Source organism: Pseudomonas petroselini (assembly GCF_045037875.1).
Lineage (GTDB): Bacteria > Pseudomonadota > Gammaproteobacteria > Pseudomonadales > Pseudomonadaceae > Aquipseudomonas > Aquipseudomonas petroselini.
The window spans coordinates 1,977,073-2,034,743 of sequence record NZ_CP173614.1; the positions used below are offsets into that span (position 1 = coordinate 1,977,073).

48 protein-coding genes (2 of these 48 only partly in view) are annotated in these 57,671 nt (G+C 61.4%); 35 read left to right on the forward strand and 13 right to left on the reverse strand.

Annotation, left to right across the window (positions count from 1 at the left end; genetic code table 11):
- Positions 1–919 carry the 5' portion of a leucyl aminopeptidase gene (locus ACI512_RS09245; protein WP_064054846.1) on the reverse strand. 572 nt of this gene lie to the left of the window's left edge, so 919 of the gene's 1,491 nt are visible here — the first part of the coding sequence; it begins with the start codon at positions 917–919; its stop codon lies beyond the left edge, outside the window.
- A 284-nt stretch (positions 920–1,203) separates the two neighbouring features.
- On the opposite strand from ACI512_RS09245, the gene lptF reads away from it, so the two are divergent.
- From lptF to tadA, 10 genes are all read left to right on the forward strand, one after another.
- Positions 1,204–2,322: an LPS export ABC transporter permease LptF gene (gene lptF, locus ACI512_RS09250; protein ID WP_093542066.1), complete on the forward strand. Its 1,119-nt coding sequence runs from the start codon at positions 1,204–1,206 to the stop codon at positions 2,320–2,322.
- Positions 2,315–3,394 carry an LPS export ABC transporter permease LptG gene (lptG, locus tag ACI512_RS09255; RefSeq protein WP_046034392.1) on the forward strand — a complete coding sequence of 360 codons (1,080 nt, stop codon included), beginning with the start codon at positions 2,315–2,317 and terminating at the stop codon, positions 3,392–3,394. The genes lptF and lptG overlap by 8 nt, the downstream gene beginning before the upstream one ends.
- A 151-nt stretch (positions 3,395–3,545) precedes the next feature.
- Positions 3,546–5,345, forward strand: coding sequence for a translation elongation factor 4 (lepA, locus tag ACI512_RS09260; RefSeq protein ID WP_003210439.1), 1,800 nt, complete (start codon positions 3,546–3,548; stop codon positions 5,343–5,345).
- Positions 5,346–5,350: 5 nt separating this feature from the next.
- Entirely contained in the window at positions 5,351–6,205 is an 855-nt protein-coding gene (lepB, locus tag ACI512_RS09265; protein ID WP_012722400.1) for a signal peptidase I, read from the forward strand.
- Positions 6,206–6,351: 146 nt separating this feature from the next.
- On the forward strand, positions 6,352–7,041 hold the full coding sequence (gene rnc, locus ACI512_RS09270; protein ID WP_012722401.1) for a ribonuclease III: 690 nt from the start codon (positions 6,352–6,354) through the stop codon (positions 7,039–7,041).
- The gene (gene era / locus ACI512_RS09275; RefSeq protein ID WP_032886448.1) at positions 7,034–7,936 is read left to right on the forward strand and encodes a GTPase Era; all 903 of its coding nucleotides are present in this window, start codon (positions 7,034–7,036) and stop codon (positions 7,934–7,936) included. Before rnc ends, era begins: the two co-directional genes overlap by 8 nt.
- 226 nt (positions 7,937–8,162) lie before the next feature.
- Entirely contained in the window at positions 8,163–8,852 is a 690-nt protein-coding gene (gene recO / locus ACI512_RS09280) for a DNA repair protein RecO (RefSeq protein WP_012722403.1), read from the forward strand.
- Positions 8,853–8,904: 52 nt separating this feature from the next.
- Entirely contained in the window at positions 8,905–9,648 is a 744-nt protein-coding gene (gene pdxJ / locus ACI512_RS09285; protein WP_012722404.1) for a pyridoxine 5'-phosphate synthase, read from the forward strand.
- A 259-nt stretch (positions 9,649–9,907) separates the two neighbouring features.
- On the forward strand, positions 9,908–11,284 hold the full coding sequence (locus ACI512_RS09290) for a multicopper oxidase family protein (RefSeq protein WP_102061638.1): 1,377 nt from the start codon (positions 9,908–9,910) through the stop codon (positions 11,282–11,284).
- The gene (tadA, locus tag ACI512_RS09295; RefSeq protein ID WP_236383666.1) at positions 11,284–11,781 is read left to right on the forward strand and encodes a tRNA adenosine(34) deaminase TadA; all 498 of its coding nucleotides are present in this window, start codon (positions 11,284–11,286) and stop codon (positions 11,779–11,781) included. Before ACI512_RS09290 ends, tadA begins: the two co-directional genes overlap by 1 nt.
- An 82-nt stretch (positions 11,782–11,863) precedes the next feature.
- On the opposite strand, the gene cmoB is transcribed toward tadA, so the two are convergent.
- From cmoB to ACI512_RS09325, 6 genes are all read right to left on the reverse strand, one after another.
- Positions 11,864–12,820, reverse strand: a complete 957-nt coding sequence (gene cmoB, locus ACI512_RS09300) for a tRNA 5-methoxyuridine(34)/uridine 5-oxyacetic acid(34) synthase CmoB (RefSeq protein ID WP_046034396.1) — start codon at positions 12,818–12,820, stop codon at positions 11,864–11,866.
- On the reverse strand, positions 12,817–13,560 hold the full coding sequence (gene cmoA / locus ACI512_RS09305) for a carboxy-S-adenosyl-L-methionine synthase CmoA (protein WP_012722408.1): 744 nt from the start codon (positions 13,558–13,560) through the stop codon (positions 12,817–12,819). The genes cmoB and cmoA overlap by 4 nt, the downstream gene beginning before the upstream one ends.
- A gap of 143 nt (positions 13,561–13,703) precedes the next feature.
- Complete coding sequence (locus tag ACI512_RS09310; RefSeq protein WP_231809803.1) at positions 13,704–14,345, reverse strand: lysoplasmalogenase; 642 nt, start codon at positions 14,343–14,345, stop codon at positions 13,704–13,706.
- Position 14,346: 1 nt separating this feature from the next.
- The gene (locus ACI512_RS09315; protein WP_231809804.1) at positions 14,347–14,736 is read right to left on the reverse strand and encodes a protease inhibitor I42 family protein; all 390 of its coding nucleotides are present in this window, start codon (positions 14,734–14,736) and stop codon (positions 14,347–14,349) included.
- Positions 14,737–14,943: 207 nt separating this feature from the next.
- On the reverse strand, positions 14,944–17,364 hold the full coding sequence (gene lon / locus ACI512_RS09320) for an endopeptidase La (protein WP_046034400.1): 2,421 nt from the start codon (positions 17,362–17,364) through the stop codon (positions 14,944–14,946).
- 218 nt (positions 17,365–17,582) lie between these two features.
- Positions 17,583–18,572: a GntR family transcriptional regulator gene (locus tag ACI512_RS09325; protein ID WP_012722412.1), complete on the reverse strand. Its 990-nt coding sequence runs from the start codon at positions 18,570–18,572 to the stop codon at positions 17,583–17,585.
- A gap of 337 nt (positions 18,573–18,909) precedes the next feature.
- Between ACI512_RS09325 and ACI512_RS09330 the strand changes: the two genes are divergently transcribed.
- From ACI512_RS09330 to ACI512_RS09390, 13 genes are all read left to right on the forward strand, one after another.
- Positions 18,910–20,232 carry an amidase gene (locus ACI512_RS09330; protein WP_236383296.1) on the forward strand — a complete coding sequence of 441 codons (1,323 nt, stop codon included), beginning with the start codon at positions 18,910–18,912 and terminating at the stop codon, positions 20,230–20,232.
- 11 nt (positions 20,233–20,243) lie between these two features.
- Positions 20,244–21,122 (forward strand): polysaccharide deacetylase, encoded by an 879-nt coding sequence (locus tag ACI512_RS09335; protein ID WP_003234086.1) that lies wholly within the window; start codon positions 20,244–20,246, stop codon positions 21,120–21,122.
- 31 nt (positions 21,123–21,153) lie between these two features.
- The gene (locus ACI512_RS09340) at positions 21,154–22,494 is read left to right on the forward strand and encodes an MFS transporter (protein WP_236383294.1); all 1,341 of its coding nucleotides are present in this window, start codon (positions 21,154–21,156) and stop codon (positions 22,492–22,494) included.
- A 10-nt stretch (positions 22,495–22,504) separates the two neighbouring features.
- Positions 22,505–23,266 carry an SDR family NAD(P)-dependent oxidoreductase gene (locus ACI512_RS09345; RefSeq protein ID WP_012722415.1) on the forward strand — a complete coding sequence of 254 codons (762 nt, stop codon included), beginning with the start codon at positions 22,505–22,507 and terminating at the stop codon, positions 23,264–23,266.
- 136 nt (positions 23,267–23,402) lie between these two features.
- Positions 23,403–24,152, forward strand: a complete 750-nt coding sequence (locus tag ACI512_RS09350) for an SDR family NAD(P)-dependent oxidoreductase (RefSeq protein ID WP_236383292.1) — start codon at positions 23,403–23,405, stop codon at positions 24,150–24,152.
- A gap of 13 nt (positions 24,153–24,165) precedes the next feature.
- Complete coding sequence (locus tag ACI512_RS09355) at positions 24,166–24,459, forward strand: hypothetical protein (RefSeq protein ID WP_043204842.1); 294 nt, start codon at positions 24,166–24,168, stop codon at positions 24,457–24,459.
- Between the two features lie 125 nt (positions 24,460–24,584).
- Positions 24,585–25,559, forward strand: a complete 975-nt coding sequence (locus tag ACI512_RS09360) for a GTP-binding protein (protein WP_236383288.1) — start codon at positions 24,585–24,587, stop codon at positions 25,557–25,559.
- Positions 25,556–26,731: a PotD/PotF family extracellular solute-binding protein gene (locus ACI512_RS09365; protein ID WP_012722419.1), complete on the forward strand. Its 1,176-nt coding sequence runs from the start codon at positions 25,556–25,558 to the stop codon at positions 26,729–26,731. Before ACI512_RS09360 ends, ACI512_RS09365 begins: the two co-directional genes overlap by 4 nt.
- 439 nt (positions 26,732–27,170) lie before the next feature.
- Complete coding sequence (locus ACI512_RS09370) at positions 27,171–29,507, forward strand: bifunctional diguanylate cyclase/phosphodiesterase (protein ID WP_236381674.1); 2,337 nt, start codon at positions 27,171–27,173, stop codon at positions 29,505–29,507.
- A gap of 210 nt (positions 29,508–29,717) precedes the next feature.
- Entirely contained in the window at positions 29,718–30,395 is a 678-nt protein-coding gene (locus ACI512_RS09375; RefSeq protein WP_236381672.1) for a methylamine utilization protein, read from the forward strand.
- Positions 30,379–32,727, forward strand: a complete 2,349-nt coding sequence (locus ACI512_RS09380) for a bifunctional diguanylate cyclase/phosphodiesterase (protein WP_236381670.1) — start codon at positions 30,379–30,381, stop codon at positions 32,725–32,727. Before ACI512_RS09375 ends, ACI512_RS09380 begins: the two co-directional genes overlap by 17 nt.
- 5 nt (positions 32,728–32,732) lie before the next feature.
- Entirely contained in the window at positions 32,733–33,596 is an 864-nt protein-coding gene (locus ACI512_RS09385; protein ID WP_043204846.1) for a DUF3034 family protein, read from the forward strand.
- Positions 33,596–34,015, forward strand: a complete 420-nt coding sequence (locus ACI512_RS09390; protein WP_236381669.1) for a group 1 truncated hemoglobin — start codon at positions 33,596–33,598, stop codon at positions 34,013–34,015. Before ACI512_RS09385 ends, ACI512_RS09390 begins: the two co-directional genes overlap by 1 nt.
- Positions 34,016–34,261: 246 nt before the next feature.
- Here ACI512_RS09390 and ACI512_RS09395 read toward each other — a convergent pair whose 3' ends face one another.
- Positions 34,262–36,673: a glucose/quinate/shikimate family membrane-bound PQQ-dependent dehydrogenase gene (locus ACI512_RS09395; protein ID WP_236381667.1), complete on the reverse strand. Its 2,412-nt coding sequence runs from the start codon at positions 36,671–36,673 to the stop codon at positions 34,262–34,264.
- Positions 36,674–37,237: 564 nt separating this feature from the next.
- Positions 37,238–39,256 (reverse strand): TonB-dependent receptor, encoded by a 2,019-nt coding sequence (locus ACI512_RS09400; RefSeq protein WP_405121745.1) that lies wholly within the window; start codon positions 39,254–39,256, stop codon positions 37,238–37,240.
- Positions 39,257–39,404: 148 nt separating this feature from the next.
- On the opposite strand from ACI512_RS09400, the gene ACI512_RS09405 reads away from it, so the two are divergent.
- Complete coding sequence (locus ACI512_RS09405; RefSeq protein WP_012722427.1) at positions 39,405–39,638, forward strand: VF530 family DNA-binding protein; 234 nt, start codon at positions 39,405–39,407, stop codon at positions 39,636–39,638.
- 4 nt (positions 39,639–39,642) lie between these two features.
- Positions 39,643–40,266 carry a Pr6Pr family membrane protein gene (locus ACI512_RS09410; protein WP_064054862.1) on the forward strand — a complete coding sequence of 208 codons (624 nt, stop codon included), beginning with the start codon at positions 39,643–39,645 and terminating at the stop codon, positions 40,264–40,266.
- Between the two features lies 1 nt (position 40,267).
- On the opposite strand, the gene ACI512_RS09415 is transcribed toward ACI512_RS09410, so the two are convergent.
- Positions 40,268–41,035, reverse strand: a complete 768-nt coding sequence (locus tag ACI512_RS09415; RefSeq protein ID WP_093542041.1) for a siderophore-interacting protein — start codon at positions 41,033–41,035, stop codon at positions 40,268–40,270.
- The gene (locus tag ACI512_RS09420; protein ID WP_012722430.1) at positions 41,032–41,553 is read right to left on the reverse strand and encodes a PadR family transcriptional regulator; all 522 of its coding nucleotides are present in this window, start codon (positions 41,551–41,553) and stop codon (positions 41,032–41,034) included. Before ACI512_RS09420 ends, ACI512_RS09415 begins: the two co-directional genes overlap by 4 nt.
- 473 nt (positions 41,554–42,026) lie before the next feature.
- Here ACI512_RS09420 and ACI512_RS09425 point away from each other — a divergent pair, with 473 nt between their 5' ends.
- The 10 genes from ACI512_RS09425 (at position 42,027) to ACI512_RS09470 (ending at position 50,808) form a co-directional block, all read left to right on the forward strand.
- Positions 42,027–42,536 carry a fimbrial protein gene (locus ACI512_RS09425; protein ID WP_064054865.1) on the forward strand — a complete coding sequence of 170 codons (510 nt, stop codon included), beginning with the start codon at positions 42,027–42,029 and terminating at the stop codon, positions 42,534–42,536.
- Positions 42,537–42,587: 51 nt separating this feature from the next.
- Positions 42,588–43,142: a fimbrial protein gene (locus ACI512_RS09430; protein WP_405121746.1), complete on the forward strand. Its 555-nt coding sequence runs from the start codon at positions 42,588–42,590 to the stop codon at positions 43,140–43,142.
- Between the two features lie 19 nt (positions 43,143–43,161).
- Positions 43,162–45,756: an outer membrane usher protein gene (locus ACI512_RS09435; protein ID WP_156521576.1), complete on the forward strand. Its 2,595-nt coding sequence runs from the start codon at positions 43,162–43,164 to the stop codon at positions 45,754–45,756.
- Positions 45,753–46,514, forward strand: a complete 762-nt coding sequence (locus ACI512_RS09440) for a fimbria/pilus periplasmic chaperone (RefSeq protein WP_064054867.1) — start codon at positions 45,753–45,755, stop codon at positions 46,512–46,514. The genes ACI512_RS09435 and ACI512_RS09440 overlap by 4 nt, the downstream gene beginning before the upstream one ends.
- Before the next feature lie 21 nt (positions 46,515–46,535).
- Positions 46,536–47,114, forward strand: a complete 579-nt coding sequence (locus ACI512_RS09445; protein ID WP_405121747.1) for a fimbrial protein — start codon at positions 46,536–46,538, stop codon at positions 47,112–47,114.
- 10 nt (positions 47,115–47,124) lie between these two features.
- Positions 47,125–47,619 carry a fimbrial protein gene (locus ACI512_RS09450; protein ID WP_064054868.1) on the forward strand — a complete coding sequence of 165 codons (495 nt, stop codon included), beginning with the start codon at positions 47,125–47,127 and terminating at the stop codon, positions 47,617–47,619.
- Between the two features lie 13 nt (positions 47,620–47,632).
- Entirely contained in the window at positions 47,633–48,112 is a 480-nt protein-coding gene (locus ACI512_RS09455) for a fimbrial protein (protein WP_012722437.1), read from the forward strand.
- Positions 48,113–48,123: 11 nt separating this feature from the next.
- Positions 48,124–48,672 carry a fimbrial protein gene (locus ACI512_RS09460; protein WP_012722438.1) on the forward strand — a complete coding sequence of 183 codons (549 nt, stop codon included), beginning with the start codon at positions 48,124–48,126 and terminating at the stop codon, positions 48,670–48,672.
- Positions 48,673–48,803: 131 nt separating this feature from the next.
- On the forward strand, positions 48,804–49,775 hold the full coding sequence (locus ACI512_RS09465) for a fimbrial protein (protein WP_236380713.1): 972 nt from the start codon (positions 48,804–48,806) through the stop codon (positions 49,773–49,775).
- A gap of 67 nt (positions 49,776–49,842) precedes the next feature.
- The gene (locus tag ACI512_RS09470) at positions 49,843–50,808 is read left to right on the forward strand and encodes a fimbrial protein (RefSeq protein ID WP_236380711.1); all 966 of its coding nucleotides are present in this window, start codon (positions 49,843–49,845) and stop codon (positions 50,806–50,808) included.
- A gap of 1 nt (position 50,809) precedes the next feature.
- Here ACI512_RS09470 and ACI512_RS09475 read toward each other — a convergent pair whose 3' ends face one another.
- Positions 50,810–53,908: a transglycosylase domain-containing protein gene (locus tag ACI512_RS09475; protein WP_236380706.1), complete on the reverse strand. Its 3,099-nt coding sequence runs from the start codon at positions 53,906–53,908 to the stop codon at positions 50,810–50,812.
- A gap of 112 nt (positions 53,909–54,020) precedes the next feature.
- A protein-coding gene (locus tag ACI512_RS09480; RefSeq protein WP_236380702.1) for a hypothetical protein crosses the window boundary here: on the reverse strand, positions 54,021–57,671 show its 3' portion. It continues 1,581 nt past the right edge of the window; 3,651 of the gene's 5,232 nt are visible here — the last part of the coding sequence; the start codon falls outside the window, past its right edge — the gene reads right to left on this strand; its stop codon occupies positions 54,021–54,023.

Consider the following 57,671-nt stretch of genomic DNA (forward strand, 5'->3'; position numbering starts at 1 on the left):
TGAGTTCCAGCACGGCGCGCAGGGTGCCGAACACGCTGGCGGCGCCGCCCATGTCGTACTTCATTTCGTCCATGCCCAGGCCCGGCTTGAGGCTGATGCCGCCGGTGTCGAAGGTGATGCCTTTGCCGACCAGGGCGTAAGGCTTCTCGGACTTCTTGCCGCCGTTGTATTGCATCACGATCAGGCGTGGCGGCTGGTCGCTGCCTTGGCCCACGGCATAGAACGAGCCCATGCCCAGTTCCTTGATCTTCTTCTCGTCCAGCACTTCGACTTTTAAGCCCTTGAACTCTTTGCCCAGCGCCTTGGCCTGTTCGCCCAGGAACGTCGGGTGGCAGATGTTCGGTGGCAGGTTGCCCAGGTCGCGGGTAAAGGACATGCCGTTGGCGATGGCCTGCGCGTGGGTCACGGCGCGCTCGACTTCGGCCTGGGCAGCCTTGATGGTCAGCAGGGTGATTTTCTTCAGCGCACGCGGTTCGGCTTTCTGGCTCTTGAACTCGTCGAAAATATAACCGCCGTCCACCAGGGTTTCGGCCAGCAGGCGGGTTTTGCCGTAGCTGTCACGGCCTTTTACAACGATTTCATCGAGGGCCAGCGTCGCATCGCTGCCGCCCAGGCCCTTGAGGGTCGTGAGGATGCCGCTGATGATCTTGCGGAACGGGCGGTCGCCCAGTTCGGCGTCTTTACCCACGCCGACCAGCAACACGCGCTCGGCCTTGAGGTTGGGCAGGCTTTGCAGCAGCAGGCTCTGGCCGACTTTGCCGGCCAGGTCGCCGCGCTTGAGCACCGCGCTGATGGCGCCGCCGCTGAGTTCGTCGAGTTGCTTGGCGGCAACGCCGAGCTTGCGGCCTTCGCCGATGGCGACCACGAGGGTGGCGGTTTTCAACGTTTCGGGGCTAACGCTTTTTACAACCAATTCCATTTTCGGGTCCCTTATAAAGGTCTGTTAGCCAAGAGTCTGTACTCCGGCTTTAATACCAGGCAGCTGTGTAAACCGCCGGTGACAAAGGCCGCAGTTTGAACCTCGCCGACGGAGCCTGACAACCCTTGCCACCTGCTTTGTGCATGTGCATGAGGTTGCGCAGTGACAGGCGCGGTCAATCACAGGATAATGCGCCATCTTTTTAGCCGGCCCTGTGTCAATGGGCTGACTCGGTATGCTTGCTTGTTTGGCCGCCTTAGCCTGACAACCCTGGAGTGTCTGGTTTGATCGTCTTCCGTTATCTGTCCCGCGAAGTCCTGTTGACCCTGAGTGCCGTGAGTGCGGTATTGCTGGTCATCATCATGAGTGGTCGTTTCGTCAAATACCTGGCCCAGGCTGCCTCCGGCGCCCTCGATCCGGGCTCGCTGTTCCTGATCATGGGCTTTCGCCTGCCGGGTTTCCTGCAGCTGATCCTGCCGTTGGGCCTGTTCCTCGGGATCCTGCTGGCCTACGGCCGGCTGTACCTCGAAAGCGAAATGACCGTGCTCTCGGCCACCGGCATGAGCCAGCAGCGTCTGCTGGGCATGACCATGATCCCGGCCGCCGGCGTCGCGCTGATTGTGGCCTGGCTGAGCCTGAGCCTGGCCCCTCAGGGCGCCATGCAGTTCCAACTGGTGCTGAACAAACAGGACGCGATGACCGAGTTCGACACCCTCGAACCCGGCCGCTTCCAGGCGCTCAATGACGGTTCACGGGTGACCTACACCGAAACGCTGACCGACGACCGCGCCAACCTGGGCGGTGTGTTCATCTCCGAGAAGCGTCTGGGCCAAGACAAGAAGGACCGTGGTATTTCCGTGCTGGTGGCTGATTCAGGTCGCCAGGAAGTGCGTCCTGACGGCAGCCGCTACCTGATCCTGGAAAATGGCTATCGCTACGATGGCAGCCCAGGCATGGCGGATTATCGCGCGATCAAGTACGACACCTATGGCGTGATGCTGGCTCGCCCGGACATCAGCGATGAAGTCACCGACCGCGACGCCATTCCCACGACCGACCTGTTCGGCAGCAAGGAACTGCGCTCCATTGCCGAGTTGCAATGGCGGATTTCCCTGCCGCTGCTGGTGTTCATCGTGACGTTGATGGCCGTGCCGCTGTCGCGCGTCAACCCGCGCCAGGGCCGTTTCCTCAAGCTGTTGCCGGCAATCCTGCTTTACATGGCTTACCTCACCATCCTGATTTCCGCCCGTGGCTCCCTGGAAAAAGGCAAGTTGTCGCCGACGCTGGGCCTGTGGTGGGTGCACGGGATCTTCCTGGTGATTGGCCTGGGGCTGCTCTACTGGGAACCGATCCGTTTGAAAATGAAGAGCCGTCGTGGCCAGAAGGAGTTGGCTCGTGGCTAAGCTCGATCGCTACATTGGTAGCAGCGTACTGATCGCCATCCTGGCGGTACTGGGCATCATCCTGGGCTTGGCCTCGTTGTTCGCCTTCATCGATGAAGTCGGCAACGTCAGCGACACCTACACGGTGTGGGATGTGCTGAGCTACGTGGCCCTTACCGCGCCGCGCCGTCTCTACGACATGATGCCGATGGCTGCGCTGATCGGTTGCCTGATTGGCCTGGGCAGCCTGGCCAGCAACAGTGAACTGACCATCATGCGCGCTGCGGGTGTGTCCATTGGGCGCATCGTCTGGGCCGTGATGAAACCCATGCTGCTGCTGATGGCCTGCAGCGTGCTGATCGGCGAATACGTGGCGCCACCGGCCGAAACCACCGCCCAGGCCAACCGCGCCCTGGCGCAGGGGTCGGGCGATGCGCAAAGTTCCAAGCACGGCCTGTGGCACCGTCAGGGTGAAGAGTTCATCCACATCAACGCCGTGCAGCCAGGCGGCCTGTTGATTGGTGTGACGCGCTACACCTTTGACAAAGAACGTCACTTGCTGGAGTCGAGCTTCGCCAAACGTGCGCAATACAGTGGCGAAAAATGGCAACTGAGCGACGTTACCACCACGTACTTCCGCAATATTGGCCAAGGCACCAACGCCCGTACCGAAGTGATCAACGTGCCGAGCGAAGAGTGGGATATCGCCCTCAAGCCGGAACTCTTGAATACCGTGGTGATGATCCCGGAAAGCCTGCCGATCTCGGGGCTGTGGAGCTATATCCACTACCTCAAGGACCAGGGCCTGAACAATGGCCGTTATTGGCTGGCATTTTGGGTCAAGGTGTTGCAGCCGGTGGTCACCGCGGCGTTGGTGTTGATGGCGATTTCGTTCATCTTCGGCCCGTTGCGTTCGGTAACCCTGGGCCAACGCGTGTTTACCGGCGTGCTGGTGGGCTTCACCTTCCGCATCGCCCAGGACCTGCTGGGCCCGTCGAGCCTGGTGTTTGGTTTCTCGCCGCTGTTTGCGGTGCTGGTGCCGACTGCCATCTGCGCCCTGGCCGGGTTCTGGCTGCTGCGCCGGGCGGGCTAGCCGCGCGCTTATGAACAAAAAATGCCCCGGTCGAGAGATCGGGGCATTTTTGTTCTGGTCAGCAAAGATGACGCCTGGCCTGAGCATCAGGTACAATTCCCGGCTATTTTTCAGCGGGCAATCTGCCTGCAGCCTTTTTGAGTGTTGATCCGTGAGTGATTTGAGTCATATCCGCAATTTCTCCATCATCGCCCACATTGACCATGGTAAGTCGACGCTGGCCGATCGATTCATCCAGATGTGCGGCGGCCTTGCCGAGCGTGAAATGGAAGCCCAGGTACTGGATTCCATGGACCTCGAACGCGAGCGCGGGATCACCATCAAGGCCCACAGCGTGACCCTGTACTACACCGCCAAAGACGGTATCAAGTACCAACTGAACTTCATTGACACCCCGGGCCACGTCGACTTCACCTACGAAGTCAGCCGTTCCCTGGCGGCCTGCGAAGGTGCGCTGCTGGTGGTGGACGCGGGTCAGGGCGTTGAAGCCCAGTCCGTGGCCAACTGCTACACCGCCATCGAGCAAGGCCTGGAAGTGATGCCGGTGCTGAACAAGATCGACCTGCCACAGGCCGATCCGGACCGCGTCAAAGAAGAAATCGAAAAAATCATCGGCATTGACGCCACCGACGCCGTCGAGTGCAGCGCCAAGACCGGCCTGGGCGTCGACGAAGTGCTCGAGCGCCTGGTCAAGACCATTCCCGCCCCCACCGGCAACTACGAAGATCCGCTGCAAGCGTTGATCATCGACTCCTGGTTCGACAACTACCTGGGCGTTGTTTCTCTGGTACGCGTGCGCCATGGCCGTGTGAAAAAGGGCGACAAGATCCTGGTCAAGTCCACCGGCAAGATCCACCTGGTGGACAGCGTCGGTGTGTTCAACCCCAAGCACACGGCTACCACTGATCTGAAAGCCGGTGAAGTAGGCTTCATCATCGCCGGTATCAAGGACATTCACGGTGCACCGGTCGGTGACACCCTGACCTTGAGCTCCACCCCTGACGTCGACGTGCTGCCGGGCTTCAAACGCATCCAGCCGCAGGTCTACGCCGGCCTGTTCCCGGTCAGCTCCGACGACTTCGAAGATTTCCGCGAAGCCCTGCAAAAGCTCACCCTCAACGATTCGTCGTTGCAGTACACCCCGGAAAGCTCCGACGCCCTGGGCTTCGGCTTCCGTTGCGGCTTCCTCGGCATGCTGCACATGGAGATCATCCAGGAGCGTCTTGAGCGCGAGTACGACCTGGACCTGATCACCACCGCGCCGACGGTTATTTTTGAGCTGGCGCTGAAAACCGGTGAAACGATTTACGTCGACAACCCGTCCAAGCTTCCAGACCTGTCTTCCATCGAAGACATGCGTGAACCGATCGTGCGCGCCAATATTCTTGTGCCGCAGGAACACCTGGGCAACGTCATTACCCTGTGTATCGAAAAGCGTGGCGTACAGCACGACATGCTGTTCCTCGGTACCCAGGTGCAAGTGACCTACGATTTGCCGATGAACGAAGTGGTCCTGGACTTCTTTGACCGTCTCAAATCCACCAGCCGCGGCTATGCTTCGCTGGACTACCATTTCGACCGGTACCAATCGGCTAATCTGGTGAAACTGGATGTGTTGATTAACGGCGACAAGGTCGATGCCCTGGCACTGATCGTGCACAAGGACAACGCGCACTACAAAGGTCGCCAGTTGACCGAGAAGATGAAAGAACTGATCCCGCGCCAGATGTTCGACGTTGCGATCCAGGCCGCCATCGGCGGGCAGATCATTGCGCGGACCTCGGTCAAGGCCCTCAGAAAGAACGTACTGGCCAAATGCTACGGCGGTGACGTAAGCCGTAAGCGCAAGCTGCTTGAAAAGCAAAAGGCCGGTAAAAAACGCATGAAGCAAGTGGGTAACGTGGAAATTCCACAAGAAGCCTTCCTTGCGGTGCTCAGGTTGGATAGTTAGGTCCTATGTCGCTAAATTTCCCGCTGTTGCTGGTCATCGCCGTTGCCGTTTGCGGTCTGTTGGCATTGCTCGATCTGGTCTTCTTCGCCCCGCGTCGTCGGGCGGCTATCGCGTCCTATCAGGGCAGCGTCAGCCAGCCCGATGGCGTGGTCATCGAGAAGCTGAACAAAGAGCCTTTGCTGGTTGAATACGGCAAGTCGTTCTTCCCGGTGTTGTTCATCGTACTGGTGCTGCGCTCGTTCCTGGTGGAGCCGTTTCAGATCCCGTCGGGCTCGATGAAACCGACCCTGGACGTGGGCGACTTCATCCTGGTGAACAAGTTTTCCTATGGGATCCGCTTGCCGGTGATCGACAAGAAGGTCATCGAAGTCGGTGACCCGCAGCGCGGCGATGTGATGGTGTTCCGCTACCCGAGCGACCCGAACGTCAACTACATCAAGCGTGTGGTCGGCCTGCCGGGTGACGTGATTCGCTACACCAGCGACAAACGCCTGTTCATCAACGGTGAATCGGTGGCCGAGAAATTGATCGGTTCCGAACCGAACAGCCTGGGCAGCGCCGAGCTGTACCAGGAAAAACTCGGTGCGGTCGAGCACGAAATCCGCAAGGAAATGAGCCGCTACCGCGCGACGCCTGATGGTGAATGGAAAGTGCCGGCCGGGCACTACTTCATGATGGGCGACAACCGTGACAACTCCAATGACAGCCGCTACTGGGATGATCCCAATATTCCCAAGGACCTGCTGGGCATGGTTCCCGACCAGAATATCGTCGGCAAGGCCTTTGCGGTCTGGATGAGCTGGCCGGAACCCAAACTCAGCCACCTGCCGAACTTCTCGCGAGTCGGGCTGATCAAGTAATACAAGCGGCGCTGTGAACACAGCGCCGAATGCTTTTCTGGGGCTCGGACATTTCCGGCCTCATGCAGCGCCAACCAGGATTTGAATTTGAACACTGCGTCAATCGTCGATGGCCGCCGGTGCCACCAACTAGATATGGATAAACCGTGACCGTTTCTCTAGCACGTCTCGAGCGCCAGCTCGGCTACACCTTCAAGGACCAGGAATTGATGGTCCTTGCCCTCACACACCGCAGCTTTGCAGGGCGCAACAACGAGCGCCTGGAATTCCTCGGTGATGCCATCCTCAATTTCGTCGCCGGTGAAGCGCTGTTCGAGCGCTTCCCCCAAGCCCGTGAAGGCCAGCTGTCGCGCCTGCGCGCGCGCCTGGTGAAGGGCGAGACCCTGGCCGTACTGGCCCGTGGCTTTGGCCTGGGCGAATACCTGCGGCTGGGTTCCGGTGAGTTGAAGAGCGGCGGTTTCCGGCGTGAATCGATCCTGGCCGATGCCCTCGAGGCGTTGATCGGTGCGATCTACCTCGATGCAGGCATGGAAGCGGCCAAGGAGCGCGTCACTGCGTGGCTGACTTCCGAGATCGAAAGCCTCACGCTGGTCGACACCAACAAAGATCCCAAGACCCGCCTGCAGGAATTCCTGCAGTCCCGCGGTTGCGAACTGCCACGCTACGAAGTGGTGGATATCCAGGGTGAGCCCCATTGCCGCGTATTCTTCGTGGAATGTGAAATCACCTTACTGAACGAAAAAAGCCGAGGTCAGGGTGTGAGCCGTCGTATTGCCGAACAGGTAGCGGCCGCTGCAGCACTGATTGCCCTGGGCGTGGAGAATGGCCATGACTGATTCAACCGCAACACGCTGTGGCTATGTTGCCATTGTTGGCCGCCCCAACGTGGGCAAGTCCACGCTGCTCAACCACATCCTCGGCCAGAAGCTTGCGATCACCTCGCGCAAGCCGCAGACCACCCGCCACAACATGCTGGGCATCAAGACCGAAGGCGCCGTGCAAGCGGTCTACGTCGACACCCCGGGCATGCACAAAGGCGGCGAGAAAGCCCTTAACCGCTACATGAACAAGACCGCTTCGGCGGCGTTGAAAGACGTCGACGTGGTGATCTTCGTGGTCGATCGCACCAAGTGGACCGACGAAGACCAGATGGTCCTCGAGCGTGTGCAGTACGTCACCGGCCCGCTGATCGTCGCGCTGAACAAGACCGACCGCATCGAAGACAAAGCCGAGCTGATGCCGCACCTGACCTGGCTGCAGGAACAACTGCCGAACGCCCAGATCATGCCGATCTCGGCCCAGCACGGTCACAACCTCGAAGCCCTGGAACGCGTGATTGCCGGCTACCTGCCGGAGAACGAACACTTCTTCCCGGAAGACCAGATCACCGACCGCAGCAGCCGTTTCCTTGCCGCCGAACTGGTGCGCGAGAAAATCATGCGCCAGATGGGCGCCGAGCTGCCGTACCAGATCACCGTCGAAATCGAAGAGTTCAAGCAGCAGGGCAAGACCTTGCATATCCATGCGCTGATCCTCGTCGAACGTGACGGCCAGAAGAAAATCATCATTGGCGACAAGGGCGAGCGCATCAAGCGCATCGGCACCGAGGCGCGCAAGGACATGGAATTGCTCTTCGATTCCAAGATCATGCTCAACCTGTGGGTGAAGGTTAAGGGTGGCTGGTCCGATGATGAGCGTGCATTGCGCTCGTTGGGCTACGGCGACTTGTAAGGTCCTGAATATACCGCAGCGCTGAAACTGTGGGAGGGGGCTTGCTGTGGTGAGCGGGCTTGCCCCGCGCTGGGCTGCGAAGCAGCCCAAAACCAGGCACTGAGATCTGCCTGAAAGAACTGCGGTGATTTGTCTGGGGCCGCTGCGCAGCCCAGCGCGGGGCAAGCCCGCTCACCACAGTGGTTCTTCGCTATTTCATGGTTTGTGTTCCGTCATCGAGACTCCCATGTCCCAATCCCCACCCCCCAGCCAACTCGCCTATGTCCTGCACAGCCGCGCCTACCGCGAGACCAGCGCCTTGGTGGATTTCCTCACGCCCCAAGGCCGCTTGCGCGCAGTCTTGCGCAGCGCGCGGGGCAAGGCGGGCACGTTGGCGCGGCCGTTCGTGGCCCTGGACGTGGAGTTTCGCGGCAAGGGTGAGCTCAAAAACGTCGGCCGCCTGGAAAGCGTCGGTACCTCCGCCTGGCTGAATGGCGAGGCCCTGTTCAGTGGCCTCTACCTCAATGAGTTGCTGATCCGTCTGCTTCCCGCGGAAGACCCGCACCCGGCGGTCTTCGATCACTACGCCGCCACCCTGATCGCCTTGGCCGAAGGCCGGCCCCTGGAACCGTTGCTGCGCGCGTTTGAATGGCGCCTGCTCGACGACCTGGGCTATGGCTTTGAATTAAACAACGACCTGCACGGCGACCCCATCGCTGCCGACGGCATGTACCGACTGCAAGTCGACGCGGGCCTGGAGCGCGTGTACCTGCTGCAACCCGGCTTGTTCCAGGGCACCGAGCTGTTGGCCATGAGCGAAGCCGACTGGACCGCCCCCGGCGCCTTGTCCGCCGCCAAGCGCCTGATGCGCCAGGCCCTGGCCGTGCACTTGGGCGGACGGCCGCTGGTCAGTCGCGAGTTGTTTCGAAAGCCCTGACATCCCCGTGTATGCTGTGCAGCGTTTCTTTCCCCTTTTCAGGAGCGCTTCCGTGAGCACCAGCAATCGCATTCTTCTTGGCGTCAATATCGACCACGTCGCTACCCTGCGTCAGGCCCGGGGCACCCGTTACCCTGACCCGGTCAAGGCTGCGCTGGACGCCGAAGAAGCGGGCGCCGACGGTATCACCGTGCACCTGCGCGAAGACCGCCGCCACATCCAGGAACGCGACGTGCTGCTGCTCAAGGATGTGCTGCAAACGCGCATGAACTTCGAAATGGGCGTCACCGAAGAAATGATGGCCTTCGCCGAGCGCATCCGCCCGGCGCACATCTGCCTGGTCCCGGAAACCCGCCAGGAACTGACCACCGAAGGCGGCCTGGATGTGGCTGGCCAGGAAGCGCGAATCAAGGCGGCGGTAGAGCGCCTGTCGAAGATCGGCAGTGAAGTGTCTCTGTTCATCGACGCCGACGAGCGCCAGATCGAAGCCTCGCGCCGTGTCGGTGCCCCCGCCATCGAACTGCACACCGGCCGTTACGCCGACGCCACCACGCCCACCGAAGTGGCTGACGAGTTGCAGCGCATCATCGACGGTGTGAACTGCGGCCTCAACGAAGGCCTGATCGTCAACGCCGGCCATGGCCTGCACTACCACAACGTCGAAGCCGTGGCCGCGATCAAGGGCATCAACGAGCTGAACATCGGCCATGCACTGGTCGCGCACGCGCTGTTCGTCGGCTTCAAAGGCGCCGTGGCCGAGATGAAGGCGCTGATCCTGGCTGCTGCCAAGGCTTAAAAAACGCCGAAAATCCAATGTGGGAGAGGGCTTGCCCCCGATAGCGGTGTGTCAGTCAGCCTATCTGTCGCTGACCCACTGCAATCGGGGGCAAGCCCCCTCCCACAGTGATTTTTGGTGCATCCAAAGTTGTCGTCATCTAGCCAAACCCTTTGAAATCAGGCATGCGGCAATGCGAAGCCTTACTGTTTAGCCAGTGCAGGTGTATCGTATCTGCCCTTTGCAGGCCCCGAGCCTGCGGCAGATACGTGAGGTTGTTGTGTCCCGATCCTTTTCTCGTCGACAAATCCTGGGTGGTCTTGCAGGCCTGGCCGTAGTGGGGGTGGGGGCCGGTGGCGCCTATCGCTACTGGCTGGGGAAAGTCGCCGAGGCCGAGGCGGGACACGATTACGAACTGATCGCGGCACCGCTGGATGTGGAACTGGTGCCGGGGCACAAGACCGAAGCCTGGGCGTTCGGCCCCTCGGCGCCGGGCACCGAATTGCGCGTGCGCCAGGGCGAGTGGCTGCGCGTGCGGTTTATCAACCACCTGCCGGTCGCCACCACCATTCACTGGCATGGCATCCGCCTGCCGCTGGAAATGGACGGCGTGCCCTACGTCTCGCAATTGCCGGTGCTGCCCGGCGAATACTTCGACTACAAATTCCGCGTGCCCGACGCCGGCAGCTACTGGTATCACCCGCATGTGAACAGCAGCGAAGAACTTGGCCGGGGTCTGGTCGGCCCGCTGATCATCGAGGAGCGCGAACCTACCGGTTTCAAGCACGAGCGCACCCTCAGCCTGAAAAGCTGGCATGTGGACGAAGAGGGCGCTTTCGTGGCGTTCAGCGTTCCCCGTGAAGCGGCGCGTGGCGGCACCGCCGGGCGCTTGTCGACGATCAATGGCGTGTCCCAGGCGGTGATCGATCTACCTGCCGGGCAGATTACGCGCGTGCGTCTGCTCAACCTCGACAACACCTTGACCTATCGCCTCAACATCCCGGACGTTGAAGCGCAGATCTACGCGCTGGATGGCAACCCCATCGAACCTCGCCCGTTGGGCAAGGAATATTGGCTGGGCCCGGGCATGCGTATCTGCCTGGCGATCAAGGCACCGCCGGCCGGCGAAGAGCTGTCGATCCGCAACGGGCCAGTGCGCCTGGGCACCTTCCGTTCGGTGGCCAACACCGACGCGCCGACCGACTGGCCACCGGCATTGCCCGCCAACCCGATCAGCGAGCCGGACCTGGCCAATGCCGAGAAACTCAACTTCAATTTCGAGTGGGTGGGTTCGGTGTCGGTGGATGACGGCAAGCCGCCGAGCCTGTGGCAGATCAACGGCAAGGCCTGGGACATCACCGACAAGACCTGCGCCGACCGCCCGATTGCCAGGCTTGAGAAGGGCAAGAGCTACATCTTCGAATTGAAAAACATGACCCAGTACCAGCACCCGATCCACCTGCACGGCATGAGTTTCAAGGTGATCGCGTCGAACCGCCACAAGGTGATCCCGTACTTCACCGACACTTACCTGCTGGGCAAGAACGAACGCGCACGCGTGGCGTTGGTGGCGGATAACCCAGGGGTGTGGATGTTCCACTGCCATGTGATCGACCACATGGAAACCGGCCTGATGGCCGCCATCGAGGTGGCGTGATGCGCCAGTTTCGCCCTACGGCGATCATCGACCGCAGTCGCGACCAGGACTTCATGCGCGAGGCCCTGGTGCTCGCCGCCCAAGGTGCCGCGTTGGGTGAAGTGCCCGTGGGCGCGGTACTGGTGCAGGACGGTGAAATCATCGGCCGTGGCTTCAACTGCCCGATCAGCGGCAACGACCCCAGCGCCCATGCCGAAATGGTCGCTATCCGCGCCGCTGCGCAAGCCATCAGCAACTACCGCCTGGTGGGCAGTACGCTGTATGTGACGTTGGAACCGTGCAGCATGTGCGCCGGTTTGATCGTGCATTCACGGATTGCGCGGGTGGTGTACGGGGCGCTGGAGCCTAAGGCCGGGATTGTGCAGAGCCAGGGGCAGTTTTTTACCCAGAGCTTTTTGAATCATCGGGTGGTGTTTGAAGGTGGGGTGTTGGCGGAGGAGTGTGGGACGGTGCTGAGTGCGTTCTTCAGGGCCAGACGCGCCAAGCCTGCCCTCTAAGGGACACTGGAGATCAAAGTGTGGGAGGGAGCAAGCCCCCTCCCACATTGTGATCTCCCTTTATTCAAGGGGGATCGGGGGGTTATTTCTTGGCGATGATCACCGCCCGCATCGGCGCCGGCAGCCCTTCAAGGGTCTTGCTGTGATCCTCCGGATCGAGGAAGTCACTTAACGACTGATACTTCATCCACTCCGTGCCGCGCTGTTCCTCGACGGTGGTCACGCTCACATCCACGCAACGCACGTCACTGAACCCGGCACGGCGTAGCCACAGCATCAACGCCGGCACCGAAGGCAGGAACCACACGTTACGCATCTGCGCGTAGCGATCTTCCGGCACCAGCACTTGCTGCTGATCGCCCTCGACCACCAATGTTTCCAGCACCAGCTCACCGCCCTTGACCAGGGTGTCCTTCAGCGCCAGCAAATGCTCGATCGGCGAACGGCGGTGGTAGAACACACCCATCGAAAATACCGTGTCAAAGCCTTCCAGGTTCGCCGGCAAATCTTCAAACGGGAACGGCAGGTGCCAAGCCTTGGGCTCGGACAGGTAGCGTTGCACCGCCTGGAACTGGCAGAAGAACAGCCAATTCGGGTCCACGCCAATCACACTGTCGGCACCGGCGCCGAGCATGCGCCACATGTAATAGCCGTTGCCGCAGCCTACATCGAGGATGCGTTTGCCTTTGAGGTCCAGGTGCGGCGCGACCCGTGACCATTTCCAATCCGAGCGCCATTCGGTGTCCACATGGACGCCGAACAGGTGGAACGGACCCTTGCGCCACGGGCACAACCCCATCAGTGCCGTGCGCATTTGCGCGCGGGTGGCGTCGTCGCAGTCGGTGTCCAGCGCCAGGTCGTTGAGCAAATCGACTTCGCTGGGTTGGATGTTCGGCAGTGCATCCAACGCACTCTGCCAACGCTCCAGGTCGCCATGACCCTTTTCCATCTTGCTATCGAGTTGCGCTTGCAGGCCTTGGGCCCAAACGGCCAGGGGAGTGCCGACCAAATGGCGGGCGAGGGGGGACAGATCAATCATGGCAAGGCAATCAACGAGGCAAAGTTAAGACACTGGAACCACGGCACGACTGTCGAGAACCCCGCCGCCAGCAGGCGTTCACGGTGTTCTTCGAGGCTGTCGGGCTTCATGACGTTTTCGATGGCGCTGCGCTTCTGGGCGATTTCCAGTTCGCTGTAGCCGTTGGCGCGTTTGAACGCGATGTGCAGGTCGGTGAGCAGCGCGTGTTCTTCAGGATCGTTGAAACGCAGCTTCTCCGAAAGAATCAACGCACCGCCCGGCAACAGCGATTGGCGGATGCGCGAGAGCAAGGCCAGGCGTTCATCGGGGGCAATGAACTGCAGGGTGAAATTCAGCGCCACCACCGAAGCCGGCGCAAATTGCAGCGCGAGGATATCGCCCTCGATCACCTCGACCGGCAGCAACTCCTGGAACATCGAGTCCTGGCCATTGAGGTATTCGCGGCAGCGCTCGACCATCGCCGCCGAGTTATCCACCGCAATCACCCGACAACCGTCGGTGCGCACATGGCGACGCAAGGCCTGGGTCACCGCGCCGAGCGACGAGCCCAGGTCATACAGCACGCTATGGGGCTGGGCAAACTGCGCCGCGAGCACACCGAGGTTCTCGACGATGGTCGGGTAACCCGGCACCGAGCGCTTGATCATGTCCGGGAACACCCGCACCACGTCTTCGTTGAAGGCGAAGTCCGGCACCTGGGGCAGGGGCTGGGCGAATAGGCGATCGGGTTCTTTGCTCACGGTTGTTCCGGCGACGAAGGGGGAAAGGCCGGCATTTTAGCCAAGTTGGCCCTCGGATGCGCGCGTTGTCTGATTTGTGGTCAGCAGGCTTGCTGTGGCGGGCGGGCTTGCCCCGCGCTGGGCTGCGCAGCAGCCCCAAACTATTAAGACCATCGCTGCTTCTGGGTAAATGCTGATGCAGTGATGCCCCACTGTCCCAGCCAGTAAGTGACGATCAGCAAATACGGCGCCGCCTCGAACGCGACCACAAACCGATTGATACCGATCAGCGTGTCGGAAAACACAAACGACCCCGCACCCGCCGCCGCCAGCAGTGCCGAGCGTTTCGGCACATCACTGCCCAATCGCGCCAGTGCGCGCCAGAGCATGGCGCTGATCACCAGCGCATAAACCACCACCGGTACCAGCAAATCGCCAAGCCCGTGGGAAATCAAAATGCTCAGCAGCACCGCGCCCACGGCCAGCGCGAGCACCAACGGCAGCAGTGCCAAACGCCGACAGTCGCTGTAATAGGCTTTCAGGTAGGCCAGGTGCGCAAACAGGAACGCACCGAGGCCAAAGATAAACAGGTCGCCCGGCCAGGCGAGCAGCACATCGCCGATCAGGGAGAAAATCAGCCCCAGGCTGATCCAGCGTCGATAGTCGGTGGGCGGTGCATCATGCAGCCAGCCCAGCAGCGCCAGTATCGGCAGCGGCTTGACCAGCAGGCACAGCAACGCCGCATGGGTGGTCAAGCCGTAGATAAAGGTGCCGGCGCCCATCAGCGCAAGAATCAGCCATGGCATATCAGTTCACCGTGACGGCGCAGTCAAAGGTTTCGACGGGTTCGGCTTCCGGTTCCCAGGGTTGCTGGGAGGTCAGGCGCAAACGGCCCTGGCCGGCCGCGAAGGCCTGGAAGCGCCAGGTGGACTGGCCGCCGCCACCGATAACGCCGGACTCCGTGCTGCTATAGACCTCGGGGCTCAACGCACGCAGCACACCGCCGGCGGAATCCTGGATGGCCCAGCGGTAACCGGTGGTGGGGTTGCTGGGCAGGGTGAGGATCAGGTTTTGCCCGGTTTTAAGCTGAAGCGGGCAGGCGCTTTGGTTGTCCACGCTGACGTTTTGCTTGGGGGTACTGGCGCAGGCGGCCAGCAGGGCAAGGCTCAAGGGGAGAAGCAGGCGGGCTGCGGTCATGGGGGCTCCGTTGATTCACGACGAAGGGCGAGCATAACTGAAGATGAGGCAGGTGTAGTGAGCGGGCTTGCCCCGCGCTGGGTGGCGAAGCCGCCCCTGTTAAAAACACCGCATTCTTTCAGACAGAACGCGGTGTTTGGTTCAGGGCGGCTTCGCCACCCAGCGCGGGGCAAGCCCGCTCACTACAGGCCGGGCACTATCTAACGATTAGAACAGCACCTTCGCCACGTCCGCAAAGCGCTTGGCAAAGTGCACGGTCATGCCTTCCTTCAGGTACTCCGGCAACTCCTCGAAACTGCCGCGATTCGGCTCCGGCAGGATCAGCTCATGAATCTTCTGGCGCCGCGCCGCAATGACCTTTTCGCGCACCCCGCCAATCGGCAGTACATGCCCGGTCAACGTCAGCTCGCCGGTCATGGCCACGCCTTTTTTCGGCGGCTGGTTACGCGCCAGGGACAACAGCGCACTGGCCATGGTCACCCCCGCACTCGGGCCATCTTTTGGCGTGGCACCTTCCGGCACGTGCAAGTGCACGAAGGCTTCGTCGAAGAACTTCGGATCACCGCCAAACGACTTCAAGTTGGAGCTGATGTAGCTGTAGGCGATTTCGGCGGATTCTTTCATCACTTCACCCAACTGCCCGGTGAGCTTGAAGCCGCGATTGAGCGTATGGATGCGCGTCGCCTCGATCGGCAACGTCGCGCCGCCCATGCTCGTCCAGGCCAGGCCGGTGATCACACCGGTGCCGGACAGCACTTGCTCATTGCGGAACACCGGCATGCCCAGCGAGCTTTCCAGGTCCTTGTTGCCGATCTTGATCACCGAGTCCGGCTCATCCAGCAGCTTGACCACGGCCTTGCGCACCAGTTTGCCCAGCTGTTTCTCCAACTGGCGCACCCCGGCTTCGCGGGCGTAGCCGTCGATCAATGCGCGCAGGGCGCCGTCGCTGATGCTCAGGCTGTTTTTCGACACGCCGGCTTTTTCCAGCTGTTTCGGCCACAGGTGACGCTTGGCGATGGCAACTTTTTCTTCGGTGATGTAGCCCGACAGGCGAATCACTTCCATACGGTCGAGCAGCGGGCCGGGGATGGAGTCCAGGGTGTTGGCGGTGCACACGAACAGCACCTTGGACAGGTCCAGGCGCAGGTCCAGGTAATGATCGAGGAATTCGACGTTCTGCTCCGGGTCGAGGGTTTCCAGCAACGCCGACGCCGGGTCGCCCTGGAAGCTCTGACCCATCTTGTCGATCTCGTCGAGCATGATCACTGGGTTCATCACTTCCACATCCTTGAGCGCCTGCACCAGCTTGCCCGGCAGCGCGCCGATGTAGGTGCGGCGATGGCCCTTGATCTCGGCCTCGTCGCGCATGCCACCCACACTGAACCGGTAGAACGGCCGCCCCAGGGATTCGGCGATGGATTTGCCGACGCTGGTCTTGCCCACGCCCGGCGGGCCCACCAGCAGCACGATGGAACCGGCGACTTCGCCTTTATAAGCGCCCACCGCGAGGAATTCGAGGATGCGACTCTTGATGTCATCCAACCCCGCGTGGTGTTTATCCAGCACCTTGCGTGCGTGTTTCAGGTCGAGTTTGTCCTTGCCGTACACGCCCCACGGCACCGCGGTGGCCCAGTCGAGGTAGTTGCGCGTCACCGCGTATTCCGGCGAACCGGTTTCGAGGATCGACAGTTTGTTCAGTTCTTCATCAATGCGTTTTTTCGCCTGGGCCGGCAGCACTTTGCCTTCCAGGCGTTGCTCGAACTGTTCGACATCCGCGCTGCGGTCGTCCTTGGTCAAGCCCAGCTCTTGCTGGATGACCTTGAGCTGTTCCTTGAGGAAGAACTCGCGCTGGTGCTCGCCGATCTTGCGGTTCACCTCGGCGGAGAGTTCTTTTTGCAGGCGCGCCACCTCCACCTCTTTGCGCAGCATCGGCAGGACTTTTTCCATGCGCTTGAGCATGGGCACGCAGTCCAGCACTTCCTGCAACTCGTTACCGGTGGCCGAGGTCAGCGCGGCGGCGAAGTCGGTCAGCGGCGACGGGTCGTTGGGGCTGAAGCGGTTGAGGTAGTTCTTCAGCTCTTCGCTGTACAGCGGGTTGAGCGGCAGCAGTTCCTTGATCGCATTGATCAGCGCCATGCCGTAGGCCTTGACCTCGTCGGTCGGCTCGCTCGGCTGGTGCGGGTATTCGACTTCCACCAGGTACGGCGGGCGGTGGTGCTTGAGCCAGGTCTTGATGCGCACGCGGGTCAGGCCTTGGGCCACGAATTGCAGCTTGCCGTTCTCGCGGCTGGCGTGGTGCACCTTCACCAGGGTGCCGTACAGCGGCAGGCTGGAGGTGTCGAAGTGGCGCGGATCTTCCGGCGGGGTGTCCATGAAGAACAGGGCCAGGGAGTGGTGGTCGGATTTGCTTACCAGCTCCAGGGTCTCGGCCCACGGCTCTTCATTGACGATCACCGGCAGCACTTGCGCCGGAAAGAAGGGCCGGTTGTGGATCGGGATGATATAGACCTTGTCCGGCAGGTTTTGCCCAGGCAGGGCCAGGCCGGTGTTGGACGAAGGGGTTTCAGCGTTTTCGGGGTCGGCGTAGTCGTTGAGGTCGTAATCAGGGAAATCTTGCTGGTCGCTCATGGGGCACCTGCATAAGGAAGTATGGTGCTTAGATGGGGCGGGGCAGTGGTGGTTTCAATGGGGGGGTGGAGTTAGCAACAAATTGCATGAAATAACTGGAGAGACTCGCTCAGTGTGGGAGGGGGCTTGCTCCCGATAGCGGTTATTCAGATAAAAATTGATGTCTGGCACACCGCCATCGGGAGCAAGCCCCCTCCCACATTTTTTATCGCGTGGCGTCAGCTGATTTTGTGCAGGTAGGCAGGCAAGGGCTGCTCCGGTAACACTGAGAGCACCTTCAAACGCTGCAACATACGTTGCCGTGCCCGCTGCAAATGCTCACGCAGGTTCAGCGCCGCCGCATCAAACGCACCGTGCAGCAATAACTCCAGAATCAAACGATGTTCGGCCAGCATGGCGGGATCGGCGCCGATCCCCAGCAAACGGTAGAAAATCCGGCTGATGATCATCGGGCTCTGGCCCTGGCGGATCAGGGCGGCGATCTTGCGGTTTTGCAGGCCGGCGAGGCAGCGTTGGTGCAAGTCCTCTTCAATCTGCTCAATGGCTTCCAGGCTGCATTGGGGGCTGTCTTGCGCTTCCAGCACGCGCTGCAACATCGCTTCAAGCAGCTCGCGGTCGAGGTGGGGGGCGCTCTGGCGCAGGGCTTCAGGCTCCAGGCAGGCACGCAGTTCGTAGTCTTCGGTGACTTCCCGCGCCGTCAAAGGCCCCGCCAGCCATTGGGAGTAGGGCTCCTTTTCGACCAGGCCACGATCGCGCAGGCGCATCAGCGCTTCGCGCACCACCGCGCGGCTGACGCCGTAGTGGTCGGCAGCGGCTTGCTCGTCGAGTCGGTAGTGGCCGAAGGCAATGCAGGTGGACAGCGCCGCGCCGATTTCCTCAACGATGCGCTCGCCCAGCGGCCGCGTGTCCACCAGCTCATCCTCTCCGTTAAGCCCCAGATGCGCATGGCTCAAGGGTAAGCGCAGCGGCTCCATGGCCAAGCCTTCGGGGTTGATCAGGTAACCCCGGCCGTTGAAGCGGCAGATCAGGCCTTCGTCATGCAGCAGGTCCAGCGCCTTGCGCACCGGTACGCGACTGGTGCCGAACAATTCGGCCAGCGGCGCTTCCAGCAACACCAGGCCGTGACGCGCGGTACCGTTGACGATCGCGTCACGCAACACCTGGTGAATCATCGCGTAACGGGAGGCCGAGGCGGACACTGCTTTCATCGCTTTCTCTAGAGGCTGTAGGAAGGTGGCCGGGGATTCTCTCATACCTTGCGCCTGTCACTCTGCGCCACGTCGGTGGCACTTTTTTGGGGCCCGAAAGGTGGGACTGTTACTTTTCTGCACCAAAATGTACTTATTAATAAAAGATACATTATTTCATTGAAGGCGCTTTCCCGCGCCCTGGCAAGATTTTATTCCACCGTTTAAAACCATCTATCCCGTAGCTCTGGGCAAAATTCACGCATCGCGCCCCTACGGCCTGACGAAGACTGGCACGAAAGCTGCCTTTGCAAAATGTACATTTTATTAATATGTACGTTTTGTGAGGGTCATCCTGATGTCAGACGCCACTTCAATGGCCGAGGATTTTGCCAGCGGTCGCAGCGACCCGGTGCAAGCCCTCGAACAGGCACTCGAAAAGGCCAGCCAAGCGCCGGCCGTTTTTATCAGCCTGACTGCCGAACGTGCCCGCCGTGAAGCCGAGGCCTCTGCCGCCCGTTGGCGCGCCGGCCAGCCATTGAGCATGTTCGATGGCGTGCCGCTGGCCTGGAAGGACCTGTTCGATGTGGCCGGCAGTATCACCACGGCGGGCGCCGCCTACCGTCGAAACGCGTCCGCCGCGTTGCTTGATGCCCCCATCGTCGGCCTGCTGTGCCGCGCCGGGATGGTCAGTGTCGGCAAGACCAACCTCAGCGAACTGGCCTATTCCGGCCTGGGCCTGAACCCGCATTTCGGCACGCCGCACAACCCTCATGGCACCGACCAAGCGCGCATTCCCGGTGGCTCGTCGTCCGGCTCGGCAGTGGCCGTTGCCGCCGCAATTGTGCCGATCGCCATGGGCACCGACACGGCCGGTTCCATCCGTATCCCGTCGGCGTTCAACGGTCTGGTGGGTTACCGCAGCAGCAGCCGACGCTATAGCCGCGACGGTGTCTTCCCCCTGGCCCATACCCTTGACAGCCTCGGCCCGCTGACCCGCAGCGTGCGCGATGCGCTGGCCATCGACGATCTGCTGCACGGTCGTAGCCAAACCCACAGCGCCCGCAGCCTCAAGGGCCAGCGCTTTGTGCTGGCGCAACAGGACGTCGAACCCGCTGTGCGCAACAACCTGTTGCGCGCCGTGGAGCAACTCAAGGCCCAGGGTGCGTTGATCGAAGAACGCGAATGCCCGACCTTCCAGGCGACCCTGGACCTGATCAAACACCACGGCTGGCTCGGCGCCTTTGAAGCCTTCGCCCTGCACGAAGCGTTGCTCGACAGCCCCGACGCTGAACAACTCGACCCCCGCGTGCGTCGCCGGCTCGAAGCCGCGCGTTCACTGCCGGCCAGCCAGCTTATCCACCTGACCGAAGCACGCCGCCGCCTGCAACAACACCTGGTTGAAGACCTCGACGGCGCCATCCTCATCACCCCCACCGTTGCCCACGTTGCACCGGCGTTGGCGCCCCTTGAGGCCGACGACGACCTGTTTGTCAGCACCAACCTCGCCACCCTGCGCCTGACCATGCCCGGCAGTTTGCTCGACATGCCTGGCGTAAACCTGCCCAGCGGCCGCGATGCCCAGGGCCTGCCCACCGGGCTGCTGCTCAGCGCCCCGACGGGAGAAGACGCACGCCTGCTGCGCGCGGCGTTGTCCGTCGAAACCGTACTTAACGTTTAAGGAGACACACCATGGCTAAAGATATCCTCTGTGCATTTGGCGTCGACGTTGACGCCGTCGCCGGCTGGCTCGGTTCCTACGGCGGCGAAGACTCGCCCGACGACATTTCCCGTGGCCTGTTCGCCGGTGAGATCGGTGCGCCGCGCCTGCTCAAATTGTTCGAACGCTACGGCCTGCGTACCACGTGGTTTATCCCCGGCCACTCGATGGAAACCTTCCCCGAGCAGATGAAGGCCGTGGCCGATGCCGGTCATGAAATCGGCGTGCATGGCTACAGCCATGAAAACCCCATCGCGATGACCGCCGAGCAGGAAGAAATCGTCCTCGATAAATCCATCGAACTGATTACCCAAGTCACCGGCAAACGCCCCACCGGCTACGTCGCGCCGTGGTGGGAATTCAGCAAGGTCACCAACGAGCTGCTGCTGAAAAAAGGCATCAAGTACGACCACAGCCTGATGCACAACGACTTCCACCCCTACTACGTGCGCAAGGGCGACAGCTGGACCAAGATCGACTACAGCCAGCACCCCGACACCTGGATGAAGCCCTTGGTGCGCGGCGAAGAAACCGACTTGGTGGAGATCCCGGCCAACTGGTACCTCGACGACCTGCCGCCAATGATGTTCATCAAGAAAGCCCCCAACAGCCACGGCTTCGTCAACCCGCGTCACCTCGAAGAAATGTGGCGCGACCAGTTCGACTGGGTCTACCGCGAACACGAACACGCGGTGTTCACCATGACCATCCACCCCGATGTGTCCGGCCGCCCGCAAGTGCTGCTGATGCTGGAGCGCCTGATCGAACACATCCAGAGCCATGCCGGCGTGCGCTTTGTCACGTTCGACGAAATCGCCGACGACTTTATCCGCCGTCAACCGCGTACCTGAACCTTTGCCCCCCACCCCTGAGGCGCGACCCATGTCCATCTACAACAAGCTTGACCTGACTGGCTGGAAACCCCGGCAACTGACTTCCAAGGAGGTGCGTTTCGCCACCTGGATCGCGTTTTTCGCCTGGGTGTTTGCGGTGTATGACTTCATCCTCTTCGGCACCTTGCTGCCGGAAATCGGCCGGCACTTTGGCTGGGGTGAAGTGGAGCAAGCTGAAATCGCGACCTGGGTGGCGGTGGGCACGGCGGTGGTCGCCTTTGCCATTGGCCCCGTCGTCGATAAGTTGGGACGGCGCAAAGGCATTATCTTCACCGTGGCCGGTTCTGCGCTGTGTTCGGCGCTGACCGCGATCGGTGGCGCGTGGGGCAAGTCGCCGCTGATTCTGATCCGGTCGTTGGGTGGCCTGGGCTATGCCGAGGAAACCGTTAACGCCACCTACCTGAGCGAGCTGTATGGCGCCTCGGAAGACCCGCGCTTGACCAAGCGCCGTGGCTTTATCTACAGCCTGGTGCAGGGCGGCTGGCCGGTCGGCGCGTTGATCGCCGCCGGGTTGACCGCGCTGTTGCTGCCGATCATCGGTTGGCAGGGGTGCTTCATCTTCGCCGCGATCCCGGCCGTGGTCATCGCGATCATGGCGCGCAAGCTCAAAGAGAGCCCGCAGTTCCAGATCCACCAGCGCATCAGCCAGCTGCGTAAAAGCGGTGCGGTGAAGGAAGCGCAGAACGTCGCGGTGACCTACGGCGTGGACTACGACGAACACAGCAAGGCCGGCCTCAAGGCGGCCTTCCGTGGCCCGGCGCGGCGCGCCACGTTGGTGATCGGCGCGGCACTGTTGCTCAACTGGGCGGCGATCCAGGTGTTCAGCGTGCTGGGGACTTCGGTGATCGTCAGCGTGCATCACATCTCGTTCGAAAATTCGCTGATCATCCTCGTGCTGTCGAACCTGGTGGGCTACTGCGGTTACCTCAGCCACGGCTGGATGGGCGACAAGATCGGCCGCCGCAACGTGATCGGCCTGGGCTGGATGCTCGGCGGCCTGGCGTTCGCCGGGATGCTGTTTGGCCCGAGCAATATGGCGATGGTGGTCGGGCTGTACAGCCTGGGCCTGTTCTTCCTGATCGGGCCGTACTCGGCGGCGTTGTTCTTTATCAGCGAAAGTTTTCCCACCAGCATCCGCGCCACGGGCGGCGCCATTATCCATGCCATGGGCCCGATTGGGGCGGTGGTCGCAGGCTTTGGTGCCACCCAAGTGTTGTCCGCCGGCAGCGACTGGCAGACCGCCGCGCTGTGGTTCGGCGCACTGCCGTGCTTTTTGTCCGGCGCGCTGATGTTTGCCGCACGCCATGTGCGTCCGGAAACCGTTCAGTAAGGAGTGATCGATGAGTCGTAAAGTTGCCTTGATTACCGGCGCCGCCAGCGGCATCGGCCAAGCCCTCGCCGTGGCCTATGCCCGCAACCGCGTGGCGGTGGTGGGCGGGTATTACCCGGCTGATCCCCATGACCCGCAGACCACCGTCAGCCTGGTGGAAGCCGCCGGCGGTGAATGCCTGATGCTGCCGTTGGACGTGGGCAATACCGCTTCGGTGGATGCGCTGGCCGAGCAAGCCATACAGCATTTTGGGCGACTGGATTACGCCGTGGCCAACGCGGGTTTGCTGCGTCGCGCACCGTTGCTGGAGATGACCGACGCGCTGTGGGACGAGATGCTCAATGTCGACCTCACGGGGGTGATGCGCACCTTTCGCGCGGCGACCCGGCATATGCATGCGGGCGGCGCGTTGGTGGCGATTTCATCGATTGCCGGTGGCGTGTACGGTTGGCAGGAACACAGCCATTACGCGGCGGCCAAGGCCGGTGTGCCGGGGTTGTGCCGGTCGCTGGCGGTGGAATTGGCACCGCTGGGTATCCGTTGCAATGCGGTGATCCCCGGGTTGATCGAGACGCCGCAGTCGCTGGATGCGAAGAACTCGCTGGGGCCGGAAGGCTTGGCAAAGGCGGCGCGGGCGATTCCGTTGGGCCGGGTAGGGCGGGCGGATGAAGTGGCATCGCTGGTGCAGTTCTTGACCAGTGAGGCGTCGAGCTATTTGACCGGGCAGAGCATCGTTATCGACGGTGGGCTGACCGTGCGTTGGCCTGACTGATTTACCCGATCCAAATGTGGGAGGGGGCTTGCCCCCGATGACAGTGTGTCAGCCAGTTTATCTGTAGCTGACACTCTGCAATCGAGGGCAAGCCCCCTCCCACATTGGAACTGTGTTTTCTGAAGGAGATGTGTGTATGCCTCAACTTCTTAACCGCCGCGCCGTCATCACCGGCGCCGGCAGCGGCATCGGTGCCGCCATCGCCCGTGCCTACGCCGCTGAAGGCGCGCGGCTGGTGCTGGCCGACCGCAACGCCGCCAGCCTCGCCGAAACCGCGATCACCTGCCGCAACCTCGGCGCCGAGGTGTTCGAATGCCTGGCCGACGTGGGCAGCGTCGAAGGCGCCCAGGCCAGTGTCGACCGTTGCGTCGAACAGTTCGGCGGTATCGATATCCTGGTCAACAACGCGGGCATGCTTACCCAGGCGCGCTGCGTCGACCTGTCCATCGACATGTGGAACGACATGCTGCGCGTCGACCTCACCAGCGTCTTCGTCGCCAGCCAGCGCGCCTTGCCGCACATGCTCGCGCAGCGCTGGGGGCGGATCATCAACGTGGCCTCGCAACTGGGGATCAAAGGCGGCGCCGAACTGACTCACTACGCCGCCGCCAAGGCCGGTGTGATCGGCTTTACCAAGTCCCTGGCCCTGGAAGTGGCCAAGGACAACGTGCTGGTCAACGCCATCGCCCCCGGCCCGATCGAGACGCCGTTGGTGGGTGGCATCAGCGAAGACTGGAAGCGCGCCAAGGCCAAGGAGCTGCCCCTGGGCCGCTTCGGCCTGGCGGACGAAGTGGCACCGGTTGCAGTGCTGCTGGCCAGCGAGCCGGGGGGCAACCTGTTTGTGGGCCAGACCCTGGGCCCGAACTCCGGCGACGTCATGCCATGACGGAGGTGTAGCGATGTGCGGACTCTGCGGATTGCTCGGCGAAGACCTGCACTGGAGCGACCCCCTGGGCGACGAACTGCCCCGACGCCGCGAACGCCTGCGCCGGATTGCGGCGATCAACCAAGTGCTGGCGGTGTTCCGGCTCAAGGTCGAAGACTTCCAGGGCGCGTCCTACCTGCTGTTGGGCGCCACCGGTAAACAGGCACTCGCCCATGGCCTGGATCAACTTTGGCAGGCCGCCGAGACCCTGCTCGGCCGCCCGTTGGATCCTCTCGATCCGATACTGCTCGACCATCTTGAACGCTGAACCCGCCCTCTGTGGCGAGGGAGCTTGCTCCCGTTGGAGCGCGAAGCGCTCCGGTTTTCTGGGGGCTGCTGCGCAGCCCAACGGGAGCAAGCTCCCTCGCCACAATGGACGGTTTGGAAACGACTATGAGCATTGCCCTTAATGTCATCACCGGCTTCCTCGGCAGCGGCAAGACCACTTTGCTCAAGCGCCTGCTGCAGGGCGAAAGCCTGGGCGACACCGCGCTTCTGATCAATGAATTCGGCGATGTCGGCATCGACCACCTGCTGGTGGAAGAAGTGGCGCCGGACACTGTACTGCTGCCCAGCGGCTGCGTGTGCTGCTCGATCCGTGGCGAGTTGAAAGACGCGCTGCTCGGCCTGTTGCAGCGCCGCGAGCGCGGTGAAATCCCGGCCTTTAAACGGGTGATCCTGGAGACCACTGGCCTGGCCGACCCGGCGCCGATCCTCGCCACCTTGAACAACGATGTGCAACTGCGCGGGCGTTTCCATATCGGCCTGGTGATCACCCTGGTCGACGCCTGCCACGCCACCCTGCAAGAACGCCTGCACCCGGAATGGCTGGCCCAGGTGGCCGCGGCGGACCGCTTGCTGCTGAGCAAGACCGATCTTGCGGGCGACTGCGCGGCACTGCGCGCGCACTTGCAGGCGCTGAATGCGGGTACGCCGATCCTGAATACCCACGACATCCACAGCGGCGACCAACTGTTGCTGGGTGAGGGCCTGCGCAGCGCCGAACCGGCGGTGGAAGTCAGTCGCTGGCAGCTGCATCGGACCACCACGGCTATCCACGGTAGCGCACAAGTGTGCAGCCTGACCTTCGACCAGCCGCTGGATTGGGTGGGGTTCGGGGTCTGGTTGTCGATGCTGTTAAGATGCCACGGCGAACGAATCCTCCGTGTCAAAGGGCTGCTCAACGTGAACGCCAGTAACGCCCCCATCGTCATTCATGGCGTGCAGCATTGCCTGCATGCGCCGGTCCATTTGCCTGCGTGGCCGGGCAGTGACCGCCAATCGCGGCTGGTGTTTATCTTGCGCGGCCTCGACCCCGCGCTGCTGCGGCGCTCGTTCGAGGCGTTCTCGCGGCGGTTCGCGGCATGATCACCCTTCGCGTCCTCGGCACCTCCGTCACCTTGCTCGAATGCCTGCGTGTACGCGCCGAACAGGAACTGGGCATTCGCCTGGTGTACCAGGTGCATGACGTCGAACAGGCCCAGCGTATCGCGGTGATGCAGCCCGAGAGCTATGACCTGTACGACCAGTGGTTCCACAACGTCGACTTCGTGTGGCCGGCCCGGGCGATCCAGCCCATCGACACCCGGCGCATTGCGCTGTGGCACGAGATCAATGACCTGCCCAAGCGCGGGCGCCTATCCCCCAATGACCGCCTGGGCAGCGGCAGTGTGCCGAGCGAGCGCCTGTTCGTGCAGCACGACGGCAGCCTCGGCAGCACTGTCACCGAGCGCATCAGCATGCTGCCGCTGACCCACAACGCCGACAGCTTCGCCTACCGCCCCGAGCGGCTGCCCGAAGGTTTTTGCCACGGCAACGAAAGCTGGGGCTGGCTCCTCGACCCCGCGTGGCGTGCGCGTACGGCCTTGCAAAGCGACGCCGCCATCGGCGCCCTGGATGCCGCACTGGCGGTGCAGGGCGCAGGGCTGGCGACGTTCAAGGACATCGGCAATATGAGCATCGAAGAGATCGACGTGCTTGCCGACATCCTCGTGCGCAAACAGAAAGAAGGACACTTCGCGGCGTTCTGGTCCGATGATGAAGAGGCCGCGCAATTGATGCTCAGCCCGAGTATCGATATCCAGAGCCTGTGGTCACCGACCTTGATGCGCCTGCATCGCGCGGGGGTGAAATACCGCCTGGCGGTGCCGAGCGAAGGGTATCGGGCGTGGTTTGGTGGCGTGTCGTTGTCGCGGCATGCCAAGGGGCCGGTGCTGGATGCGGCGTATGCGTATCTCAATTGGTGGCTGTCCGGTTGGCCCGGGGCGGTGATGGCGCGGCAGGGGTATTACATCGGCAACCCGGCGCGCAGTCGTGATCACCTGAGCAGTGCTGAGTGGGATTACTGGTATGCGGGTAAGCCGGCGCGGGAGGAATTGCTGGGGAGTGATGGGTTGCCGTTGATTGATATCGGTGAAATGCGTGATGGGGGGTCTTATGAGCAGCGGATGGGGCATATTGCGGTGTGGAATTCGGTGATGGATGAGCATAATTATTTGGTGCGGCGGTGGGGGGATTTTATGCGGGCTCGGGGTGGTTGACCGGGGACATAACCGTTGCTGCGGTAACGGCTAACCCGGCGTCCTGCCGGGTTCTTACTGTCGATCTCGGTTAAATGTGGGAGGGGGCTTGCTCCCGATTGCGGTGTGTCAGCTAATACATCTGCAACTGCCCCACTGCTATCGGGGGCAAGCCCCCTCCCACAGTTTGATCTCCATGTATCTGGTGCTTACTTTTGGGATCTTCCAGAAGTGAGTCTCAAACCCCCAAAAAATCAGCCAACCCTCTGTCGCCAATAAACTGGCACCAATATCCCTGTTTTTATTGGGTGCACTTACCCAAACTCCCAGCTAATCTCCTCACACCCAACACTCAAACAAAATAGATGTTTTTTTGACGCCAGGTCAGCGGTCGCAAGGAACGCACATGACAAAGGGACGCCGTGGCAGAGAGAGGCGAACGCTGCCAGAGGGCACTGCGATGAGGTGGCGCCACACGTTCCAAACCCGTATCGCGGGGGTGCTCGCGCTATTGCTGCTGGTCGTCGTCGCCGCTACCTACTTCGCCGTAAAGACCGCAACCTCCCGCGCCGTGGAAAACCAGGCGCAAGTCCAATTGAAAACCGGCAGCCAAGTGTTCGAGCGCCTGCTCGACCTGCGTGGGCGTCGCCTGCAATACGGCCTGGACTGGCTGACCGCCGATCTCCCCTTCAAACGGGCTGTGGCCGAAGGCAAGACCGTGCCGATTCTCGCCGCCCTGCGTCGCCACGGTACCGGTATCCGCTCCAGCGAAGTGTTTGTATTGGGCCTGGACGGCAAGGTCATGGTCAGCACCTTGCCGATCCTCACGCGTGGGCAGTTTTTCCCCTATGACGACGCCCTGCGCCACGCGCGGCGCACGGGGCTGCAGATGCTGATTGTGGCGATGGATAGCCGGCCTTATTTGCTGGTGCAGGATGAAGTGCTCGACCCACTGCCCGTCGCCCGCATCGTCATGGGCTTTCCCATGGACACACTGTTCGCTAACGAACTGCGCTCCATGAGCAACCTGGAGGTGTCGTTCCTCAGCGTGCAAAACGGCAAGCCCGGACCGCTGTTCAGTACGCAGCCGGACGCTTACCACGCCACCACCCTTAGCCTGCTGCGCGAGGGGCACATCAGCCCTGAACCGAAGATCCACCTGTTTTATGGCCGGCGCGTGCTCAGCCAAGTGTTGCCGCTGGCCAACACCGGCGATGGCAACGAAGTGCGCGTGTTGCTGCAAAGCCCGCTTGACCATGCCCTGGAGTCCTTCGCGCCGCTGGACCGGCAGTTCCTCGGGATCGCCCTGGCGGTGCTGCTGGTGTCGTTGGCCGGGGCGTTGTTTTTGGCGCGACGGGTGTCGCGCCCGCTCAATGCCCTGGTGCAGGCGGCCGGGCGGATTGGCGCCGGTGACTATCGCACGCCGGTGCGGGTGCGCAGCCACGATGAGTTCGGGCTGTTGGCCCGTGCCTTCAATGCCATGCAAAGCGGCATCGCCACGCGCGAGCGGCAATTGGCGCACAACGCGCTGCACGACCCGCTCACCGGCCTGCCCAATCGCGCGCTGGCCATGGAGCGACTGGGCAGCGCGATCAGTGCGCGTCGGCCGGTGGTGTTGCTGTACCTGGGAATCGAAAACTACCGGGTGATCAACGAAGGTTTCGGCCCTCAGGGCGTGGAAGAAATGCTGCGCGAAGCCAGCCGCTGCCTGTCCATGAGCCTGTTGGCCAGTGACACGGCGGCACGTATTGCCGGCAGCGAGTTCCTGCTGTTGCTGGAAAACACCGAGGTCGACCGCGCCGTGGCCCGTGCCGACCGCCTCTACGCACTGCTCACCGAGCCCCAGCGTATCGGCAACGACGAGCTGCGCCACGAAGTGAGCATCGGCATCGCCGCCTACCCAGCCGATGGCCAGCACGTGGAAGAGTTGATCAGCCGCGCCGCCATCGCCCGCCATGACGCCGCGAGCCTGCCGGGGCATTTGCAGATCTACCAGCAGGACCGCGACTTGGCCCATCAGCGCCAGATCACGCTTATCCGTGACCTGCGGCGTGCGGTCATCGAGGGTGAGTTGTTCCTGTGCTACCAGCCCAAACTCGACCTCAAGCACGGGCATGTGCGCCAGGCCGAAGCCTTGTTGCGCTGGCAGCATCCGATCCTGGGCCAGGTGTCCCCGGACGAATTCATCCCTCTGGCCGAACGCACCGGCAGCATGAGTAGCCTGACCCTGTGGGTGATTGAAGAAGCCATCCGCCAGATCGCCGAGTGGGCGCAGCGCGGCATGCTGATCCAGCTCTCGGTGAATATTTCGGTGGATGATCTGGCCGATGATGAGCTGGCGATCCGCGTCACCGCCTTGTTGATGCAGTACCAGGTGGGGGCCGAGCAACTGATCTTCGAGATCACCGAAAGCGCGATCATGCACAACCCGCAACAGGCGCTCAGCGTGTTGGAGCAACTGCGCGGCTGTGGCATCAGCCTGTCGGTGGATGACTTCGGCACCGGCTATTCGTCGCTCGCGCAATTGCAGCGTTTGCCGGTGCAAGAGTTGAAAATCGACCAGTCCTTCGTGCGCAACCTCAACAGCACCAGTGGCGACGGAGTGATCGTGCGCTCGACCATCGAAATGAGCCACAACCTGGGGCTCAAGGTGGTGGCCGAAGGTGTGGAGTTCGAGCCCAGCCTCAAGCTGCTCAAGCTGTGGAATTGCGACACCGCACAGGGCTACCTCATCAGCCGGCCATTGAACGCGATGGCGTTCGAGCGTTGGATGCGCCGCGAGCGGGCGCCCATCTAAATAGTCATTCCCGTCGACTACAGATTTTTAGAGCAGGGTCGATAACCTCTACAGAGCTTGACCGATTGCATAGGTTTTCGCCGACCAGCGGTCATGTGTTCCTGCAAGTTGAATGATGGCAGTTAGCCTTATTTGCGTCATCATGCCTGCAGTGCAACGCTTCTGTGCCAAGGCTGGCCGCTCTTTTAGCCCATTTTCTGCGGATCGACCATGGCTCGGATTTTCCACCTGTTATCCCGTGCGGCGCTGTTGCTGGCCGCGGCCGGCCCCGCGTCGGCGGCGACGCTCGAGGTGGCGGCTTACCAGGCCGACGGCCGCCCTGTTGCCGATGCCGTGGTGACCCTCCGAGGCCCGGCCGATGCACCGCAGGGTGTGCTCAAGGCCGATATGGACCAGCGCGGTCAACGCTTCGCGCCCCATGTGCTGGCGGTGCATACCGGCACGCAGGTGCGCTTCCCCAATAGCGACAATATTCGTCATCAGGTCTATTCGTTCTCCGCTGCCAAGCGCTTTGAGCTGCGTCTTTACGAAGGCACGCCTACCGACCCACTGCTGTTCGATAAACCCGGTGTGGTGGTGCTGGGCTGCAACATTCATGACTGGATGCTCGGCTATATCTACGTGACCGACGACCCTCGTTTCGGCGTCAGCGATGCCCAGGGCCGGGTGCACCTGGCACAACTGCCGGCCGGCGACTACCACCTCACCCTATGGCATCCGCAACTGGCGGATAGGCAGCCGCTGGATGGCGGCACCTTGCACATCCCCGCGACCGGCCTCAGCCACCGCGTTGTGTTGAGCCTGGAACCTGCGCCTGCGGACTTGCCGCCGGCACCCAGCGCCTTTGGCGATGCCTTCAATCGAGCCGCCCATGAAACTGCGCAATAGTTTCCAGGCGCGGGTCGCCAGTGTGCTGATCCTGCTGTCGCTGGTGGTGATCGGCGCGTTGTATTTCAGCGTCAAGGCCGCGACCCGCTCGGCGGTACGCGGTCAGGCCCTGGCGCAGTTGGACGTGGGGACGCGGGTGTTCGAACGCTTGCTCGACGCGCGGAGCCGACGCCTGGCCGATGGCGTGCAGTTGTTGGCGGCCGACTTCGGCTTTCGCGACGCTGTCGCCAGTGGCGATTCAGCGACGATGCGTTCGGTGCTGCTCAACCACGGCAAGCGTATCAACGCCAATGACATGATCCTGCTGGGCATGGACGGCAACGTCCTGGCCAGCACCGTGGAGGAAGTCCCCGAAGGCTCGACCTTTCGCTACGACCAGGCCCTGCGGGAAGCTCGGCGCAATCGCCAGGCCACGCTGATAGTCCCGTTGCAAGGCGAACCGCACCTGTTGGTGGAGGCTTCGGTGTTGGCACCGTTGCCGATTGCACGGGTGGTGATGGGGTTCAGCATGGACGGTGCGTTCGCCGATGAGTTGCGTTCATTGAGCAACCTGGAAGTCTCATTTCTGGCGATTGATCGTGGCCGTCCTGGCGAGCTGGTCAGCACCCAGCCGCAGGTACTGCGCGCGAGTATCAGCGCGCTGATGCAGGGCGATTCGACGCGCCGTGGCGTGTCCACCACCGATCACCTTGAGCACCGTTTCCTCAACCAGTCGCTGGTCCTGGCCAGTGATGAAAACGGTAAAGTGCTGGCCCTGCTGCAAAGCCCGCTGGACGCGGCGATGCAGGCGTTTGTACCGCTGGATGAAAAGATCCTCGGCATTGCCCTGGTCGCGCTGATCGCTTCGCTGATCGGTGCGTTGCTGCTGGCCCGCACGGTATCGCGCCCGGTGCAGGCGCTGGCGCTGGCGGCCGAGCGTATCGGCAGTGGCGACTACCAGACCCCGGTCGTGCTGGCGCGCAGTGATGAACTGGGGCGCCTGGCCCTTGCGGTCAACGCCATGCAGAGTGGCATTGCCGAGCGCGAACAACAGCTGGCGCATAACGCCCTGCATGATCGCCTTACCGGCCTGCCGAACCGTGCGCTGGCCATGGAGCGCCTGGGCAGTGCAATTGCGCTGCAGCGACCGATGGCGTTGATCTACCTGGGTATCGACAACCTGCGCGTCGCCAGCGAAGCCATCGGGCCGCAAGCCGTGGACCAATTACTCTTGACGGTGAGCCAGCGCCTGCAAGCGGCGTTGCGCCCCGGCGATACCCTGGCGCACCTGATCGCCGATGAATTCCTGCTGCTGCTCGAAGGCGCGGGCAGCGACGAAGCTGTGGGCATGGCCGACAAACTGCAACAACTGTTGCTGCGTCCCCAGCGCATCAATGGCCATGATCTGGCCTTGGACTGCCGCCTGGGCATCGCGGCGTACCCGGCCGATGGCGCAAGCCCCATTACTTTGCTGGAGCGGGCGGCGATTGCCATGAAGGACGCCGCACAAATGCCCGGCCGCTTGCAGGTCTACGAGCAGGGGCGCGACCTGGTGCACCGCCGCCAGATCACCCTGATCCGCGACCTGCGCCACGCCCCCAACCTGGGCCAACTGCTGTTGCACTACCAACCCAAGCTGGACATCCGCCAAGGCCATGTGCGCCAGGCTGAAGCGCTGTTGCGCTGGCAGCACCCGCAATTCGGCATGGTCTCGCCGGCGGAATTCATCCCCTTGGCCGAGCGCTCGGGCAGCATCACGTTGCTGACTCAGTGGGTGATCGAGGAGGGCATCCGCCAGTTGTGCGAGTGGAACCGGCGCGGCCTGTCTCTGCAGTTGTCGCTGAACATCTCCGCGGACGACCTGCTTGGCGATGAACTGGCCCATCGGGTCTCGGCATTGCTGCGTCGCTATGGTTTGCCGGCGGAACAACTGCTGTTCGAAATCACCGAAAGCGCGGTGATGCGCGAGCCGGAAAAAGCCCTCAAGGTGCTCAACCTGCTGCGCGACTGCGGCATTGGCCTGTCGGTGGATGACTTTGGCACCGGCTATTCGTCATTGGCGCACCTCAAGCGCCTGCCGGTGCAAGAGTTGAAGATTGACCAGTCTTTTGTGCGCAACCTCGATGAAACCAGCGAAGACGCGGTGATCGTGCGCTCCACCATTGAGATGAGTCACAACCTGGGCCTCAAAGTCGTCGCCGAAGGCGTTGAATACGCCCACAGCCTGCGCCTGCTGGAGCGCTGGCAGTGCGACACGGCACAGGGTTACCTGATCAGCCGGCCCTTGAGTGCCGACGCCTTCGAAGCCTGGGTGGCCTTGCCCCTCAGTGCGCAAACTTCCCTGGTTCATTGAGTGGCATGACGGTGCGTGTTTCTTTTCTGATGGGTTGCCTTTGCGCGCTGACCCTGCAAACGGCGCTGGCCGATAATGGCCGCCTGATCGCGACCGGCGGCGCCAGCAGCATTGAAGGTGCGGCGGGGGGTGGTATCACACCGTGGGCCGTGCTGGCCGGGTATGGCGAACAGCACGAGTGGGGCGCCACGGCATTCGCCACCACGGTCAACCTTCCGGATTATCGCTTGGACGTGGCCGGTCTGGCGCTGGCCTATGACAACCGTGTCGAGCTGTCTTTCGCCCGCCAGCGCTTCGACCTCGGCACACTGGTGCACAGGCTCAACCTGCCCGAAGACAACCTCGGGCAGGACGTGCTGGGGCTCAAGGTACGGCTGTTCGGCGACGTGATCTACGACGCGCTGCCCCAGGTTTCGCTGGGGCTGGAATATAAGCACCAGACCCACTTCGATATCCCTAGCCTGGTGGGCGCCAAGCGCGACAGCGACGTCGAGGGCTATCTGGCCGCCAGCCGCTTGTTCATGGGCGCCGCGTTTGGTTACAACGTGCTGGTCAACGGCAGCCTGCGCTACAGCCGGGCCAATGAGACCGGCTTGCTTGGCTTTGGCGGTGACCGCCGCGACAGCCGCAGCCTGCTCAAGGAGGGCTCGCTGGCGCTGCTGCTCAACCCGCGGTGGGCGGTGGGCGTGGAGTACCGCGAGAAGCCCGACAACCTGTCGTTTGCCGGCGAAAGTGACTGGGCGGACGTGTTCGTCGGCTATTTCCCCAACAAGCATGTGTCGTTTGTATTGGCCTACGCACGCCTTGGCGAAATCGCCACGCTGGATAACCAGAATGGCACCTACCTGTCGGTGCAAGGGAGTTTCTGATGCGCGTGTTACCGCTATTCCTCGCGCTGTTGCTCAGTGCCTGCGCCCAGCAGCCGCCGAAGGATGACAGCCTCTATCGCGACCTCGGCGCCCTGCCGGGTATCACGCGTATCGTCGAAGGCATGTTGCTCAACATCGCCCGCGATGAACGCATCGTCGAGCGCTTCCGGCGCATTGATATCCAGCGCCTGCGCAACAAGCTGATCGAACAGTTTTGTATGGAGGCGGGTGGGCCGTGCACCTACACCGGCGACAGCATGGCCGAGAGCCACAAGGGCCAGAACGTGAGCCGCAGTGATTTCAATGCGTTGGTGGAAGACTTGATCAAGGCGATGGACAGCGAGGGGATTGCAGTGCCGGTACAGAATCGCCTGATTGCGCGGCTGTCGGTGATGCGCGGGGAAGTGATCGAACACTGATCGCAACTGTGGGAGGGGGCTTGTCCTAATGCCAGTCAGTTAAGAAGCAGCAAGAGCGAAAAGTAACCCGTGGCGAGGGAGCTTGATCCCGCTGGACTGCGCAGCAGTCCCAGTCTTTTGAAACAAAGAGCTGGGGCCGCTTCGCGACCCAGCGGGAGCAAGCTCCCTCGCCACAGGTACGGTGCTCACCTTTAACTGACTGGCATTAGGGCTTGTCCCCTCCCACAGTCTTGTTGTCGGTGTCGCTTAATCCGGCAGTTTGAACGCCATCACATAGTCACCCTGCTTGGTGCCCAGGGAGCCATGACCGCCGGCCATGACCAGCACGTACTGCTTGCCGTCCTTGCCGGTGTAGGTCATCGGTGTGGTTTGCGCGCCTGCAGGCAGGCGGCCTTCCCACAGTTGCTTGCCGTTTTTGACGTCGTAGGCACGCAGGTACTGGTCGAGGGTACCGCTGAGGAACGACACGCCACCGGCGGTGGTGAAGGTGCCGCCCAGGCTAGGTACGCCCATGGTCAGCGGGATTGGAACCGGCGAGCTATCACGCACGGTGCCGTTCTTGTGCATCCAGAGGGTCTTGTGGGTGGTCAGGTCGACCGCCGCCACATAGCCCCACGCCGGCGCCTGGCACGGCAGGCCCATTGGCGACAGCATGGCTTCGAGGATCACGCCGTACGGCGCGCCTTTGTTCGGCTGCACGCCTTCGGTTTCGCTGACGCGTGGGCCTTGCTTGGCGATCTCGGCGGCCGGGATCAGTTTCGATTTGAACGCCATGTAGCTTGGGTTCACGAAGGCAATCTGGCGAACCGGGTCGACGGAAATGCCACCCCAGTCGAACACGCCGAAGTTACCTGGGTAAACGATCGAGCCTTGCAGCGATGGCGGGGTGAAAGCACCGTCGTAGCGCATGGATTTGAAATCAATCCGGCACAGCATCTGGTCGAACGGCGTCACGCCCCACATGTCGCGCTCTTTGAGCGGCGGCGGCATGAAGTTCAGGTCGGACTTGGGTTGGGTCGGCGACGTGTGGTCGCCCGCGACCGCACCTTGCGGTACCGCCACTTCGTGGATCGGCACAACCGGTTGGCCGGTGGCGCGGTCCAGCACGTAGATGCTGCCTTGCTTGGTCGACGCCATCACCGCTTGCTTCACGCCTTCAGCGGTCTTGATGTCGATGAGCGAAGGCTGGCCGCCCACGTCCATGTCCCACAGGTCGTGGTGGGTGAACTGGAAGGTCCACTTCACGTGGCCGCTGTCGATGTCCAGGGCGGTCAGGCCGGCGCTGTATTTTTCCGAGTCTTCGGTACGGTTGCCGCCGTATTGGTCGGGCATCTGGTTGCCCATCGGCAGGTACAGCATGCCGAGTTTTTCATCCACGGCGAACATGGACCACATGTTAGGCGAGTTGCGGGTGTAGGTCTTGCCCTCGGCCAACGGCGTGGTGTCGTCCGGGTTGCCGCTGTCCCAGTTCCACACCAGCTTGCCGGTGTGCACGTCGAACGCGCGGATCACGCCGCTTGGCTCGTCGGTGGAAACGTTATCGGTGACGTGGCCGCCGATCACCACCAGGTTCTTGGTCACGGCCGGTGGCGATGTGGAGTAGTAACCGCCTGGGGCGAAGCTGCCGATGTTGGCACGCAGGTCGACCTGGCCTTTGTCGCCGAAGTCTTCGCACATCTTGCCGGTGTCGGCGTTGAGGGCGATCAGACGGGTGTCGGCAGTCGGTACGAAAATACGTTTCGGGCAGGCATTCGGTGCAGCGGCGGTGCTGGCGCTGCCGGTCGGGCTCTGCTCGGAAGCGTAGGCGGCGTCATCGTGATACGACACGCCACGGCAGGTCATGTGCGCCCAACCCTTGAAGTTCTCGGCACCCTGGCTGCTGATCTTCGGATCGAAGCGCCAGATTTCCTTGCCGGTGTCCGGGTCGAGTGCAATCACCTGGCTGTGCGGCGTGCACACGTAGAGCATGCCGTTGACTTTCAGCGGGGTGTTTTCTGCGGTGGTCTCGCCTGGATCATTCGGGCCAGGGATGTCACCGGTGCGGAAGGTCCACGCAGGTACCAGTTTGTGGGCGTTTTCCGGAGTGATCTGTGCCAGCGGCGAGTAGCGATCACCGTAGGCCGAACGGCCGTAGGAGTTCCAGTCGCCATCGGCCTGGGACGGCGCAGCGCTGGCCATGCCCGGCACCGCATCGCGGTCCAGTTGGCCTTTGATCTCACCGGGGTTGGTGAATTGGCTGGCGACGGCAGCCGCACCGGCCAGCACCACGGCCACGCTCAACGCGCCAGTGCCCAGCGGGGCAGGCTGGCCACGCAGCAACGGACGGCGAAACCACGGGAGCAGCATGACAATACCCAGGGCGAACAGCAGCGCCAGGCGCGGCACCAACTGCCACCAATCCAGGCCGACTTCCCACAAGGCCCACACGGTGCTGGCGAACAGCACCAGTGCGTACAGGCCCAACGCGGCGCGGCGGGTGGCCAGCAGCAGGACGCCGGTCAAGGTGATGCCGATACCGGCCAGCAGGTAGTACAGCGACCCACCGAGCATGCTCAGCTTGATACCCCCGGCCAACAAGGCCAGGCCCATAATCAGCAGCAAGACGCCTAGCAGCCTGGGCAGCAGGCGACTTGGGCTTGAGGCACCGTCAGTGCTCATAGTTGTGTTTCTCCGTTACGTTGGAATTATGTATCCCCGTGTGTCTTCACTGTAGATGACGATTCGGCACGGGCTTGGTTCAGCGTTAATTCGGTTTTTCCGGGGATAAACGGGGTTATCCACAGGCGGGCGATTTATCCCCAGGCGCAGAGGGGGGTAAGACAGCGCTGTCTTTGCAGGCGGGGAATGTCAGCAAGATGGGGTCGACCGGGGAGTGAAACGTTTCAGGTTATTGCCGGGAAGGATAAAGGCAGTGGGCGCCGAGAGAAAGCGCAAATCGCAAGATGCATCATTTCCGATTTGGTAACAGTGACTAAATGTCGCTGCAAAAAAAGGGGCAGGGCAGGGTAATGCCAGTCAGTTAAGGGCAAACACTGTACCTGTGGCGAGGGAGCTTGCTCCCGTTGGACTGCGCAGCAGTCCCAGTCTTTTGAAACAAAGAGCTGGGGCCGCTTCGCGGCCCAACGGGAGCAAGCTCCCTCGCCACAGGTTATTTTTTACCCTTTCTACGTCTTAACTGACTGGCATTAGGCAGGGCAGGGTATTTGTAGTGAGGTGGCCGCCTTAGAACGTTGTACGGAGACCGAACTGCACGCTTCTGCCCGGTGCCGGCGCGATATCCCGCAGGATCGAGCTGGCATAGCGCACCGTCTGGTTGGTCAGGTTTTCACCGTTCACAAACGCCAGCCACTGGCTGCCCCCCATGTTAAAGCGATAACCCGCGCTCGCGCCCAGGGTGGTATAGCCATCGGTGCCGCTCTCGTTATCGGGCACACGGCCTTGGCCGGCGGCATGTTCCACGTCGATGCGCGCCTGCCAGCGGTCGAGTTCCCACAGCAAGCCGCTGTTCAAGCGTAACGGTGCAATGCGCGGCAGGGCTTCGCCAGTATCGAGGTTGGTGGCGCGGGTGTAGTCGCCCGACAGTTCCAAGGCGAATTTGCCGTAGGCGCCTTCGCCAAGCTTCCAGTGATCCTGGGCTTCGAAGCCGGCGAAACGTGCACGCACGCCGGAGTATTCGTACTCAGGGATACCGGCTGCGTCCTCTTCACCTTCATCGTTCAATGTGCGACCGGTGCCCAGCAAGCCGATGTAATTGGAGAAGCGGCTGTAGAACACGCCGAAGCTGCCCTTGTGGGTGCCGGTGTCAAAGCGCAGTGCCAGGTCGCTGGACACGGCTTTTTCTTTTTTCAGGTTGGCATCGCCCAATTCGTAAGTGCCGGTGGCGACGTGGGCGCCGTTGGCATACAGCTCGTAGAAGGTCGGCGCGCGCTCGGTGTAGCCCAGGGTCGCGGCCAGGGACCAAATTGGCGTAAGGGTGTACACGGCGCCCGATGACAGGCTGCCGGCGGTGAAGGTGTTGGACCGATCAGCATTGACGAAACGCGCATTGCCCTTGGCATCCGGGTCGACGCTGGTGTGTTCCAGGCGCCCGCCGAGGCTGAGTTTCAGGCGCTCGGTGGCTTGCATTTCCTCAAGGATAAACAGTGCGCCGGCATTGGTATCGGTCTGCGGCACGAAGGCTTCTTCGCCGAGGGCCGAGAACTCGTTGCGGGTCACTTGTGCGCCGACCACGCCGTCGAACGGGCCGATCGGCTGGTGGCGCGCTTCAACCCGCGCTTCATAACCTTTGTTTTTGAAGATCGTGCCGGTTTCGCCGCCTTCGATTTCGCGGTGCTCGTAGTCGGTATAGCCCGCGTCGAGTTTCAGCGAGGTAAACGGGCCTTGCAGGTTGCGGATCTCCGACGCGAAAGCGTAGTGATCCTGCTGCATGCGAATGCGTACATCCTGCTCGGCGGGGGAGCCGTAGTTGGCGTCGTAGTTGCTGTAGGACAACCCGGCATATCCGTCGTCCCAGGTGTAGGAACCGCCCACGGCGCCGCCGTCCTGGCGCCCATCACTGTTGCCCAGGCGGCCATTTTTTCCGGGCGCGTCGTCGGTTGCCGGGGCGTGTCGGCTGCGGGCCTGGCCAGGGATCTTAAGGTCGTTGAATTCCCGCGCATTGGCATCCAGGTGCAAGGCGAACGTGCCGTTACCGGCTTCCAGTCTGCCGGCGCTGCTGCGGGTGGTGTCGGCGCCGCCGTAGCGCAACTCACCGGCACCGTGGATGCCTTCGATGGCCTCGGTGGGGATGCGGTTGTCGAAGGTGTTGACCACCCCACCGATGGCGCTGCCGCCGTACAACAGGGCCGCGGGACCGCGCACGATTTCGATGCGGTCGACGTTGACCGGGTCCAGCGGCACCGCATGGTCGTAGGACAGCGACGACGCATCCAGCGCACCGACGCCATTGCGCAGGATGCGAATGCGGTCGCCATCCTGACCACGAATGATCGGTCGGCTGGCACCTGGGCCGAAGTACGACGACGACACGCCTGGCTGCTTGTTGAGGGTTTCGCCGAGGCTGCCTTTTTGTTGCAGGGTCAGGTCATCGCCTTCGAGCACGGTGGTGGGCGAGGCGAGTTGTTCGCTGCCCAGCGGGTTGCCGGTGATGACTTGGGGTTGCAGTTCAAGGGCCTGGGCTTCGGAGCAGATCAGCAGGGCGGCAGCGAGCGGGGACAAGCGCCACAGAGAAGAGAGGGACATCGGACATTCCTTGGCAAAACGGGGAAAAGATTTGATATTTATCGTTACAATATAACATCTCTTTTTCGCTGGGAGCGGGAACTTTTTATAACCGGGCAGGCGGGTGATAAGGTGTGCACCTTCGTGACCCTTTTTTCATAGGCCTGGCATGACCGCGACAAGCAACGACCCCCTCCATGGCGTGACCCTGCAACACGTCCTCACCACGCTGGTGGAACACTACGAATGGGAAGGCCTGGCCGAGCGCATTGATATCCGCTGCTTCAAGAGCGATCCGAGCATCAAATCGAGCCTTACGTTCCTGCGCAAAACCCCATGGGCCCGGGAGAAAGTCGAAGGGTTGTACGTGAAGCTGATGCGCACCAAACGCCCGTTGGATTGATCCCATGAAGCGGTTCGTGGCGGCAGCGGCATTGGCCGGCTGGGCAGGGTTGGTGATTCAGCAATACCTGATTTTCTATTCGCGCTGGACATCTGGCGCCAGCCTGCTCGGCGGGCTGATCAACTTTTTCAGTTTCTTCACCGTACTCACCAACACCCTGGCGGTGGTGGTGTTGAGCTATGCCTGGGTGAATCGCGACTCAGCGGCGAAGCGGTTTTTTCTCGCGCCAAGGGTCAGCAGTGGCATTGCTGTGAGCATCGTTGTGGTCAGCCTGGCCTACAACCTGCTGCTACGGCATTTGTGGAGCCCTTCAGGCTTTCAATTCATTGCTGATGAATTGCTGCATGACGTGATGCCGGTGCTGTTTTTGATCTACTGGTGGCGGTGTGTGCCCAAGGGCCATTTGCGCTTCAGGCACATCGGCGCCTGGGTGATCTACCCGTTGGTGTACTTCGCCTACGCGCTGCTGCGTGGGGACTTGCTCGGGCAGTATCAGTACCCGTTCATTGATGTGAGCACCCTGGGTTATCCACAGGTGTTTGTGAATGCCGGGGGGATTCTGTTGGGGTTTGTGTTGATCGCGCTGGCGGTGGTGGGGCTGGATAGGCTCATCAAGCCCCGCACCTGACTTACTCTTCTTCGCTGCCCTCGGCCCGCCAGTAACCGACGGCCTTGAGGAATTCCTCGTTGACCTTGTGCGTGTCCAGCAACACACGTCGTACCTGGCGCGACAGCTTGGTTTCGGTTGCGACAAAGCTGTACAGCGAACCGGCCGGCAGGCTCAGGTTGCGCACTGTTTCGAGCAGGTCATCCTGGCCGCGCACCACCCATTTCACCTGCACGTCGGCGGCACTCTGCAGGGCTTGGCGCTCTGCTTCATTGGCGATCTCAATCACCGCCAGCACCGTGCGCCCGGCCGGGAGTTCTTCCAGGCGGCGCGCGATGGCGGGCAGGGCGGTTTCATCGCCGATCAGCAGGTAGCTGTCGAAGATATCCGGCACGATCATCGAGCCCCGTGGCCCGCCGATATACAGGTGTTGGCCGACCTGCACCTGCTCGGCCCAAGTGGACGCAGGGCCATCGCCGTGCAGCACAAAGTCGATATCCAGCTCACCCGCGTCCAGGTCAAAGCGCCGGGGTGTGTAGTCGCGCATGGCCGGTTGCGGGCCTTCGCCTTTGATGCTGAAGGTCGGGCTTTCCAGCGCCGCTTGTTCAGCGGCGTTTTGCGGGAACAGCAGCTTGATGTGATCGTCGCTACCCAGGCTGACAAAGCCCGCCAGCTCAGGGCCGCCGAGTGTGATGCGGCGCATGCGCGGGGTGAGATCAACCACCCGCAGCACTTGTAGGCGGCGACGCTTGATCTCGTGGGTAACGCGATGGATGGCTTGCGTATTCATTGGTCTTTCCCGTCGGCAATGGCTTGAGCGGTACCGTTGAGCAGCGCCGCGACACGAATGATTTCTTCCGGGCTCCAGCGCCCGTGGTGCGAATGCAGGGCGTGACGCAGGTTGTGCACCGCCTCATGGATTTGCGGTGGACGGTCGTGGCCGCGCAGTGAGCGTTTGCTCACATCGATGCGCATGCGGATGCCGTCGAGGGCAACTGCCTGTTCGCTTAAGAAGAGACGACCGGCGTCGGTGATTGTGTAGCGTTTTTTTCCACCAGCGGCATCGCCAGCGATCAATTCGCTTTCTTCAAGAAAGGTCAGGGTGGGGTAAATCACGCCGGGGCTGGGGGTGTAGGCGCCGTCGAACAGGCTTTCGATCCGGCGAATCAAGTCGTAGCCGTGGCACGGTTGCTCGGCGATCAGCGCCGGCAACAGCAGTTTCAGATCGCCGGGGGCAAACACCCGGGGGCCGCGACCGCGGCCGCCGCGGGGGTCAAAACTGTCGCGTGGGTGAGGATGGTCTCGCATGGTAGGAGCCTCTGTGTGTGTCTAGATATAACGTAAGATATATCTTAGATTTCACGCAAGGGCGCCCGACGGACGGTCCGCGTGCCGCCACGGTGTTTTGCACTATTTAGGGGGTCTGCCTAAGTAAACAGTGTTGTTTTTTTGAATATGTAATCCTATTCTTACGGACTCTTCGCAACTAAAGAATTCTCGTTTAGTTCAATGTAATCCCTTTCTTACAGTCGTTCTTAAAGTTTTGGCAAATTGCCATAATTTTCCTATGTGTCTTGGTGTAACAAGGCCACGAGATTCAGGGAAAAAGACGGCTTACTTGCTCGTGCTCGCAGCGGAAACTTGTCGGGTGTCGAACGGCTCCTGATTTGCAATGCAAATAGTTGGAAAAAAATCGGCGCTTTTAATAGGTCCTCGCACAACTGCGTCAGGATTTCTAACGATGATTATTGATAGGTGAGTACTTGCAAATGAAATCTAAAATGAAAGCTGCGCTGTTCTCTGTCGGGCTGTTGGCTGCTTCGATGTCCGTTGCTAATGCGGCGGATGGAACCATTACCTTTACCGGCTCGGTGCACTCGGGTGCTTGCTCTATCAAGCCTGAATCCGTCGATCAGACTGTTCCCCTGGGTTCGATCGCAAAGCATCAGTTGCAAGATGGCGGTAAGTCCAATGCGCGCCCTGTGACCATCGAACTGGAAGGCTGCGATTTGACCGGCCTCACCGATAACACCGTGACCACCACCTTCACCGGCGCACCCTCCAGCGCTGTTCCGGGGGCAATCGGTACCGTGGGTGGCGCGGGCGGCGTGGGCATCATGATGACGCACGGTGGTCGACCTGTTCAGCTGGGTGTCGCGACCACCCCGCAGGCCATTTCCGTCGGTGATAACACGTTGGAGTTTGGTGCTTATGTACAAGGCGCCGCCACGGGCACGATCGTCCCGGGTGATTTCAGCGCGGTCACCAACTTTACCTTGGCTTATCAGTAAGTTTTTCCCCCGCCACCGAGGGTGGCGGGGGGACGCTGACGGGAGGTCCAGGTGAAAACATTCATAAGTCTCGCTATTGCCTCTTTATTGACGATCACCAGCGCCCCTGGCGCGCAAGCGTCTTCGCAAGGCGAAGGGGTTGTCACGCTGGGCGGCGTGGTCGTTGACTCAGCCTGCGGGCTGGAAGCGGGCACTGCCGATCAGACGATCGTGATGCCCCCCGAACCCGTGGGCCGGCTTTTGCGATTGGCAAGGGGCGCACCCCACCCCTTCCAGTTACGTCTCGTCAATTGCTCATTGAGTCGCGAGGACCCCTTGCGCCCAGGTGTACCGCTGCCTGATTGGCAGCATCTGCGGGTGACGTTCGACGGGCCCAGCGATAGGGACGGGCGCTCCTTTGCCGTGTCGGGTGGCTCACAGGGGGTCGCTTTCCATATTGAGGATGCTGCGGGTCAAGAGAGTGTGCCGGGTCAGCCGATGGCGCTGCTGCCGATAGTGGAGGGCGATATGACACTCCACTACAGGCTTTACCTGGTGGGTAACGGACTACCGCTGGTGGTGGGATCTCACGGTGCCGCAGTGCGATTCAAGTTGGAATACTTCTGAACAGTGATGGGTTGTTTTCATGTTGAATACGTCGAAGGTGAAAAGTGCACTCCGCCCAAGCCTTTTTGGCGGGTTGATGTCACTGGCAGGCACTGTATTGGGTGCCGGAGATATAGAGTTTAATACCGACGTTCTTGATCTTAATGATCGCACGAATATCGACTTGTCTCAGTTTGCGCGCAGCGGCTTTATTCTGCCTGGCACTTACTCGATGGTGGTGCAGATCAATACTCAGGCCATTGCGGAACAATCGGTGGCGTTTTATCCCCCCGATGATGATCCCAAAGGGAGCCAGGCCTGTTTATCACCCGAATTGGTAGAACAGTTGGGCCTGAAAACGTCCGGTGCCGCCAAACTGACTTGGTGGAACGGCGGACGCTGCCTGGATATCACAGGCTTGCCGGGTATGGAGGTGAGTGGAGATTTAGCCACTTCTACGCTGAACATCAGTCTTCCCCAAGCCTACCTTGAGTACAGCGCTATCAATTGGGATCCGCCCTCCCGCTGGGACGAGGGCGTGCCGGGCTTGTTGGTTGACTACAACATGACGGCGCAGTCGAGTTATCAAAAGGATGAGCGCAACCGTAATAACTTCAGTGGGAACGGAACACTCGGTGCCAATGCCGGGCCGTGGCGCCTGAGAGCTGATTGGCAGGGGCGCGTCGAGAGCGGCCGCGAGCGGTCCTACAAGGATCAAAAGCTGGAGTGGAGCCGTTACTACGCTTACCGCGCGGTGCCTGCGTTGAAGGCGCGTTTGGTGGTGGGCGAGGACTATCTGTATTCGGACCTGTTCGACAGTTTCCGTTTTACCGGGGCCTCGCTCAATTCGGATGAAAGCCAGTTGCCGCCTAACTTGCGCGGCTATGCACCTGAAGTGGTCGGGGTGGCCAAGACCAACGCGAAAGTCGTCATCAGCCAGAAGGGACGCGTGTTGTACGAAACCCTGGTGGCGGCAGGGCCGTTTCGCATTCAAGACCTGCGGGATGCAGTATCCGGCACGTTGGATGTGCGGGTGGAGGAACAGGATGGTTCGGTGCGCAGCTTCCAGATCGACACGGCGGGTGTTCCTTACCTGACGCGTCCCGGGCAAGTGCGTTACAAGCTGGCGACTGGGCGGCCGTCCAACCTTCAGTACGGCGCTGACGGAGATTTTTTCGGCACGGGAGAGTTCTCTTGGGGGGTCAGTAATGGCTGGTCCCTGTTTGGCGGCGGCATGACGGATAACAACTACCGGGCGGTTTCCGTGGGTGCGGGTCGCGACCTGCTGGCATTCGGGGCCATATCGTTGGACGTGACGCAGTCTCGCGCAGAGCTCTGGAACGAGACGCTCTCGGGAAAATCGTACCGCCTTCAATACTCCAAGCACTTTGAACAATACGACAGCCAAGTCACCTTCGCGGGCTACCGGTTTTCCGAGAAGAACTTTTTGAGTATGAGTGAATACCTGGATGCTCGTCATTACGGGTTGAACGGCGAACTCAGCAGTCGTAGCGAACTCACCGACGGCTGGAAGCCGATTGGCGGCAGCAAGGCGCTGTATACCGCGACGGTTAACAAGCAGTTCCGGGACCTGGGGGCCACTGTTTACGCCAGTTACAGTAAACAAACGTACTGGGAGCGGCCGGCCACTCAGCGCTGGAACGTGTCGGTGTCACGCTACTTCAGCGTGGGCTCCGTCAAGAATATGAGCCTGTCCCTGAACCTGTACCGCAGTCAGGAATACAGCCATAAAGATAACGGCGTAGCGCTGACCGTCAGTCTGCCGTTGGGACGCAGCGGCACGCTGTCGCTGGATGCCAATAGAGCTGCGGGTGAGAACAACTTTTCCACCCGCTACAGCGATCGCTTCGATGAGCGCAACAGCTACCAGCTCAGTGCCGGCGACACGTCCGCCAGTGGTTATTTGAGTCATATCGGTGACCAGGCGGACATTGATCTCAGTGTCAGCACCCAAGAGGGCAATTACAGCAGCCTCGGTGTGTCTGCGCGCGGCGGTGGCACGCTCACGCCTTACGGTGGGGCACTGCATCGTTCCAGCAGTACCGGCGGAACCCGTTTGATGGTCGACACCGGCGGTGTGCCCGATGTGCCTGTGCGGGCTTACGGCACTCCGACCCGCACTAACGCCTTCGGCAAGGCAGTCATCTCCGACATCGGCAGCTATCAGCGCACGGCGGCCAGTGTTGACCTGGAGAACTTGCCTGGCAACGTCGAAGCCACTCAATCAGTGACGCAACTGACGCTCACCGAGGGCGCTATTGGTTACCGGTCGCTGGAGGTGATTGCCGGTGAGAAGGCCATGGCTGTTCTTCGCCTGCAGGACGGCAGTTCACCCCCCTTCGGCGCGACGGTGAAGAACCTCAAGCAGCAGGACACCGGCATCGTCAACGACGGCGGCAATGTCTACCTGAGCGGTATACAGGCCGGCAAACAGATGATCGTCAGTTGGGGCGGTAGCGAGCAATGCGTCCTTACGCTCCCGGCCATTTTGCCCGCGGATGCGTTGACCAACGCCCTCGAACTGAGCTGCCAGAGCGTCGCCACTGATCAATCCTTGCCCGAGCCAGCAGCGCTGACCGGGAAGCCAATTAATACGGAGAACACATCCTCATGACGCTGAATACGCGCCGCCTATTCCAGGCATTCGCTCTACTGGTCCTGGGCTTGAGCCAGAGCACTAACGCCGCGGTGGGCCTGGATCGGACCCGAGTGATTTTTGACGGCGGCAAAGAGGCCACCAGTGTGAACATCACCAACAACAATACCCAGCTTCCGTATTTGGCCCAGGGCTGGATCGAGGATGAAGACGGCAAAAAAATCACCACGCCCTTGATCGTACTGCCACCGGTTCAACGCTTGGAGCCTGGCAAGCAAAGCCAGGTGAAGGTTCAGGCATTGCCGGCGGCCAAGATGTTGCCGCAGGACCGGGAGACGGTTTTCTACTTCAACCTGAGGGAAATTCCGCCGCGCAGCGATAAAGCCAACACGCTGCAAATTGCGCTGCAGACCCGGATCAAATTGTTCTACCGGCCCCAAGCTATTGCCCCCAGCCAGCAAGACCTGTCCAACCCTTGGCAGGAGAAGCTGACCCTCACCCGCGAAGGCGAGCAGTACAAGGTGAATAACCCTACGCCTTACTACGTGACCCTGGTGGATGCGCGCAGCAGCAAGGACGGTAAAACCGTGCCGGGTTTTGAACCCCTGATGGTTCCGCCCAAAGGTGCGCTGGCGTTGGGCCCCACGGCCAAAGCACTCGGTACCACACCCTATTTGTCCTATGTGAATGACTACGGCGGCCGTCCGGTGCTGGCGTTCACCTGCAGTGGCGATACCTGCAAGGTGAACACCCAAGCCTCGCCGCGTAATGAGTAGCACCTGCTGCGGGAGAACATCATGAAGTCGCAACGTATAAGCGCCTGGGCCGGCCTGTTACTGGTCTTGATGGGAAGTGCGCACGCCGAGGATGAGGACATCGAAGGCATGAGCGGGAAGCTGAATATTCTCGGGTCCATGCATGAAGTTCCGTGCAGCCTGGAGATGGCATCAATGGATCAGACGATTGACCTGGGTGCCGTGTCGACGAGCCAGCTCCAGCGGCCCGGCGATCAGGCGACAGCCAAGGCATTCCAACTGCTTTTCAAGGACTGCCAACGCACCGCAGGCAGCATCCGCAATAAGCGCACCGGGAACCTGACATGGAGTGCGCATCAACCGGTGGTGACGGTCATGTTTGTCGGACTTGCCGATGCCGATGATGCACGCCTGCTCAAAGTTCAAGGCATCACCGGGATGGGCTTGCGCATGATCGATGCCCTGGGGCGGGACGTACAGCTGGGCTCAAGGGGCCAACCGTTGTTCTTGCCTGTGGGCAATAGCACGCAGACCTGGAATGTCCAACCCACGCGCACCTCCGCACCTTTGACCAGCGGGGCCTTTCGGGCCGTCGTTGATTTCAGGCTCAAATATGAGTGAGGGCAGAACAATGGCTAAGTCAAAAGGCCCGTGGGCCCTGCTTATCGGCGGCGGCTTACTGTGGGCGGTCAGTCAAGGTGTGCAGGCTGACGTCAATCTGAGCATCCGTGCGGTCATCATTGCGCCTCCGCCGTGCGTCATAAACAACGGCAGTACGCTCGATGTGCCTTTCGGCAATGACCTGCTGACGTCACGGATCGACGGGGTCAACTATCGTCGGGGCGTGCCCTATACCGTCACCTGTGACTCCCCGTTCAGCAACGCGTTGACACTGGAACTCAGGGGCACGGGGGCTTCGTTTGATGGTCGCGTGCTGTTGACCCGCAAGCCTGACCTTGGGGTAAAGCTGTTCATCAATGGCGCTGACTGGCCTCTGAATACGGCCGTGAATTTTACCTACCCCAACTTCCCGGTCGTGCAGGCGGTGCCTGTCAAGCGCGCGGGCAGCACGCTGACGGGAGGTGCATTCGATGCCGCCGCCACCCTTGTGGTCGATTACCAATGAAGAGAAGCGATCCATGACATTTCGGCAGCAGCGAGCGTTGCTCGCCTTGTGCTTCATCGGCTTTTGCAGTGGCGCGTCGGCCAACCTGACGTTCAGCGGAACACTGAATGAGCCGCCCCCTTGCACCATTAATGCGGGAACCACGATTGAAGTCGATTTTGGCGATGTCGGGGTCAAGCAGGTCGATGGTGTGAAATACCGCAGGGCACTCGGTTACCTCATTACCTGCGGCGCCGACACGCTGCCGTGGCAGCTGAAATTGAGCGTTAACGGAACACCCGCGGCTTATGACGCCTCGGCGGTGCAGACCAGCGCCGCTGACCTGGCCATTCGGATTTTTCAGAATAACGCCCCGTTCCTGCTCAATACGCCACTGGATATCGCCCTGTCGTCACCGCCGCTGTTGGAGGCCGTACCCGTCAAACGGCCAGGCGCAATCCTGGCCCCGGCAAGGTTCACGGCGGTGGCCACGCTGTTGGCCGAATACCAGTAGGAGTTGAGTCTATGCACCCTGCAATTGTTCATAAGGCTTGGCCCTGTGTCGGGCTGGCATTACTGCTCACCTTCGGCTTGATCCCCACGGGGCAGGCGGCGGACAACCTGTCCTTCAAGGGCAACCTGGTTGAAGAAGCCTGCACCCTCCGACCGGGTGACGAGGCGATCACCCTGGAGCTCTGGGACGTTACCAGCAAGCACCTCTACATCAACACGCGCACGCAGGGAAAGGGCTTCAAGGTGCACCTGGAAGACTGCGATACCAGTATTGGCAACACCGTCACCATCACGCTCGGGGGGCGAGAAAACATGGCGCTACCCGGCTTGTTCGCGCTGGATGGTGGAAGTATTGCCTCAGGCATCGGCATCGGTCTGGAGACACCGGCCAATAAGCCATTGCCCGTGAATACCGTCAGCGATGAACAGGTGCTGAGTAATGGCAGCAATGTCATTGAACTCAAGGCCTACGTGCAGGGCGAACCGAATGCCATCAAGGATCAAACCATAGGGCACGGCGCCTATAGGGTGACCTCAACGTTCACGTTGGACTACCCGTAACGCGGTACAGCGAAACTCATAGGCTGAAAAAAATAGCCTCAGACAAACTTCAACTCGCTTCTGGGCGGCTTAAACGCACGGGCTGAATGTTCGTCGTGCGGTGCCCGTTAAGTGAGCAATGAGAGATCAACATGAAACGACTATATGGAGTCTTGCTGCTTCTGGTCCTGACAGGTATTGCGACGACCGCCAGAGCAACGGATTGCCGTGTGAACGGCGGACCGTGGATATTTGTAGGCGCAGGCGGCACGCTAAACCTGCAAGTCCCCGTCACTGTTCAACTGGGTGCGGACAGAACCCGAATCATGCTGGAAGGGGTGCGGCTAGAGTGCCGGTTTTCCGGCTTTGGGGGGAGCCAACCCTGGTATACGGACTACTGGGCGACGTCGGCCAGAGTAGGACCTGCCTGGGTACCCGGTGCAAAATTTGCCAACCAAGGCACGGGCTTACGGATAAACGGAAGTTACTACAACAACCCCGTTCCGAATGGCATTCGAATGACAACCATGCCGAACAATCTCATCGGCGTCCCGGTCGATGTAACGCCCTATATTCTAGTGCGCAATGATCCTGCCAACCCTATCGACGTTCGCATCGGGGATGTGCTCGGAAGATTGAATCTCGACCAGACAAACAACTACAACTCCGGCAGTTCGGCGCTTGCGGTGACCTACACCGCCGCCAATAACTTCTCCATTTCGCCGTCAACGTGCACGATCAACAATAACAACCCGATTGACATCAACTTCGGCAACGTACACCAGAGAGCGATAGGCACCGACCCGCTGACAACGACCGTGCGCAGCGACCGTCGGCTGACTTACTCATGCCCGGACGGCGGGATTACCACGCCGATCACCATTACTTACAAAGGTACCCCCTCGACGTTCGACTCACGCCTGTTGGTGATGACCAATCCAGACGTCGGCACGGCGCTTGTTCGTGCAGGGACTGCGGTTCGTGTCGGCAGCTCCTTCCTCACCCAAATCAACAACAGTGTGGGGGGCGATGACGTGACCTTTACGCTTGTGCGACGTGCGGGGTCCTTACCGACCGCCGGGCCCATAAGCGGCAGCGGTGTGCTCGTGATGGGGGTGCCATAGCACCGCCTGAACCGCGAATAGGGACGAGTGGGATGGCGTCTGCTTAGAAACACACTGAGAGATCAAAATGAACCGACTATTTGGGGTTGCCGCGCTTCTTGTCCTGATGGGGGCTACGACGGCCGCGCGTGCGGCGGAGTGCCGAATAAATGGCGGAGGGTGGCAAGTAATAGTCGGCGAACTACCTCTACAGGTCCCTGTAACCGTTACTTTGACAGCCGATCGTACGCGGATCATGTTGGAAGGTGCACGGCTTGACTGTAGGTTTTCCCCAGGAACGCAGACCCCATCCTGGCGGGAGGACTATTGGTCAACGGGCAGCGCAACGGGGACGCCCTGGATCCCGGGTCCCAAATTCAGCAACGAAGGCGCCGGGTTACGAATAAATGGAATCTACCGAAATATTCCGATCCAGAATGGCATACGAATCACCACGCTGCCGGACAACTTCATAGGTTACCCGATCGATATCACGCCCTATATCCTGGTGCGTAACAATCCGTCCAATCCGATCGATATTCGAATTGGCGACAATCTCGGACGCCTGCATCTCACTGCCACCAATAACCATGACCCAAGTTCGCCCCGGATCAATGTGAGGTACAACGCCGCCAACAACTTCACGGTTTCCCCCTCCGCGTGCACGATCAACAATAACAACCCGATAGAGATCAACTTCGGCAACGTCCACCAGCGGGGAATAGGCACCGATCCCCTGACAACCACCATTCGCCGTGACCAGCGACTCACCTACTCATGCCCGGACGGTGGGATTACTTCGCCGATCACCATTACTTACAAAGGTACCCCCTCGACGTTCGACTCACGCCTGTTGGTGATGACCAATCCTGACGTCGGCACGGCGCTTGTCCGTGCAGGGACTGCGGTTCGAGTCGGCAGCTCCTTCCTCACCCAAATCAACAACAGTGTGGGGGGCGATGACGTGACCTTTACGCTGGTCAGGCGTGCGGGCTCCCTACCCACTGCCGGGCCCATCAACGGCAGCGGTGTGCTGGTGATGGGGGTGCCATGACCTAAGGCCCCGCCACACACTGTGAGTGACTACCCGGTTGCAGGTACGGCGTCAGGATCGGCGCCATGCCTTTGAGCACCTGCACCGGCAGCGCCGAGGTGAACGTGAAGTGCTGCGCCGAGGCACCGGGCACGAAGGCGGTGAGTGTGCCGAAGTGCTGTTCGCCGATGTAGAACACAAAAGTCGCCGTGCGGTTGATCGACTTGGAGCTCAGCACCCGCCCGCCGGCGCCGATGGCTTCAATCCGGTTATCGCCGGTACCGGTTTTGCCACCCATGGCCAAGGGCGAGCCGTCGGCCAGTTTGAAGCTGCCGGAAACCCGCTTGGCGGTGCCGGCGTCCACCACTTGGGACAAGGCCCCGCGCAACGCGGTGGCCACCTCGGAAGGCATCACCCGTTTGCCGCGGTCGGGGGTGTTGGTCAAGCGGGTTTCGTAGGGCGTGCCTGCGGCGAACTGCAGGCTGTCGATGCGCAGCACCGGCTCGCGCACGCCATCGTTAAGAATAATCCCCATCAACTCTGCCAGCGCTGCCGGGCGGTCGCCCGAACTGCCGATGGCGGTGGCCAGCGACGGCACAAGATGATCAAACGGGTAGCCCACCGCCTGCCAGCGCTGGTGGATATCCAGGAACGCCTCGACCTCCAGCATGGTCCGGATACGGCTGTCCCGGGCGCTTTGATGGCGGCTCTTGAACAGCCAGCTGTACACCTCCTGACGCTCGAATTGACTGGCTTTGACGATCTCGCTGAAGGTCGCTTGCGGGTGGTTCAGCAGGTAGCCCAGCAGCCATAAATCCAAGGGATGGACTTTGGCGATGTAACCTTGGTCGGGCAAGTCATAGGCGCCGGGGCCGTAACTCTTATAGAGCTTGGCCAGGCGCTCGTCGGTGAGTTTTTCCTGGGGCTTGACGCCGTTCAGGTGCGAGCGCACGAAGCGGTTGAAGGTGTCCTGGTTGGCGTCGGGCAACAGGTAGCGGTGCACCGCCGCCAGGCGAATCGGCGTGGGCCGCAGGCTGTCGAGGAACGTGTCCAGGCGCGCCTGGGTGTCTTTTTTCTGGTATTTCTTCCAGAACTTTTGCAGGAAGGTCGTGCCCTCGCGGTCGGCGAACCGGGCCAGGTATTCCTGGCGACGCGGGTCATCATCATCCTTGAGCAGCACGGCGCTGTTGTTCGGCCCCGCGTAGGTGCTGTAGCGCACCAGGTCGCGCATCAAGCGGATAAACGGCAGGTTGATCGACTCCCGCAAGGCGTCCCGCAGGGTGGGGTTGCGGCCATTGTCTTCGTTGCGAAAGTTATGGAAGTGATGCAGGCCGCCACCGGTGAAAAAGCTTTCGCCGGGGTTGGCCGAATACGTGCGGTCCAGGGCCGCGTCGAGCATCGCGGCAAGCGATGTGCCGGGGTTCTGGACCAGGTAGTCGACGGCCCAGCGGCTGAGACGGTCCTGGTCGTTGATCTCGGCTTTTTTCAGGGCTGCCGGGGTTTGCCCGGCATAGCGTTGATGCAGTTCGGTGATGATTTGCAGGTAAGTCGTGAGTACCCGCAGCTTGGCGGTAGAGCCCAGTTCCAGCTTACTGCCTTCGTTGATGTCGAAGGGTTGGTCGGTGCTGTCGGTCTGGACCCGCACCCGTGAGCTGTCGGGGGTCAGTTCGAACAAGGTGAAGCTGTAGCGCACTTGGGGCGTGCTGTCGGCGGTGAGCAAGCGTGGGCCGATCAGGCCGATCTGACCGGCAAAGGTCGGATCGGCCAAGTGTTTGAGGTACTCGGTGACCTGGGCTTGCAAGTCACTCTGCAAGGTACTGGTTGCGGACAGATCAAGGCGGTCAAGGTCGTACAGCGGGCGATTGAGCAGGGCGGCCAGACGGCTGCGGGCAACGCTGATGCCTTTGTTGGTTTCAATCGGTTGGATCGTCGGTTGCTGTTGCCAGTCGCGGTACGTGACCTTGGCGGCCAGCGCGGCCGTCGACAACGCCGGGTCGATCACGCCGTTTTGCGTGAGCAGGCGCAGATGGCTGTCGGTCAACTGCGCCAGTTCCTCGCGGCCCTTGCTCAGGTAGTGAGAGGGGCGGCGCTGGGCAATCATCAGCGACAGCACTTCACGCAGCGCCAGGCCACGTTGCTTCAGGCTTTGTGCATCGTGCGCGGTGCTGGCCAGCGCCTGGTTGACCTGGGCGAAATCGGCGCCGTACCACACACGCAATCCTTCGGCCATGCCGTGCACCTCACCGTGCCCGGGTACTGCCGACAACGGCACGCTGTTGAGGTAGTCGCGCACCACATTCTGTCGGGCCTGTAACGTGTGTGGGCCGGCCTGATAAGCGCGCACGCTGGCGGAAATCATCTGGCGGATTTTCTCACCGCCGGACAGCGTCAGGCCGTCGGGGGAGTGGCGATACTTTTCCAGCTGCGTGGCCAACGTGCTGCCCCCAGCGGTTTGCCCCGGCAGGTGCAGCAGCTTCGCCACCTGCGACCAGGCTGCCTTGGCAAAACGTGGCCAGTCCACGGCTGGGTTGGCCAGGGGCTGCTCGGGGTCGAGCAGGTCGCGGTTCTCGATGAACAACAAGCTGTGCACCATCAACGGCGGTATGGCGTCGAAACCTGCGTACAGTTGCTGCGGGTAGTTGAACTGGTACAACGGCGCCGCCCGGCAATCGGTGATGGACAGCCCCGCCTGGGTTTTTTCGGCATAGGGCACAAAAAAACCGTGGTTGTTGTAATCCATCAACGCGCCAGAGAACCGGGTTTGCGCCTGCACCCGATAATCGCGTTTAAGCAGCCGGGGCAAAAACTCGCCGAGGGCGCTGTAGCCCAGGCGCTTGTCGAAGGGCCCGGCACCGGGGTAAACGATGGCCTCGCTGGGGCCGGGCTCAAGCGTATACGTGAGGCTGGCGGCCAGGCGGCTGAGCTCGCGGGCTTGCAGGGCCGAGGTGCGTATCTCCCGGGCGGCGGCGAAGCCGAGGGCAATCAACGCCATCAACAGGACCAGCCAGAACACCCGCCGCCATAAACGGCGAGGTGCAGGCGTTTTGGGCAAAGATGGCTGATCCACACTGCTTTCTGAAACGGCAGCCTTGGTCGAATCGGATTGCCACAGAGCACCCATAGTCGATTGATCCATTCACGCAGATTGATCGGACTTGTCTGAAGCTTAGACGGTGGCGGGCGATTGCAGCGGCGTTTTTGTGCGGCATGTCGACAGAGGAACGCGTGTTGTGTCAGGGCAACGGGTGTTTCAACCCATTATTGAGCAGTGCCAGCCAGTGTTGGTCATTGGCCTGGCCCCAGCGGTAGGTGCCCTGATCGTTGAAAAACACCGAGATATCCTGCAGAGACCACGTGATCATTTTCTCATTGAGCTGTTTCATGTAGTCCCGCGCCGGGCAGACGATGGCCGCCCATGGGTCGCAGATCCACAGGTCCGCCCAGCCTGCTTCCTTGAAGTCCAGCGTGTGTGTCAGCGGGGCGGTGGGTGCGCCTACCACCACGAAGGCATGCGCGGGCGGGCTCATGCCCCAGATGTGCGCGTGGCCACCGTTAACCCGGATCAGCTCTCGGGCGACATGAGCCATCTGGTCGCAATTGCCGGCGCCGGTCTTGAGGATCACCTCTGTGTAGTTGGGATGGCCGACGCGGCTGTATTGCCACATCACCAAGGACTCGGCGATGTCCAGCCGGGTCAGTTCGTCGAGGCCGGTGCCCACCACATTGGCTGAGCCGATACCGGTGCTCTTCACCAGGGCCACGGTGCTTGCGTGCGCCTTTTGGGCCAGGTACTGGTTGAGTTTTTCTGCGCTGCCAGCAGCCTGAATGAACGCGGTACGTGGCCAACTCTCCAGTTGCATTGGCCTTGCTGCAATGCTGATCGGCAGGCGTTGCCCTTGATCGCTCGCGTTGAGCAACAACTCGCGTTGCTTGAGCGGGCTCAAGGTGCTGGCCTGCTGGCGAAGGCGCGCAATTTTCTTGGGGCTGAAATCTCGGCGAGCCAGCTGTCCGTACAGCACTTCCAGGGTCGGCAGAGTGACCAGGGGACGGTTGTGGACATAACCTGCCGCCGTTAAATAGTCGAGTTTACGTTGGCTGAATGCGCGGATCAGTTGTTCGTGCTCGCCCCCTTGGCTGAAGTACAACTGATTGCACTCCGACGCGCTGCGACTCACCTCATAGAAAATCCCTGTATCGGCCTCTACGACGATGCGTGGGTTGGGGAGTGTGCCTGGCGGATTAAGATCGACCGCCATCGCCCGCAAGACGCGGCTGTCTTCCACACCGTCAACCAACGCCTGCAATTCAACCACCCGCGTTTCGCGGCTGAGCTTGTTATCCAATTGGTCGTTGGGCAGGCCGAACTGCGGTTCATCGTCGAGCAGGGTGCCGGTGACTTTCGGCTTGTACTTCAAGAGCGGCGGCAGGGCCACCGGCGTGAGGTCGAAGGTGCTCCCCGAGGGTATTGCCTCATACAGCCGGTGGTCATACACCAGTCGTCGCGGGGCCGACCCCACAGCGGGCGCCGCGGTGAGACGGATATGCTCAATCGCCTGGACCCGGCGATGATGAATGGATGAGCGGCTCGTGGAGAGTCTTTTGGTGAAGCACACCAACGGGATCGGGCTGCGTTTTTTTCGGCCGGTGAGGCAAGCCGCGTCCAGCCCTTTTTCGACCCGAAAGTAGGCGGGTGATTGCACATCGTCCAGGTGCGTTGCGGCCTTGTGCTCAAGGCGCAGCAGTTGGTTCTGGTGCAGCAGGTCGGTGGCCTCCGAGCGCGGGATGACCAGCGGCTGGGTGGCGAAAAAACGTTCTGTGACCAACGCCCGGTAACCATTGGCGGCGCGCATCGGTATCACGCCGACGGCGCTGGCCAGGCGAAAACTATCCAGCGGCGGCCCATACGGTCGGGTGCTGAAGGGGGAGCAGGCGTGCCAGCGGTTTTTGTGCAGGAGGGCGTTGATACGTACGAAGTCGCTCCCGCGCAGCACCGTGCCGTTGCCGATGTCGGCGCGGGCCAGCAACGTGGGGTAATCCAGCCATAACGCGTTGGCGGTGCTGCGTTGAATTTGCCCGATCGCCGTGTCGAGCACACGTCCTGCTTCGGTCGTCAGCCGGATCACGCCACTACCGGCCAGCCTGAACAGGCCGGGAATACCGTCCAGCGGGTTCAGCACGGTATTGAGGAAGGTGCTGCTCAAGCGGCCCAGTTGGATCAGTTTGATCGGCAGCGGTACGGTTCTTTTCAAGATCGCCAGCGAGGCCGTAAGAAACTGTTGGGTGGGAAACAGCAGGGCCAGCAGGTCGATAAAACAGCCATAGGCCCCATCGATGGCGCGGCGCAGGTCTGCGGAGGTGATGTCGGTGGCGCACGACCAAAACGGGACGAGTTTTTTAAGCCGGGCCAGCAACCGATCCCAGCGTTGCTGCAAGTGTTCGTGCCGGGTCGAGCCCCTGGCCTGCACGCGCAAGCCGTCGACTTCGAGGAAGAAGTGTTGCTGCACGATGGCGTGGGCAATGGCGCGATTGACCGACGATCCAAACGTGAACGCCGTCGACGGCAGTGAGTTGTCCGGCGCCGGGTTGGATGACCACAGCAGGTCGATGATCACCTTGGAACGGATCCCCAGCCTCGGCGGGCGCCCATTGGCGTAGGCTTCCCAGTCCACGGGCAGCTCATCGCCGACCAGCAACTGCGTGACGGGGTGGGTCGAGTGGGCACCGCCGGTGGTGGCCGAAATCGGCGTGCCTCCCAGGCGAAACGCCAACGGCGGGCCGTCGCGCTTGTGCACGCGGTTCAGCAGAGGGAACAGCTCGTACTCCTCGATGCCGGTGGGCGATGTCGCGCGCAGGATCACACCCGTCCGCGCGGTACGGGCGAGCTCTTCTTCCTTGCTCAGCAGCGCAAGGTCCTTGCCAGGTGGTTTTTTCAGCACCAACAGTTGCAGGTCAGCCTGTTGCAGGTGCGAACGATCAGCCAGGGGCAATTGCGCCAAAAGGTCTTCAATCGTGGTGCTGTAGGCCTGTTTCATCGTCGCGATATAGGCGCCAAAGGCCGTGTCGAAGCGTTCGTTGATATCCCCTAATTGCCCAAACGATAGACGCAGTTGCGCCAGGTCCAGCTGCGGTTCGATAGACGCCCACCGGGTGTCGTCCAACTGGCCGTCCATGTGCAATTCCACCAACGAATGCAGGCTGTAGTTTTCGCGATCATGATGGTGCATCGGGAAGCGCAGGCTGCTGCCGGCCAGCGGTGGAACCGGGCGCCACAGGCAGGCTTTTTCCAGCCACGGCTGCTTTGGAAATACCCGTTTGAGATCCTCCAGGGCGATGCTGCGGCGACTCGGCGGTGTGCTGGCAACGGTGATCAGCGCGTCCTTCAAGGCTTGCAGGCGATGCATCAGGCGGGTTTTAAGGGCGTCGATCTCGTCAGTCAGGTATTCACCGTTCTCGCGCTCGGGCAGTTCGCCTTGGGCAATGGCCCAGTCGAGCAAGGTGCGGGTGGCGGTGTACGCGCGCCACTGTTGCTGCTGGACGGTCTTGGGCGGCTGCGCTGCCAGGGCGATCATGTCGTTGTAGGTCATGTACTGCGGTGATCCAGGCGCCAGTGCGTGCGCAATCATCACGCCCTGCTTGAAGGTCATCCAGGCGATCGATGTGCGAAAACGCAGGGTGTCGGGCAATGCCTGCACCAGAAACTCCGGCGCGGTGCCGGCCAGCAACAAGTGGGCCGCCAGCGGGGCGGCGGCGGTCGAGACCTTGCAGGCGCGCATCACGTGCAATTCCAGTTCGCGGCGTAGGTCGGCATGGGGTTTGCCCCAGTGCACGTCGGCCACCAGGTTGAAGCCGGCCAGCACGTAGCCTGCTTCACCGGCCGCAGGGTC

Coding starts and splice junctions, on each gene's coding strand:
- ACI512_RS09405 (WP_012722427.1), top strand. CDS start 39,405: ATGACCGCGACAAGCAACGACCCCCTCCATGGCGTGACCCTGCAACAC.
- ACI512_RS09365 (WP_012722419.1), top strand. CDS start 25,556: ATGATCACCCTTCGCGTCCTCGGCACCTCCGTCACCTTGCTCGAATGC.
- ACI512_RS09470 (WP_236380711.1), top strand. CDS start 49,843: ATGAACCGACTATTTGGGGTTGCCGCGCTTCTTGTCCTGATGGGGGCT.
- ACI512_RS09445 (WP_405121747.1), top strand. CDS start 46,536: ATGAAGTCGCAACGTATAAGCGCCTGGGCCGGCCTGTTACTGGTCTTG.
- ACI512_RS09435 (WP_156521576.1), top strand. CDS start 43,162: ATGTTGAATACGTCGAAGGTGAAAAGTGCACTCCGCCCAAGCCTTTTT.
- cmoB (WP_046034396.1), bottom strand. CDS start 12,820: ATGATTGATCTGTCCCCCCTCGCCCGCCATTTGGTCGGCACTCCCCTG.
- ACI512_RS09410 (WP_064054862.1), top strand. CDS start 39,643: ATGAAGCGGTTCGTGGCGGCAGCGGCATTGGCCGGCTGGGCAGGGTTG.
- ACI512_RS09330 (WP_236383296.1), top strand. CDS start 18,910: ATGTCAGACGCCACTTCAATGGCCGAGGATTTTGCCAGCGGTCGCAGC.
- era (WP_032886448.1), top strand. CDS start 7,034: ATGACTGATTCAACCGCAACACGCTGTGGCTATGTTGCCATTGTTGGC.
- ACI512_RS09475 (WP_236380706.1), bottom strand. CDS start 53,908: ATGGGTGCTCTGTGGCAATCCGATTCGACCAAGGCTGCCGTTTCAGAA.
- ACI512_RS09380 (WP_236381670.1), top strand. CDS start 30,379: ATGAAACTGCGCAATAGTTTCCAGGCGCGGGTCGCCAGTGTGCTGATC.
- ACI512_RS09355 (WP_043204842.1), top strand. CDS start 24,166: ATGTGCGGACTCTGCGGATTGCTCGGCGAAGACCTGCACTGGAGCGAC.
- lepB (WP_012722400.1), top strand. CDS start 5,351: ATGTCGCTAAATTTCCCGCTGTTGCTGGTCATCGCCGTTGCCGTTTGC.
- ACI512_RS09425 (WP_064054865.1), top strand. CDS start 42,027: ATGAAAGCTGCGCTGTTCTCTGTCGGGCTGTTGGCTGCTTCGATGTCC.
- ACI512_RS09375 (WP_236381672.1), top strand. CDS start 29,718: ATGGCTCGGATTTTCCACCTGTTATCCCGTGCGGCGCTGTTGCTGGCC.
- lon (WP_046034400.1), bottom strand. CDS start 17,364: ATGAGCGACCAGCAAGATTTCCCTGATTACGACCTCAACGACTACGCC.
- tadA (WP_236383666.1), top strand. CDS start 11,284: ATGCGCCAGTTTCGCCCTACGGCGATCATCGACCGCAGTCGCGACCAG.
- ACI512_RS09370 (WP_236381674.1), top strand. CDS start 27,171: ATGAGGTGGCGCCACACGTTCCAAACCCGTATCGCGGGGGTGCTCGCG.
- ACI512_RS09360 (WP_236383288.1), top strand. CDS start 24,585: ATGAGCATTGCCCTTAATGTCATCACCGGCTTCCTCGGCAGCGGCAAG.
- ACI512_RS09350 (WP_236383292.1), top strand. CDS start 23,403: ATGCCTCAACTTCTTAACCGCCGCGCCGTCATCACCGGCGCCGGCAGC.
- ACI512_RS09450 (WP_064054868.1), top strand. CDS start 47,125: ATGGCTAAGTCAAAAGGCCCGTGGGCCCTGCTTATCGGCGGCGGCTTA.
- ACI512_RS09415 (WP_093542041.1), bottom strand. CDS start 41,035: ATGAATACGCAAGCCATCCATCGCGTTACCCACGAGATCAAGCGTCGC.
- ACI512_RS09385 (WP_043204846.1), top strand. CDS start 32,733: ATGACGGTGCGTGTTTCTTTTCTGATGGGTTGCCTTTGCGCGCTGACC.
- ACI512_RS09455 (WP_012722437.1), top strand. CDS start 47,633: ATGACATTTCGGCAGCAGCGAGCGTTGCTCGCCTTGTGCTTCATCGGC.
- ACI512_RS09465 (WP_236380713.1), top strand. CDS start 48,804: ATGAAACGACTATATGGAGTCTTGCTGCTTCTGGTCCTGACAGGTATT.
- ACI512_RS09340 (WP_236383294.1), top strand. CDS start 21,154: ATGTCCATCTACAACAAGCTTGACCTGACTGGCTGGAAACCCCGGCAA.
- ACI512_RS09310 (WP_231809803.1), bottom strand. CDS start 14,345: ATGCCATGGCTGATTCTTGCGCTGATGGGCGCCGGCACCTTTATCTAC.
- ACI512_RS09440 (WP_064054867.1), top strand. CDS start 45,753: ATGACGCTGAATACGCGCCGCCTATTCCAGGCATTCGCTCTACTGGTC.
- ACI512_RS09315 (WP_231809804.1), bottom strand. CDS start 14,736: ATGACCGCAGCCCGCCTGCTTCTCCCCTTGAGCCTTGCCCTGCTGGCC.
- ACI512_RS09460 (WP_012722438.1), top strand. CDS start 48,124: ATGCACCCTGCAATTGTTCATAAGGCTTGGCCCTGTGTCGGGCTGGCA.
- ACI512_RS09420 (WP_012722430.1), bottom strand. CDS start 41,553: ATGCGAGACCATCCTCACCCACGCGACAGTTTTGACCCCCGCGGCGGC.
- ACI512_RS09390 (WP_236381669.1), top strand. CDS start 33,596: ATGCGCGTGTTACCGCTATTCCTCGCGCTGTTGCTCAGTGCCTGCGCC.
- recO (WP_012722403.1), top strand. CDS start 8,163: ATGTCCCAATCCCCACCCCCCAGCCAACTCGCCTATGTCCTGCACAGC.
- ACI512_RS09335 (WP_003234086.1), top strand. CDS start 20,244: ATGGCTAAAGATATCCTCTGTGCATTTGGCGTCGACGTTGACGCCGTC.
- ACI512_RS09395 (WP_236381667.1), bottom strand. CDS start 36,673: ATGAGCACTGACGGTGCCTCAAGCCCAAGTCGCCTGCTGCCCAGGCTG.
- ACI512_RS09400 (WP_405121745.1), bottom strand. CDS start 39,256: ATGTCCCTCTCTTCTCTGTGGCGCTTGTCCCCGCTCGCTGCCGCCCTG.
- ACI512_RS09325 (WP_012722412.1), bottom strand. CDS start 18,572: ATGAAAGCAGTGTCCGCCTCGGCCTCCCGTTACGCGATGATTCACCAG.
- ACI512_RS09345 (WP_012722415.1), top strand. CDS start 22,505: ATGAGTCGTAAAGTTGCCTTGATTACCGGCGCCGCCAGCGGCATCGGC.